52 protein-coding genes, 1 other RNA gene and 1 riboswitch (2 of these 54 cut by a window edge) are annotated in these 57,671 nt (G+C 55.7%); of the genes, 24 read left to right on the forward strand and 29 right to left on the reverse strand.

What is annotated here, in order from left to right; all coding sequences use genetic code 11:
• On the forward strand, window positions 1–1,051 hold the 3' portion of the coding sequence (locus FHW17_RS00280; RefSeq protein WP_182508973.1) for a Hint domain-containing protein. 71 nt of this gene lie to the left of the window's left edge; the window shows 1,051 of its 1,122 coding nt (coding positions 72–1,122); its start codon lies beyond the left edge, outside the window; the stop codon is at window positions 1,049–1,051.
• 15 nt (window positions 1,052–1,066) lie between these two features.
• Here FHW17_RS00280 and FHW17_RS00285 read toward each other — a convergent pair whose 3' ends face one another.
• The 3 genes from FHW17_RS00285 to FHW17_RS00295 form a co-directional block, all read right to left on the reverse strand.
• Entirely contained in the window at window positions 1,067–1,378 is a 312-nt protein-coding gene (locus FHW17_RS00285) for a hypothetical protein (protein ID WP_182508974.1), read from the reverse strand.
• Window positions 1,379–2,037: 659 nt separating this feature from the next.
• Window positions 2,038–2,886, reverse strand: coding sequence for an alpha/beta hydrolase (locus FHW17_RS00290; protein ID WP_182508975.1), 849 nt, complete (start codon window positions 2,884–2,886; stop codon window positions 2,038–2,040).
• A gap of 87 nt (window positions 2,887–2,973) precedes the next feature.
• Window positions 2,974–4,530 carry an MDR family MFS transporter gene (locus FHW17_RS00295; protein WP_112528726.1) on the reverse strand — a complete coding sequence of 519 codons (1,557 nt, stop codon included), beginning with the start codon at window positions 4,528–4,530 and terminating at the stop codon, window positions 2,974–2,976.
• A 118-nt stretch (window positions 4,531–4,648) separates the two neighbouring features.
• Here FHW17_RS00295 and FHW17_RS00300 point away from each other — a divergent pair, with 118 nt between their 5' ends.
• On the forward strand, window positions 4,649–5,161 hold the full coding sequence (locus FHW17_RS00300) for a MarR family winged helix-turn-helix transcriptional regulator (RefSeq protein ID WP_091878564.1): 513 nt from the start codon (window positions 4,649–4,651) through the stop codon (window positions 5,159–5,161).
• A 3-nt stretch (window positions 5,162–5,164) separates the two neighbouring features.
• Here the strand turns inward: FHW17_RS00300 and FHW17_RS00305 are convergent, their stop codons facing one another.
• A complete protein-coding gene (locus FHW17_RS00305) occupies window positions 5,165–6,172 on the reverse strand; it encodes an AI-2E family transporter (RefSeq protein ID WP_112528723.1) in 1,008 nt (335 codons plus the stop codon).
• A gap of 187 nt (window positions 6,173–6,359) precedes the next feature.
• On the opposite strand from FHW17_RS00305, the gene FHW17_RS00310 reads away from it, so the two are divergent.
• The 4 genes from FHW17_RS00310 (at window position 6,360) to FHW17_RS00325 (ending at window position 14,169) form a co-directional block, all read left to right on the forward strand.
• Window positions 6,360–7,712 (forward strand): efflux RND transporter periplasmic adaptor subunit, encoded by a 1,353-nt coding sequence (locus FHW17_RS00310; RefSeq protein ID WP_182508976.1) that lies wholly within the window; start codon window positions 6,360–6,362, stop codon window positions 7,710–7,712.
• On the forward strand, window positions 7,709–10,819 hold the full coding sequence (locus FHW17_RS00315; protein ID WP_182508977.1) for an efflux RND transporter permease subunit: 3,111 nt from the start codon (window positions 7,709–7,711) through the stop codon (window positions 10,817–10,819). The genes FHW17_RS00310 and FHW17_RS00315 overlap by 4 nt, the downstream gene beginning before the upstream one ends.
• Window positions 10,816–13,914: an efflux RND transporter permease subunit gene (locus tag FHW17_RS00320; protein ID WP_112528717.1), complete on the forward strand. Its 3,099-nt coding sequence runs from the start codon at window positions 10,816–10,818 to the stop codon at window positions 13,912–13,914. The genes FHW17_RS00315 and FHW17_RS00320 overlap by 4 nt, the downstream gene beginning before the upstream one ends.
• Window positions 13,915–14,019: 105 nt before the next feature.
• Window positions 14,020–14,169: a hypothetical protein gene (locus FHW17_RS00325; RefSeq protein ID WP_162700273.1), complete on the forward strand. Its 150-nt coding sequence runs from the start codon at window positions 14,020–14,022 to the stop codon at window positions 14,167–14,169.
• Between the two features lie 8 nt (window positions 14,170–14,177).
• Here FHW17_RS00325 and FHW17_RS00330 read toward each other — a convergent pair whose 3' ends face one another.
• Window positions 14,178–14,360 (reverse strand): hypothetical protein, encoded by a 183-nt coding sequence (locus tag FHW17_RS00330; protein WP_112528715.1) that lies wholly within the window; start codon window positions 14,358–14,360, stop codon window positions 14,178–14,180.
• Window positions 14,361–14,663: 303 nt separating this feature from the next.
• Here FHW17_RS00330 and FHW17_RS00335 point away from each other — a divergent pair, with 303 nt between their 5' ends.
• Window positions 14,664–15,590, forward strand: coding sequence for a transglutaminase family protein (locus FHW17_RS00335; protein WP_112528713.1), 927 nt, complete (start codon window positions 14,664–14,666; stop codon window positions 15,588–15,590).
• A gap of 212 nt (window positions 15,591–15,802) precedes the next feature.
• Window positions 15,803–16,069 carry a hypothetical protein gene (locus tag FHW17_RS00340; RefSeq protein WP_112528711.1) on the forward strand — a complete coding sequence of 89 codons (267 nt, stop codon included), beginning with the start codon at window positions 15,803–15,805 and terminating at the stop codon, window positions 16,067–16,069.
• A 303-nt stretch (window positions 16,070–16,372) separates the two neighbouring features.
• On the opposite strand, the gene FHW17_RS00345 is transcribed toward FHW17_RS00340, so the two are convergent.
• From FHW17_RS00345 to ilvD, 5 genes are all read right to left on the reverse strand, one after another.
• Complete coding sequence (locus FHW17_RS00345; RefSeq protein ID WP_182509386.1) at window positions 16,373–17,485, reverse strand: ABC transporter substrate-binding protein; 1,113 nt, start codon at window positions 17,483–17,485, stop codon at window positions 16,373–16,375.
• A 20-nt stretch (window positions 17,486–17,505) separates the two neighbouring features.
• Window positions 17,506–18,669: a CaiB/BaiF CoA-transferase family protein gene (locus FHW17_RS00350; RefSeq protein ID WP_182508978.1), complete on the reverse strand. Its 1,164-nt coding sequence runs from the start codon at window positions 18,667–18,669 to the stop codon at window positions 17,506–17,508.
• Window positions 18,669–19,220, reverse strand: coding sequence for a MaoC family dehydratase (locus FHW17_RS00355; protein WP_182508979.1), 552 nt, complete (start codon window positions 19,218–19,220; stop codon window positions 18,669–18,671). The genes FHW17_RS00350 and FHW17_RS00355 overlap by 1 nt, the downstream gene beginning before the upstream one ends.
• A 216-nt stretch (window positions 19,221–19,436) precedes the next feature.
• Window positions 19,437–20,435, reverse strand: a complete 999-nt coding sequence (locus FHW17_RS00360) for a glutathione S-transferase family protein (protein ID WP_182508980.1) — start codon at window positions 20,433–20,435, stop codon at window positions 19,437–19,439.
• 93 nt (window positions 20,436–20,528) lie between these two features.
• Entirely contained in the window at window positions 20,529–22,202 is a 1,674-nt protein-coding gene (gene ilvD, locus FHW17_RS00365; RefSeq protein WP_182508981.1) for a dihydroxy-acid dehydratase, read from the reverse strand.
• Between the two features lie 126 nt (window positions 22,203–22,328).
• Between ilvD and FHW17_RS00370 the strand changes: the two genes are divergently transcribed.
• A complete protein-coding gene (locus FHW17_RS00370) occupies window positions 22,329–23,237 on the forward strand; it encodes a LysR family transcriptional regulator (RefSeq protein WP_182508982.1) in 909 nt (302 codons plus the stop codon).
• On the opposite strand, the gene FHW17_RS00375 is transcribed toward FHW17_RS00370, so the two are convergent.
• The 5 genes from FHW17_RS00375 to ffs all read right to left on the reverse strand — a co-directional run bounded on the left by FHW17_RS00375 (window position 23,221) and on the right by ffs (window position 27,891).
• Window positions 23,221–24,456, reverse strand: coding sequence for a lytic murein transglycosylase (locus tag FHW17_RS00375; RefSeq protein WP_182509387.1), 1,236 nt, complete (start codon window positions 24,454–24,456; stop codon window positions 23,221–23,223). The genes FHW17_RS00370 and FHW17_RS00375 overlap by 17 nt on opposite strands.
• Before the next feature lie 24 nt (window positions 24,457–24,480).
• Complete coding sequence (gene recR, locus FHW17_RS00380) at window positions 24,481–25,086, reverse strand: recombination mediator RecR (RefSeq protein WP_112528699.1); 606 nt, start codon at window positions 25,084–25,086, stop codon at window positions 24,481–24,483.
• A 431-nt stretch (window positions 25,087–25,517) separates the two neighbouring features.
• Window positions 25,518–25,841, reverse strand: a complete 324-nt coding sequence (locus FHW17_RS00385) for a YbaB/EbfC family nucleoid-associated protein (RefSeq protein WP_112528697.1) — start codon at window positions 25,839–25,841, stop codon at window positions 25,518–25,520.
• A gap of 18 nt (window positions 25,842–25,859) precedes the next feature.
• The gene (locus tag FHW17_RS00390) at window positions 25,860–27,722 is read right to left on the reverse strand and encodes a DNA polymerase III subunit gamma/tau (protein WP_182509388.1); all 1,863 of its coding nucleotides are present in this window, start codon (window positions 27,720–27,722) and stop codon (window positions 25,860–25,862) included.
• 72 nt (window positions 27,723–27,794) lie between these two features.
• An RNA gene (gene ffs / locus FHW17_RS00395) (signal recognition particle sRNA small type) lies at window positions 27,795–27,891 on the reverse strand.
• A 69-nt stretch (window positions 27,892–27,960) separates the two neighbouring features.
• Here ffs and FHW17_RS00400 point away from each other — a divergent pair.
• Window positions 27,961–28,365, forward strand: a complete 405-nt coding sequence (locus tag FHW17_RS00400; RefSeq protein ID WP_091880083.1) for an HIT family protein — start codon at window positions 27,961–27,963, stop codon at window positions 28,363–28,365.
• Between the two features lie 52 nt (window positions 28,366–28,417).
• Window positions 28,418–29,362: an NAD(+) diphosphatase gene (gene nudC / locus FHW17_RS00405; RefSeq protein WP_182508983.1), complete on the forward strand. Its 945-nt coding sequence runs from the start codon at window positions 28,418–28,420 to the stop codon at window positions 29,360–29,362.
• Between the two features lie 1,183 nt (window positions 29,363–30,545).
• Here the strand turns inward: nudC and FHW17_RS00410 are convergent.
• Window positions 30,546–31,406: a prephenate dehydratase gene (locus tag FHW17_RS00410; RefSeq protein WP_182508984.1), complete on the reverse strand. Its 861-nt coding sequence runs from the start codon at window positions 31,404–31,406 to the stop codon at window positions 30,546–30,548.
• 2 nt (window positions 31,407–31,408) lie between these two features.
• Window positions 31,409–32,149 (reverse strand): 3-deoxy-manno-octulosonate cytidylyltransferase, encoded by a 741-nt coding sequence (locus tag FHW17_RS00415; RefSeq protein WP_113095007.1) that lies wholly within the window; start codon window positions 32,147–32,149, stop codon window positions 31,409–31,411.
• 178 nt (window positions 32,150–32,327) lie between these two features.
• On the opposite strand from FHW17_RS00415, the gene FHW17_RS00420 reads away from it, so the two are divergent.
• From FHW17_RS00420 to FHW17_RS00455, 8 genes are all read left to right on the forward strand, one after another.
• Window positions 32,328–32,963 (forward strand): cytochrome c family protein, encoded by a 636-nt coding sequence (locus FHW17_RS00420; protein ID WP_182508985.1) that lies wholly within the window; start codon window positions 32,328–32,330, stop codon window positions 32,961–32,963.
• A 206-nt stretch (window positions 32,964–33,169) separates the two neighbouring features.
• Complete coding sequence (locus FHW17_RS00425) at window positions 33,170–34,993, forward strand: extracellular solute-binding protein (RefSeq protein ID WP_182509389.1); 1,824 nt, start codon at window positions 33,170–33,172, stop codon at window positions 34,991–34,993.
• The gene (locus tag FHW17_RS00430; protein WP_182508986.1) at window positions 34,990–36,867 is read left to right on the forward strand and encodes an extracellular solute-binding protein; all 1,878 of its coding nucleotides are present in this window, start codon (window positions 34,990–34,992) and stop codon (window positions 36,865–36,867) included. Before FHW17_RS00425 ends, FHW17_RS00430 begins: the two co-directional genes overlap by 4 nt.
• Before the next feature lie 30 nt (window positions 36,868–36,897).
• The gene (locus tag FHW17_RS00435; protein ID WP_091878596.1) at window positions 36,898–38,001 is read left to right on the forward strand and encodes a microcin C ABC transporter permease YejB; all 1,104 of its coding nucleotides are present in this window, start codon (window positions 36,898–36,900) and stop codon (window positions 37,999–38,001) included.
• Window positions 38,001–39,146, forward strand: coding sequence for an ABC transporter permease (locus tag FHW17_RS00440; RefSeq protein ID WP_112523348.1), 1,146 nt, complete (start codon window positions 38,001–38,003; stop codon window positions 39,144–39,146). The genes FHW17_RS00435 and FHW17_RS00440 overlap by 1 nt, the downstream gene beginning before the upstream one ends.
• A complete protein-coding gene (locus FHW17_RS00445; RefSeq protein ID WP_182508987.1) occupies window positions 39,143–40,774 on the forward strand; it encodes an ABC transporter ATP-binding protein in 1,632 nt (543 codons plus the stop codon). The genes FHW17_RS00440 and FHW17_RS00445 overlap by 4 nt, the downstream gene beginning before the upstream one ends.
• Window positions 40,771–41,727 (forward strand): glyoxylate/hydroxypyruvate reductase A, encoded by a 957-nt coding sequence (locus tag FHW17_RS00450; RefSeq protein ID WP_112523354.1) that lies wholly within the window; start codon window positions 40,771–40,773, stop codon window positions 41,725–41,727. The genes FHW17_RS00445 and FHW17_RS00450 overlap by 4 nt, the downstream gene beginning before the upstream one ends.
• Window positions 41,728–41,775: 48 nt before the next feature.
• A riboswitch (FMN riboswitch) is annotated at window positions 41,776–41,938 on the forward strand.
• A gap of 79 nt (window positions 41,939–42,017) precedes the next feature.
• The gene (locus FHW17_RS00455; protein WP_112523357.1) at window positions 42,018–42,509 is read left to right on the forward strand and encodes a 6,7-dimethyl-8-ribityllumazine synthase; all 492 of its coding nucleotides are present in this window, start codon (window positions 42,018–42,020) and stop codon (window positions 42,507–42,509) included.
• Window positions 42,510–42,610: 101 nt separating this feature from the next.
• On the opposite strand, the gene FHW17_RS00460 is transcribed toward FHW17_RS00455, so the two are convergent.
• Both FHW17_RS00460 and FHW17_RS00465 read right to left on the reverse strand, forming a co-directional pair.
• Window positions 42,611–43,468: an NlpC/P60 family protein gene (locus tag FHW17_RS00460; RefSeq protein WP_162730143.1), complete on the reverse strand. Its 858-nt coding sequence runs from the start codon at window positions 43,466–43,468 to the stop codon at window positions 42,611–42,613.
• Window positions 43,465–43,815, reverse strand: coding sequence for a MarR family transcriptional regulator (locus FHW17_RS00465; protein ID WP_112523363.1), 351 nt, complete (start codon window positions 43,813–43,815; stop codon window positions 43,465–43,467). The genes FHW17_RS00460 and FHW17_RS00465 overlap by 4 nt, the downstream gene beginning before the upstream one ends.
• A 120-nt stretch (window positions 43,816–43,935) precedes the next feature.
• Here FHW17_RS00465 and FHW17_RS00470 point away from each other — a divergent pair, with 120 nt between their 5' ends.
• Window positions 43,936–44,565 (forward strand): chloramphenicol phosphotransferase, encoded by a 630-nt coding sequence (locus tag FHW17_RS00470; RefSeq protein ID WP_182508988.1) that lies wholly within the window; start codon window positions 43,936–43,938, stop codon window positions 44,563–44,565.
• A gap of 11 nt (window positions 44,566–44,576) precedes the next feature.
• Here FHW17_RS00470 and FHW17_RS00475 read toward each other — a convergent pair whose 3' ends face one another.
• Entirely contained in the window at window positions 44,577–45,950 is a 1,374-nt protein-coding gene (locus FHW17_RS00475; RefSeq protein ID WP_182508989.1) for a leucyl aminopeptidase family protein, read from the reverse strand.
• 147 nt (window positions 45,951–46,097) lie between these two features.
• On the opposite strand from FHW17_RS00475, the gene FHW17_RS00480 reads away from it, so the two are divergent.
• Window positions 46,098–46,928 carry a tetratricopeptide repeat protein gene (locus FHW17_RS00480; RefSeq protein ID WP_182508990.1) on the forward strand — a complete coding sequence of 277 codons (831 nt, stop codon included), beginning with the start codon at window positions 46,098–46,100 and terminating at the stop codon, window positions 46,926–46,928.
• Window positions 46,929–46,973: 45 nt separating this feature from the next.
• On the opposite strand, the gene FHW17_RS00485 is transcribed toward FHW17_RS00480, so the two are convergent.
• The 9 genes from FHW17_RS00485 to FHW17_RS00525 form a co-directional block, all read right to left on the reverse strand.
• The gene (locus tag FHW17_RS00485; RefSeq protein WP_348643700.1) at window positions 46,974–47,999 is read right to left on the reverse strand and encodes a type II secretion system F family protein; all 1,026 of its coding nucleotides are present in this window, start codon (window positions 47,997–47,999) and stop codon (window positions 46,974–46,976) included.
• Window positions 48,000–48,013: 14 nt separating this feature from the next.
• Window positions 48,014–49,027 (reverse strand): type II secretion system F family protein, encoded by a 1,014-nt coding sequence (locus tag FHW17_RS00490; RefSeq protein WP_182508991.1) that lies wholly within the window; start codon window positions 49,025–49,027, stop codon window positions 48,014–48,016.
• A gap of 27 nt (window positions 49,028–49,054) precedes the next feature.
• Window positions 49,055–50,524: a CpaF family protein gene (locus tag FHW17_RS00495; RefSeq protein WP_112523377.1), complete on the reverse strand. Its 1,470-nt coding sequence runs from the start codon at window positions 50,522–50,524 to the stop codon at window positions 49,055–49,057.
• A gap of 18 nt (window positions 50,525–50,542) precedes the next feature.
• Entirely contained in the window at window positions 50,543–51,826 is a 1,284-nt protein-coding gene (locus FHW17_RS00500) for a CpaE family protein (RefSeq protein ID WP_182508992.1), read from the reverse strand.
• A 38-nt stretch (window positions 51,827–51,864) separates the two neighbouring features.
• The gene (locus tag FHW17_RS00505) at window positions 51,865–52,560 is read right to left on the reverse strand and encodes a CpaD family pilus assembly protein (protein WP_246706711.1); all 696 of its coding nucleotides are present in this window, start codon (window positions 52,558–52,560) and stop codon (window positions 51,865–51,867) included.
• Window positions 52,557–54,041 carry a type II and III secretion system protein family protein gene (locus FHW17_RS00510; protein WP_246706730.1) on the reverse strand — a complete coding sequence of 495 codons (1,485 nt, stop codon included), beginning with the start codon at window positions 54,039–54,041 and terminating at the stop codon, window positions 52,557–52,559. The genes FHW17_RS00505 and FHW17_RS00510 overlap by 4 nt, the downstream gene beginning before the upstream one ends.
• 106 nt (window positions 54,042–54,147) lie before the next feature.
• The gene (gene cpaB / locus FHW17_RS00515) at window positions 54,148–54,951 is read right to left on the reverse strand and encodes a Flp pilus assembly protein CpaB (protein ID WP_112523382.1); all 804 of its coding nucleotides are present in this window, start codon (window positions 54,949–54,951) and stop codon (window positions 54,148–54,150) included.
• A 185-nt stretch (window positions 54,952–55,136) separates the two neighbouring features.
• Complete coding sequence (locus FHW17_RS00520; RefSeq protein ID WP_182508993.1) at window positions 55,137–55,661, reverse strand: prepilin peptidase; 525 nt, start codon at window positions 55,659–55,661, stop codon at window positions 55,137–55,139.
• Window positions 55,662–55,710: 49 nt separating this feature from the next.
• The gene (locus FHW17_RS00525) at window positions 55,711–55,917 is read right to left on the reverse strand and encodes a Flp family type IVb pilin (protein ID WP_112523387.1); all 207 of its coding nucleotides are present in this window, start codon (window positions 55,915–55,917) and stop codon (window positions 55,711–55,713) included.
• A 261-nt stretch (window positions 55,918–56,178) separates the two neighbouring features.
• Here FHW17_RS00525 and FHW17_RS00530 point away from each other — a divergent pair, with 261 nt between their 5' ends.
• The 3 genes from FHW17_RS00530 to FHW17_RS00540 form a co-directional block, all read left to right on the forward strand.
• Window positions 56,179–56,598: a pilus assembly protein N-terminal domain-containing protein gene (locus FHW17_RS00530; protein ID WP_112523983.1), complete on the forward strand. Its 420-nt coding sequence runs from the start codon at window positions 56,179–56,181 to the stop codon at window positions 56,596–56,598.
• 218 nt (window positions 56,599–56,816) lie between these two features.
• The gene (locus FHW17_RS00535) at window positions 56,817–57,332 is read left to right on the forward strand and encodes a TadE/TadG family type IV pilus assembly protein (RefSeq protein WP_112523390.1); all 516 of its coding nucleotides are present in this window, start codon (window positions 56,817–56,819) and stop codon (window positions 57,330–57,332) included.
• 140 nt (window positions 57,333–57,472) lie between these two features.
• On the forward strand, window positions 57,473–57,671 hold the 5' portion of the coding sequence (locus tag FHW17_RS00540; protein ID WP_162700227.1) for a TadE/TadG family type IV pilus assembly protein. The gene runs 338 nt beyond the window's last position; only the first 199 of its 537 coding nucleotides appear in the window; it begins with the start codon at window positions 57,473–57,475; its stop codon lies off the right edge, out of view.

Below are 57,671 nucleotides of genomic sequence, written 5' to 3' on the forward strand. Positions count from 1 at the left end.
TTTCGCCCCGGGAACGCTGATCCGGACGGAGCGCGGGGATATCGCGGTCGAAACGCTCGACGTCGGAGATGTGGTGATCACCGCCTCCGGCGAGTATCGCCCGATTATCTGGTTGGGCCATCACACCATGAAACGTAACGGATCAGCCGAGTTTCAGTCCGCTTGCCCCGTCCGCATTCAGGCCGGAGCTTTTGGCGACCAGATGCCCTATGCCGATTTGTGGCTTTCTCCCGGCCATGCCGTCTGCGTGCGTATTCTCGACGAGGTGCTTATCCCGGCTGGCTATCTCATCAATGGCGCAACCATCGCACAGGTCGATGTCGATGAAATTACCTATTGGCATGTCGAACTCGGCAGCCACGATATTCTTCTCGCCAATGGCCTGCCAACGGAAAGCTATCTCGATTGCGGCAGCCGCGCATGGTTTGAGGGAAGCCACGGTGTCACTGACCCGGATCGCAAACTTGGCAGCCCGGCGGATTATTGCCGGCCCCTGATCCTTGACGGGCTGATCGTTGAAGCGGTGGCGAGCCGGTTGCGGGCACGGGCGGAATTGCTCGGCTGGACCAAAACCACCGATATGGATATCCACATCGTGGCCGATGGTGTGCGGATCGAACCGGATCTTGACGAGGGACTGGCACGCTTTCTCATACCGGTGCGTGCCCGCGACGTGCGGCTTGTATCGGAGACATTCATTCCGGCCGAATGGTCCGATAGCGGCGACGAGCGCAGGCTCGGCATTTCCATCAATGGGCTTCACATCAATGACGGCTTGCGCTGCAGCAAGGACATCGACCTCAACGATCCCCGGCTTGATGACGGCTTTCACTATCCGGAGAGCGAAAACGGCAAATCGTGGCGATGGACCAATGGTTCCCTGAAGCTGCCGAGCGAGCTGTGGGCCGATTGCCGAACCCACGTCTTTCTGCGCGTAACCATGGATTCCGGCGGCAGTCCGCACTGGGTGGCGGGGTCGAAAACAAAACCGCAGCGCACCGAACCTGCTGATACAAACCAAACCAACATCGTCCCGCTGCGTGCCGCGTGACGCGAGAAACGCGCTCTATTTGTCGATGAGGTCCGGCTCCGTCTGGTCGGTACGGACCGGGTCGAGCAGGAGAAGCGGCGCGCTGCCGTCCAATTGTCTGGTATGACTGATGATATGAACCCGGTTTTGCGCATCACGAAGGACTGAATAGACCAACTCGCCACCAAGCCCTTTATCTGCCCGCTTGCTGTCAATCTTAAACCGCAGCGTCAACGCCACCAGCCCCAGCATGAAGAAGGGAGGTGTGAGCAGCCATATCGCCTTGATCAAATCCGGCGAGGCTTGAAATGTGTCGAGCAGATGGGCCCAGAAATTATAATCGTTCATGCGCACTCCCTTGTCCAAGAGGAAAGCGGCCACCAAAGGTTTAGCCTCTGGTGACCGGGGAGTTGATAACTCTCGCAGGAAGAGCGCGCCAGCCTTTAGGGTTGCCCCTTGAACATACGCTGGCGCCTCCCCGATCATAGAACGGGAAGTGCAGTATACGGCAGCACAAGGCCGCCTGCGAGGGGTTATCAAGCCCCAAGACCGATCCATTTCGAGCGGTCCAACGCGGACCATAATTGGAATGTGACAGGGGTGGAACTGGTAGAACTACCAGTATGCAGACTTATCGAGCTTGGCGTGGTTCGTGGTTCGCCCTTCGACAGGCTCTGGAGGCTCACCATGAGGGACTTGGGTGGATGCAACGATAATCGCAGAGATTGCAGATCAAAATGGTTGCAGACTGTGGCTCCCCATCATCCCTCCCCACTCCGTCATCCTCGGGCCTGACCCGAGGACCCATAATTTAAAAGCGCGAGTGGTCACGTTCGTTTGATCTCTTTTGCCGTGGGTCCTCGGGTCAAGCCCGAGGATGACAGGGAGAGGTGGTTTGTAGGGAGCCATATTCTGCAGCCATTATGATTACCTTTGCATCCACCCAAGTCCCTCATGGTGAGCCTGTCGAACCACGAACCACGAACCAACAGCCTTGCAGGGATCACCTACCGATCAATAAAATCCCGCACGGCCTTGTTATACCCCGCCGGGTCCTGCAGCATCGCAAAGTGGCTGGCATTATCCAGTATCACCAGCTTGGCGCCGGGAATGGTTTTGGCCATGTAATCCGTATGCTCGCGGGTGATTGCTTCGTCATGATCCCCAAGCACGATAGCAATCGGTGTTTTGATCTTTTTCAGGTCGTCATCGGTCCAGTTTGGCTCGCTGGCCCACATGCCGCTGATCTGCTCGACAAAGGCATCATATTCGCCCGGCGTCGGGGAGATTTTCCTGTAAACCTCGCCAGCCTTTTCGATGTAACCCGCAAAGGTCTTGTTCTGCAGCACATCCGGCTTGACGCCGTCGATCTTGGTATTGGCGGCCTGCGCAAACACTTTGGTCAGGCGCTCCGGGTGATGAATGGCGATATCAATGCCGATAATGCCGCCATCGCTCCAGCCAACCAGCGCCGTCTTGTCGATTTTGAGATAGTCGAGCAAAGCAAGGTAATCCGAGGACATCAGGTCATAGCTGAACGGATTGGCATTGCGGGTGGAGCGGCCATGGCCGCGGCTATCGGCAACGATAACCATATGATCCTTGGATAGATCAGCCACCTGCCCGCCCCAGACATCGCTATAGCCAAGCCCGCCATGGATAAGCAGTACCGGCGGACCCGAACCATAAACCGCATAATACATCTGGATGCCATTGACGGGGGCGGTGCCGCTTTTGACGGCGGCTGGCATTGGTGCGGGATCAGGCAGTTGCTCCCAGCGCTCGGCAGCAAGCGCCGTTGTCACGGCGAAGGCAAACAACAGTCCCAGAGCGGCGATGACTGATTTGAGTTTCATGATGCTCTCCATTTCCCGCAATGATTGCAGTGGGTGAGCAGCAAGATCAGCACTTTTCAGTCAGCGCTGCAATGGGCCGGAGGCGGACTATTCCGCCGCCTCCGCAATGGCTTCATTGGCCTGCATGGCAGGATCAACCGGCTTGGGCTTGCCCGCGCTTGGCAATTGCACCGGCTTCAGAAGCGTCGCCATCAGCAGACCAAACAGGGCAATGCAGGCGGCGGTCAGGAACAGCGGGCTGAATGCGGCAGCATAACTATCGGCAAGCATCTGCTTTGCTTCCGCTGGCAGTGCCGCCATCATCTTCGGCGTCAGTTCCTCGATATTGCCCACACCCGGAATGTTGACGGCCCCATGCGAGATGTTGGCCGCAATGATGGCGCCGTAGGCCGAGATGGCAATCGAGGCTCCGGCCATGCGTGCCAGCGATACCGAGCCGGTTGCTGCACCCACATCGCGACTTCCGGCGGCGTTCTGCACGCCGATAATCGGAATCTGCTGCCCCATGCCAATACCAACACCGTGCATCAGCATCAGGAGACCGATGAGAACCACGGGAGTTCCCGCATGAACCTGCGTGAACAGACCAAAGGCAACCGTACTGAAGGCAAGGCCACCCATTGACAGATATTTATAGCGGCCCGTCATCGAAATCACGCGGCCTGTAAACAGCGAACCGCCGACGATGCCACCCGTCAAAAGGATGAACAGCAGGCCCGCCATCGATGGCGACAGGCCCGTCGTCGTCTGCAGGAAGAAGGCGAAATAATTGACCATGCCGATAGCAATGCAACCGCTGGCCACGGAAATGATCACGAACAAAGTAAAGGTCGAATTGCGGAACAGCGACAGCGGAATGATCGGTTCCTGCGCGCGGCGTTCAACAAAAACCCATATGATGGCGCAGACAATGCCGAAGCCGATAATGCCGAGGGTCTGCGGCGCCAGCAGCGAGCCGAACAACTGGCCGCCATCGGCTGCAAGCACAAGGCTTGTCGTCGTCAGGGCAAGCAGCACTGCACCGGCATAGTCGATCTTGGGCTTGCGGGCAGGTTTGCGGTAGGGAAGCATGAAGATCAGCCCGGCGAGGACAATCAGCCCGATCGGCAGGTTGATCAGGAAGATCGAGCGCCAGCCGAAAAGATCACTCATCGTGCCACCCAGAACCGGACCGATAGCGCCGGAGGCAATGAAGACAAGGCTGAGATAGCTCTGGTAACGGGCGCGTTCGCGCGGTTCAAAAAGGTCAGCGCTGACGGAAAAGATCGAGACCATGACCCCACCGCCGCCGAGCCCCTGCAGCACGCGCGCGGCAATCAGCGTGTTCATGGAGATCGCAAGACCGCAGACAACAGAGCCGAGCGTAAAAATAAAGATGGCCGAAATCATCACATATTTGCGGCCAAACAGGTCGCCAAGCTTGCCATAAACAGGCATGACCGCGCTGATGGCGAGCAGATAGGCAGAGCCGATCCAGGCGAAGCGCTCAAGCTGGCCGAACTCGCCGACTATGGTTGGCAAGGCAGTTGAGACGATCTGATTATCCAGCGTCGCCATGAACATGGCAGCCATCAGAAAGAAGAAGAGAGTCAGCCGTTTGCGCGGGTCCGCGACGAGCGGCTCAAAGGAATTATTCTGGTCCATAGGATGGGGTATCCGGTTTGATTGGTGCAATTTATGTGCTATTAGCATACATATGTCAACAGCAGCGGAATGCTTTTTGCATATTTTAAACCCGGTGCGCATCTGTTATGGTTGAATCATGACTGATACTTTAGTGACACATGAAATCGAAACGCCCGAAACCGGGACAGATGACGATCTCCTGCGCATTGGCCATGCCATGACGCGTATGCGGCTGATGACAGGACGGCGGGTGATTGGCCGTCTTGCCATTCAGAAGGTTGCACCGGGGCTGGAACTGACCCATCTGGATGTGCTTGATGCGGTCAGGCGCGGGGAAATCTCCGGTGAAGTCACTGTTGGCCTGATTGCCGAAACATTGCGGATTGACCCTTCACGCGCCAGCCGTATCGTTGCGGAAATGGTTGCCAAGAATGTGCTGCGCCGGAAAGCCTCGCAGGCCGATGCGCGGCGCATCGTCGTTGTCATGACACCGCTCGGACAACGGCTTCTCGCCGAACTGCGGTTGCAAAAGCAGGCCATTGTCGAGGGCATCGTTGCTGATTGGTCGCCCGAAGAAATCGAAATCTTCGGACGCCTTTTCGAAAAGTACGTCAGCGGATTCGAGGCGTTGTTTGCATCACGCGAATAAGCTTCAGATGAGCTTGCGCGCGGTAAGCTCGTCTTTCAGATAGGCATAATAGATCGGCGCGGCAATGAGCCCTGCCACGCCAAACCACGCTTCCATAAACACCATCGCCAGCAGCAATTCCCACGAGCGGGATTTGATCCGCGCGCCGATAATGCGGGCGTTCAGGAAATATTCGAGCTTGTGAATGACAACGAGGAAGGCGAGCGAGCCAAAGGCTGCCATGAACGACACACTGAGCCCGACAATGACGATAATCGTGTTGGAAATCAGATTGCCGATAACAGGCAGAAGACCGGCCACAAAGGTGACGACAATCATCGTCTTGACCAGCGGCAGATGCACGCCAAGGATCGGCAGGATGACAACGAGATAGATCGCCGTCAGGAATGTGTTCAGCGCGGAAATGCGGATCTGCGAAAAGACGATGTTGCGGAACGCCCCGCTGAGCACGCTTGCCCGCTCGACCAGCGCCAGGGCCAGTGGACCCGGCGTGCGCGATATATTCACCGAGCTGAGCGCAATCATCCCGCCGATCACCATGCCAACGATGATGCGGACAATGAGCACGCCGAAATCGCGGCCGACAAGCTGCAATTGGCCTGCATGTTCGCGCAGCCATTTGGCGGCAATGGATTCCAGTTCGTCAAGATTGGACGGGAAATAGGCTTTCGCCCAGTCAGGCACATGAACCTGTGCCGTATCCATGATCTCGGCCATTTTCTTGAACAGCGAGACGACGCCTTCCGAACCATTGGTCAATTGCCCAAGGCCGCTGATGACAGCTGCGACAATCAGAAGAATGAAGATAATGGCCAGCAACGCAAGCGCCAATGTCTTGGTCAAGCTGTTGGAAACACCAAGTTTACCAAGCACGGGTGCCGCAAGATGGACGAGATTATAGACGAGAAGTCCCGATAGAAGGGCCGAAAGCAGCCCAAGCTGGAGGACAGCAAAGAGAGCGATGAGCGTCAACGCGAAAGACGCTATGTAGAGCCTTGTGGCAGTCAGCAAGTTGCACCTTGAGAAGGGCTATCCGTTTCAAATTGTTCCTAGCCTTGAAAGCCTCTTCGGCGCAAGCGAAAGCCGCGTAAATATGGACAAAATTTAATGGCGGCGGCAATTTCCATGCAACCCCATTACCCGCTAATGTACTGTTTCTCTTAGACCCTTTCGAGGGAAGACATGAACAGGTGAGTGAATGGTATCGAAAACGCGCGCTCTGGTGGTGATCCTGATCATTGCTGCCCTTGGCGCGGGCGCATATGTGACGCGCGAACGCTGGTGGAAAACACCCGGTGCGACAACGCAGGACGCCGCCTCTCCCGCGGCTGGCCAGCGGGAAGGCGGACGCCGTGGCGGCGGACGGCGCGGCGGTGGTTCAAGTCTCGGGCCTACACCGGTTCTGGTGGCTGAAGCCAAATCCGCCGATGTTCCTGTCTATATCGATGGCGTGGGTTCAGTCCGCCCGCTCAACTCCGTCGTCGTGCGCTCGCAGGTCAGCGGCAAACTGGCCGCCATAGAGTTTCAGGAAGGGCAGGATGTGAAGGCGGGCGATGTGCTCGCGCGCATTGATGACGCCATTTATCGCGCCCAGCTGGATCAGGCCACCGCAAAGAAGGCGCAGGATCAGGCGCTTCTTGCCAATACCAAGCTCGACCTTGAACGCTATATCCGGCTTGCCCAGACCAATGCGGGCACACAGCAGCAGGCAGACACGCAGCGCGCGCTGGTCGCGCAATATGAGGCGCAGCTCAAGTCCGACGAGGCTGCCATTGAAAGTGCGCAGGCAACACTGGATTACACGATTATCCGCGCACCCATTGATGGGCGCACCGGTATCCGCAATGTCGATGTCGGCAATATTGTCAGCACATCCGATACAACAGGTATCGTGACACTGTCGCAGATCAAGCCGATTTCAGTGCAATTCTCGATCCCGCAGCAGCGACTGGCCAAGATCAACGTGGCGAGCGCGGCCAATACCCTCCCCGTGCAGGCGCTTTCGGGAGACGGAAAGACGGTCATCGACAGCGGCACCCTTGCTGTTATCGACAATCAGGTCGATCCGACGACGGGAACCGTAAAGCTCAAGGCGAACTTTCCCAATGACAAACTTGTCCTCTGGCCGGGCGCATTCGTCAATGCGCGCTTGCTGGTGCAGACCTTGAACGGGGCAATTGTCGTGCCCACCGCCGCAGTGCAGCGCGGCCCGACGGGAACTTTTGTCTATCTGCTTCAGGAGGGTGATACGGTTGCCATGCATCCGGTGACGGTGGGGCAACAGGATGATGTGCAGGCCGTCATTAACGAAGGTGTTGCAGCGGGCGACAAAATCGTCACTACAGGCTTTGCCCGGTTGCAGGACGGTGCCAAGGTTCAGGTTACGAGCGCTGCGGATGCGGGAACGACGCCTGCTCTTGATGCAAAACCGGCTGATGATGGCAAACAACCGGATGGAACTGCAAAGAGCGGCGAACGGCAGCATAAGCGACGCAATCAGCAGGGCGGTGGTGCAAGCGGCGGAGAGGCCGATAGCGGGACCCCGAAATGAGTGTTTCGACACCTTTCATCCACAGGCCCATAGCAACCTCGCTTCTGGGGATTGCCGTGCTGCTCGGCGGTATCCTCGGCTATCTTGCCCTGCCGGTCGCACCGCTGCCGCAGGTGGATTTTCCGACGATACAGGTGACAACACAATTGCCGGGTGCCAATCCCGATACTATGGCGTCACTCGTCACCGCACCGCTTGAACGACAACTCGGACAGATACCCTCGCTCTCCTCAATGGTGTCATCAAGCGCATTCGGCATCAGTCAGGTAACGCTGCAATTTGATCTCGACCGGGATATCGATGGTGCCGCGCAGGACGTGCAGGCGGCGATCAATGCAGCCGGTTCCCTGCTGCCAAAAACCCTGCCCTATCCGCCTACCTACGCCAAGGTGAACCCCGCCGATACACCTATCATCACCCTTGCCTTGCGTTCCACGAGCTATTCCATCCGCAATCTCAGTGACTTTGCCGATACCATGATGGCGCAGCGGCTGAGCGAGGTCACGGGCGTCGGCAATGTCAATATTCAGGGCGGCGTGCGTCCCGCCGTGCGCATTCAGGCGGATCTGCCGCGTCTTGCCTCCTATGGCATTGCACTAGAGGATATTCGAACCGCGATCACCAATGCCAGCGTTGCCGGTGCCAAGGGTGCGCTCGATGGCACACACCAATCCTACACAATTTCAGCCAACGACCAGATTATCGATCCGCAGACCTATAATTCCATCATTGTTGCCTACAAGAACGGTTCCCCGGTTCTTCTCAAAGATGTGGCAACTGTTGTTGAAGGGTTGGAAAACTCCCGTGTTGGCGCGTGGTATCAGGGCGAGCCTGCCGTCGTCATCGATGTGATGCGCCAGCCCGGTGCCAATGTCATCGATACGGTTGCCCGCGTGCTGCAGCAATTGCCGCGTCTCAAACAGGCTTTGCCAGCAGGTGTGACGCTGGATGTGGTGAACGACCGGACGAACACAATCCGCGCGTCCATCCATGATGTGCAATTGACCCTTGCGATCAGTATCGCACTGGTCATTCTCGTGGTCTTCATCTTTCTGAGAACCATGCGCGCCACCATCATTGCCGGCGTGGCCCTCCCCCTGTCGCTTGTGGCGACATTCGGGGTGATGTGGTTTGCAGGTTTCAGCCTCGATAATCTTTCCCTGATGGCGCTGACCATCGGCACCGGCTTTGTGGTCGATGATGCGATTGTGATGATCGAGAACATCGTTCGCCATATCGAAGATGGCGAAGGCCCACTGGATGCGGCGCTCAAGGGCGCGGGCGAGATCGGGTTTACCATCATATCGCTGACCGTCTCGCTGATCGCAGTGTTTATCCCGCTGCTTTTCATGACGGGCATTGTCGGGCGCATGTTCCGCGAATTCGCTTTGACCCTGACCATTGCCGTTGTTGTGTCCGCAATCGTCTCCCTTACACTGACACCCATGATGTGCGCCCGCATCCTGCGCGGCAAAGAAGAGGGCGAGCGCCGCGGCGTGCTGCACAATATCGACCAATGGATGGACAAGGTCATAGAGGGCTACCGCCGCAGTCTGCTTTGGGCGCTTGATCGCAGCAAACTCATGTTGCTGCTGACGGCTGTCACGCTTGCAGCGACAATTGCGCTTTACGTGATCATCCCCAAAGGATTTCTGCCTTCACAGGATACCGGGCTGATAACGGCGATCATCGAAACCGAGCCGACGACCTCGTTCGACGCGATCAAACGAACCCAGGCTATTGTTACCGACAGGCTGCGACAGGACCCTGATGTGGCAGGTATTGTTTCGGTGGTTGGAACCAGCACAACCAATCTTATACCCAACACAGGCACGCTCAGCCTTGCGCTAAAACCACAGGACCAGCGGTCGGATTCCGCCGCGCAGATTATCGACCGGCTGCGAACAGAAACCACTGGTATTCCCGGCGTACAGGTAACATTCCAGAGCGTGCAGGATATCCGCATCAGCACCCGTTCCAGCCGTGCGCCATACCAATATACGCTGACCGGCACCGATACCGCGATGGTGGTGGACTGGGCGCAGCGCCTCGCCAAGGAATTGCAGCGCGATCCGGCTCTGATCAATGTGGCTTCGGAAATAGAAATGGGCGGCGGGCGCATTTTCGTCAACGTCGACAGGGAAACCGCCTCGCGGCTCGGCGTTTCCATGCAGGCGGTTAGTGACACGCTCAATGACGCCTTCGGTCAGCGCCAGATCGGCACTATCTATGGACAGGCCAATCAGTACAGGATCATCCTTGAAGCCTCGCCGCAATATCAGGCGGACCCGAAGTCGCTCGATAAGCTCTATGTCAGCGGCGCCGGGGGCGCTCAGGTGCAATTGAGCGCGTTTGCCACCGCTTCGTTCACCACGGCACCATTGGTCATTGGCCATGACGAGCAGTTCCCCGCTGTCACTGTCAGTTTTGACCTTGCACCGGGAGCCTCATTGAGCCATGCGGTGACGGCAATCAAATCGGCTGAAAAAGCCATTGCGCTGCCCGAGTCGATCCGCGGGCAATATTCTGGCGATGCGGCGGAATTTGCCAGTTCACTGGCAGGCGAGCCTTGGCTCATTCTTGCGGCCATCATCACGATCTATATCGTGCTCGGCGTTCTCTACGAAAGCGCCATTCATCCCATCACCATTCTTTCCACACTGCCATCGGCGGGTGTCGGGGCACTGGTCGCCCTGATGCTGTTCGGGCAGGACCTGTCGATCATTGCGCTTATCGGCATCGTGCTTCTCATGGGTATCGTGAAGAAGAACGCGATCATGATGATCGACTTTGCCCTTGAGGCTGAAAGAACCGAAGGACTTGATCCGCGCGAAGCGATTGTCAAAGCATCGATCCTGCGTTTCCGTCCGATCATGATGACCACGCTTGCCGCGCTTTTCGGCGCCCTGCCGCTGGCCCTTGCGCAAGGAACCGGCTCGGAGCTGCGCATTCCGCTTGGCATCAGCATTATTGGCGGCCTCGTCCTCAGCCAGCTTCTGACGCTCTATACGACGCCGGTCATCTATCTCGGCTTTGAGCGCCTGCGCAGCCGCATCGTCGGTCGGCCAACCGGTACGCCTGCCCCTGAAGCGGATGGCGGCGTATGAACTTTTCCGAACCGTTCATCCGCAGACCTGTTGGAACCACGCTACTGGCGCTGGGTCTGTTGATGCTCGGCATTGTTGCCTATGGCTTTCTGCCTGTTGCGAGCCTTCCCTCGGTAGATCTGCCGACGATCCGCGTTTCCGCCAGCCGCCCCGGCGCCGATCCCGCGACCATGGCTGCCAGCGTTGCCGCGCCGCTGGAGCGCCGCCTCGGCTCAATCGCTGGCGTTACAGAACTCACATCGGTCAGTTCGCTCGGTTCCACCAACATTACGGTGCAATTTGACCTGTCGCGCGATGTCGACGGAGCGGCGCAAGACGTGCAGGCAGCGCTCAATGCGGCTGCTACGGACCTGCCTTCCGACCTGCCGTCACTGCCCAGTTTCCGCAAGGTCAATCCGGCGGCAGCGCCCGTGCTTATTCTGGCGCTGACATCCGATACGGTCTCTGCCAGCGCTATTTACGATGCGGCAGACACGGTCATCGTTCAGCGTATTTCACAGGTGGAAGGGGTTGGCGAAGTGACGGCCAGCGGAGCGGATCAACCGGCGATCCGTGTCCGCTTCGACCCTGATCGCCTTGCGGCCATGGGCATGTCGCTCGACACGGTTCGCACCGCCATCGTCAATGCCAATGTGGCCGAACCGGTTGGCTCCATCGATGGCAGTGATTTTGCTTTCTCGATTGGCACCAATGCGCAATTGAAAACAACCGAGGATTACGGACGGATCATCATCCGCAGCGGCGACGGGACGGCTGTTCGCCTGTCCGATATCGCCACTGTCGAACAGGGCGTGCGCAACAGCCGGTCAGACGCCTGGTATAATGGCAAGCCCTCGGTTCTTCTCAACATCACCAAACAGGCCAATGCCAATGTCATTGCCACCGTGGATGCGGTGAAAACGCTGCTGCCTGATCTGAAGCGGCTGATACCGCCGGGCATTGATATTGCGGTTCTCTCAGACCGGACCACGACCATTCATGCCAGTGTGAATGATATGCAGTGGACGCTTCTGGCCACCATCTGTCTTGTTATGGCGGTTGTCATGGTTTTCCTGCGGCGTGCCACCCCGACCATGGCAGCCGGTGTGACCGTACCATTGTCGCTCGCTGGCACATTTGCCGCCATGTGGGCCTGGGGTCTTTCCATCGACAATCTGTCCCTGATGGCACTCGCCGTATCGGTTGGGTTCGTTGTCGATGATGCGATCGTCATGATCGAGAATATTTATGCCAACCTCGAAGAAGGCATGAAGCCGATGCGGGCAGCGCTTGAAGGCGCGCGGCAGATTGGCTTCACTGTCATTTCCATCAGCGTATCGCTGCTTGCCGCCTTCATTCCCCTGTTCTTCATGGGCGGTATCGTCGGGCGTTTCTTCCAGACCTTTTCGCTGACCCTTGCCTTCACCATTCTTGTCTCCACGGTCGTATCCCTGACCGTGACGCCGATGATCTGCGGACATAGGCTGAAAGCCCATGATGCCAATGCCCGTCCGGGTGCCTTCGGCCGTATAGTCGAAGGTACGCTTGACACTGTGATCGCCTTTTATGGCCGGACATTGAAGAGTGTCCTCTATCACCGTGTTCTGGCCGTGCTTGTCATTTTTGCCTGTGTTGCCATCACAGCTTTTCTCTATGTCAAAGTCCCAAAAGGCTTCTTTCCATCTGATGATACCGGCTTCATCATGGGCGGTACGCAGGCTTCAACCGATATCTCCTATCCGGCCATGGTGGACCTGCAGCGGCAGGCGGCAGCAATTGCAGGTCAGGACCCGGCTGTTGCCGGCGTTGGCTCCTCCGTCGGTGGCGGCGGGTTTTCATCCGGTGTCAATCGCGGGCAGTTGCTGATTTCACTGAAGCCGGAGAAGGAACGCGACCCGACCGCCATTGTCATTGACCGAATGCGCAAATCACTTGCCTCCGTGGCGGGCCTTTCAACATTCCTGTTTTCCCCCGGCGACATCCGCGCGGGCGGACGTTCGACCCAGTCGCAATATCAGTTCACCCTGTGGGATGCCAATTATAGTGAGCTTGTCACATGGGCGCCAAAGGTGCTGGACCGTCTCAAACAGGAACCCGGTTTGACCGATGTGGCAACGGACCGCCAGCCCAACGGATTGCAGGCCAATGTGACGATAGACCGGGTCGCAGCTGCGCGCATGGGCGTGGCCATCGGCGATATAGACAGCGCGCTCAACAATGCCTTTTCACAGCGGCAGGTCTCCACGATCTACTCGGCGCGCAACCAATACCGGGTGGTGATCGAAGCCAATGCCGGTTACGCGCTCGACCCCGATCAAATCGCCAATCTGCATGTCACCGGAACCGGCGGCATACAGGTGCCGCTCAGCAGTGTCGCCAAGATCGAGCGCACCCTTGCGCCCCTTGTCGTCAATCATCAGGGGCAGTTTCCGTCCGTCACCATTTCCTACAATCTGGCATTGGGGACCTCGCTGGAAGATGCCAACAATGCGGTACAGGCAGCTGTTCTCGGCATGCATCTTCCCGATTCACTTCACGCGGAGTTTGCGGGCGACGCCGCATCACTCACCCAATCCACCGGCAGCCAACCCCTGCTTATCCTTGCGGCATTGCTGACAGTCTATATCGTGCTCGGCATTCTCTATGAGAGCCTCGCCCACCCTCTGACAATCATATCCACCCTGCCCTCTGCCGGGCTTGGCGCCCTGCTTGCATTGGTCATAACGGGCACGGAACTGACACTGATTGCCTTTATCGGCATCATTCTTCTGATCGGCATCGTCAAGAAGAACGGCATCATGATGGTGGATTTCGCACTACAGGGCGAACGAAGCTATGGCCTGTCAGCGGAGGACGCGATTTATCAGGCATGTCTCAAGCGCTTCCGGCCAATCCTCATGACAACGCTTGCCGCCATCATGGGCGCCATACCGCTCATCATTGCGACCGGTCCCGGTTCAGAACTGCGCCGTCCGCTTGGAATTACCATTGTTGGCGGGCTCATCGTGTCGCAGGTGCTCACCCTCTACACCACACCGGTCATCTATCTGATGCTGGCACGACTGCACGAACGCTGGTCGGTGAAGAAACCCATTGCTGCCGGGCAACGGCCATAAAATTTGTAAAATTTTAATAAATTGAAACGCGGGATGAACGGCGGGTTCTACGCATGTTCAGGTTGCAACTCATACCTTTGTGTCAGTTCCACAGGGGTATCTGTCATGCTTGTACAGCGTCTTGGCATTGTCTTTTTCATTTTCATGGCTTTTGCCTTGTCCTTCGGCAGCTTTGTCAATTACACGGCCAAATATGGCCGGGACGCCCACCTCGCCTATCAGGGCAAGGTCATGCAGGACACACGCAACAACTGAGCCATTCCCTATTGTTTGCGCTTCTCCGCCTTTTCAAGGCGCTTGAGCAGATCAACGAACTGCGAGGGTAGATCCTTGTCAGCCTGAGAAGGCTGGGAGGACTGGACGGCATTGCGGAAATCCTGCCGGGTAATCTGTGTGCGCATGACCGTGGCAACCGGTTGATGCGGCATTCCATGTTTTACAGCCATATGACCCTTCCCATCCATTTCTGGAGCAAGATCGGTACTCATCTGCCGACGCGTGCCAAACACCTCAAAAGCCTATGTTTCTGCACCCGCCTATCACCCTTCCAGCAATGCTTGGGCCTGCTGAGATAACGGGCCGAGGCGGCATTCGTTTCAAATTTTACAATCTTATGGTCAACAAAGACTGAAGAGCCTTCCGGCGCGGGTTTGAGCAAAGCCATTTGCATTTATCGACAATTTTATTGGGCATGGCAGGAACTCAAACTCCTTTCTCGCGTTCCATTCAAAACCCCAAAAGGATGCGCCATGTTGATCCGTGTCGGATATGAAATTGCTATCAAGTGCAACGAACCAACGCCGATGACGACCTATCTCAATCTGGAGGCGGGACGCGTTTCCGACATTGTTTGCGAGAGGGGCCCGTCAGCGTCGCCTACGGTTAAACTCGAGAATTTTCACGACCTTTTCGGCAATAGCTGCCTGCGTCTTCTGGCTCCGGCGGGCAATCTTTCATTGAAATATGATGCGGTAGTAGAGGATGACGGACTGCCTGATCCCATTGACGAAAACGCACGGGAGCTAACCGTCGACAAGCTGCCGACCGAGTGTCTCGCCTTCCTGTCCGCCAGCCGCTATTGCGAAACGGATGAGCTGAGCAATCTGGCATGGAGCCTGTTCGGCAATGTCAAGCCAGGCTGGTCGCGGGTTCAGGCCATCTGCGATTACGTCAACCAGCGGCTGACTTTCAGCTATGGTTTTGCCCGTGCCACGCGGACTGCCGCACAGGCTCATGAGGAGCGCGTTGGCGTATGCCGGGATTTCGCGCATCTGGCTGTTGCTTTCTGCCGTTGCATGAATATCCCAGCGCGCTACGTCAATGGATATATGGGTGATATCGGCATTCCTGCCGATCCCGCCCCGATGGATTTCAACGCGTGGTTCGAGGTCTATCTCGGAGATCAGTGGCACACATTCGACGCCCGCCACAACACGCGGCGTATCGGACGCATTGTCGTGGCGCGCGGACGCGATGCGGCTGATATTCCGCTCATCCACACATTCGGGCCGCACGAGCTGACAAACTTCAAGGTCTGGACCTTTGAGGAGACTGATCCGTCTTTTTCCAACCGGCAATTCGAAAAAATATCTCTGGTGACACCATGGTTCAGTCAGCGGTGGTCCCGTCTTTCCCGGCATATTCAGGCAAGAACGGATGCTGAAAGCAGTTTGTAGCGATGGCTCGAATCACCCATCCATAAAAGGGCAAAGCCGGCTCATATTCCTTGTCCGGATTTGCCATATTCCGATAGGTACGTCGGCAGTTTGCACTGCGGTAAGTGCTTTCAGAGCAGCAAGAAATCGTTTCGAATTGCCATGCCACATTTGAGCGACTAGCCTTTTCCTGTCGCGGGATTTTCATTCGATTCAGGGAAGGAATACTCCCCATGTCTTTCGCAAATCCACCGGAAACGACCTATTCGCAGGATGATTGGGACCTGATGCAGGCGGCCTATGACAAGGCGGCAGCAACGCTCCTCGTGAAATCTAGCACGAACGAGGAAGCGAAAATCATCGCCGAAACCGTTATGACCGCATTCAATCGCGGCAATCGCAGTGTGAATTCACTTGCTGCTCTGGCTGTCATCACGGCCGTCAACGCCCACCCGGCTGTCAATGGAGCGGATGCTGAACCTGAGAAACGCTATGCGTGATTGGCCTGTTTGATGATGGTCTATCGGGCATCACAACTTTGACTTTCATTCTGGTTTGCGGCAAAGCAGAGTTGTTGTCGTAATCTTGGGATTAAAGAATGAAGTACGTGGCGGTTGTAACTCTTTTATCAAGCCTGGCTTTGAGTGCTTGTGGATCGACCTATGCAAGCTGGACCCCGCGCTCGTCCGAGATAACAGATTCAAGCCCTACAGAGTGTCAGCGTGGTATTGGTGTTTGTCCGGGACGTTATGGTCGCGGTGAACAAATGCGCCACGGCAGAGACGGGTAAACGCGAAGTCCGTTTATTGACTAAAACCAAGCCGGAATTGAGCATTCAGATCGTCAATGACGCTTCCGGTGTTCTGCCAGCTCTGCAACCCCTGATTGATCCTATCCGATGCTGATTGCTGAAACGCCATATAGCCATTGTGACGTGGACGCACCCAGGCAGCCTCAAGCGTCATGCGTGTTGCTACATAGAAATCTGACGTGGCAGCGTTGACCGCTTCATCTTCCCATGCATCAGCATGTCCGGGCTGGCCGCCAGTCTCCGCATAAGGGCCACGTTGTATATCGCCGCTGGCTATCCAGTAGGCAAAATCAATGGCCTCCGCGCGATGCCCGGAAAATGCAGAGACGGCAATACCTGTTCCACCAAGTGCTGACCCGATCGGGCCATTTTCACCCACAGCAGGAATATCGGCAAAAGCAACGAGATTGGGCCGGAAGCCTTTGATCGCATAATTGACGTAGCCATAAATCAGGGGCGCGCAGGCGATCTGTGATCCGCTCTCAGCCATTCGTTCAAGCACAGCAATCGGGTCCATCTCAAAACAGGCTGGATCAACAAGCGCACTGATCTCGCGCATCATTTCCAGAACACGCATACCATGCTCCCGATTGATCAATTCGGCCGATGCCGTTGCGCAGGGAGTGCCGAGATTTCCGCACAGAGTATAGAACGTCATGAGGGAATGCGGTGGCCTGAGCGGAAGAAGAACCCTGCCCTCTTTGGCAAAGACCAACATCTCGTCCCAAGTTTTTGGTGATTGCTTCAGAAGATCGGGCCGCCACGCACAGACCTGCGTTGCCGTATCAACGGGAAAGGCCCATTGATGACCTTGCCAATGATAACTCGGATAGGATTGCCCTACGCTGCCTTTACTTAGGCCTTCGCGTTCAATCGCCCGACCGGGAACATCGAGCGGAGCAAGACAATGCTCAGCCGTGATCTGCCCGACATGCGGATGATCAATCACGATCAGATCGTAGCTGCGCGCCAGTTCCTCCACGGGAAACGATTCAAAATCCTGAAGCGAACGCTTATCCCATTCGATGGCAACTCCGGTCTTCTCAAACCAAAGTCTGGAACAGGCAACCATGGGATCGTAGCCACGCGGGTGGCTCCACGTCATCCCCTTCAATGTGATCTTACTCACAGGCCGAACTCCCTGCGGATCGCCTCGCTATGTTCGCCGATCCGCGGCGCTGCCCGGTCGGACTTTGCCCGTTTGCCGTTGACCCGGATGGGCGAGCGCGTGGTGAGAATGGAGACATCGTCCTCCCGTTCGACAGTCTGCAGCATGTCGAGAACCTTGAAACCCTCACTCGCCATCAGTTCTTCCCAGTTCAGTACTTTCGCGCACCAGATATCGGCAGGCTCAAGTATAGCAAGCCAGTGATCCGTATCCTCAGTCGCCAGCTTATTGGCGATGATCCGCTTGATTTCATCACGGGCGGTAAACCAGCTGGCGGGTGTATCGCGATAAGGCGCGAGTTCATCCAGTCCCAGAAGGTCGGCAAGTTTCGGCAGGGGTGTCATGGCAAGGGCAAGGTAATTGTCCTTGGTCGGATAGACGCCATAAGGTGCCGAGAGATAGGCATGGGCGCTGCGGAAATCCGAGCGCTTGGGCAGACGGCGGCCATCATTGAGATGCGTGGTCAGCACTTCGAACTGGAAATCGATAAGCGACTCCAGCAGGCTTGTTTCAATATGACTGCCGGTGCCGCTGATGCCACGTCTTACCAGTGCAGCCAGAATACCCTGAACCGTTGCCGCACCCGCAAGCATATCGGCCACAGCAAGCCCGAACGGTACTGGCCCCTGACTTTCATCGCCATTCAGCCACATCAGGCCTGATCGCGATTGCGCCAGCAAATCCTGACCCGGACGCCCGACCCACGGACCCTCCTCGCCATAGCCGCTAATACCGGCATAGACGAGACGCGGGTTGATCGCCTTAACAGCTTCATAATCGAGGCCCAGACGCTTTATGACACCGGGACGGAAGTTCTGAATGAGAACATCAGCTTTCCCGAGAAGTGTCCGTAATGAGGCGAGATCGCTTTCGCTTTTCAGATCGATCGCCAGACTTTCCTTGGCGCGGTTGATCGCGTGGAAAATGGTCGAGTCGCCGCCGATTTCCGTATCGCTCAGATAAAGCCTGCGGGAAAGATCGCCCCCATCGGGTCGCTCGATCTTGATAACCCGCGCGCCCAGATCCATCAGGCGCAGCGACGCATAGGGCCCTGACAGGAACTGGCTCATATCAACGACGAGCAGGCCGGCAAGCGGCAGATCAGCATTATCCGTGGTCATTATTTCTCGGTCTTTCCAATAAAATCGGTGGGGTTCTGGTATTTCACCGTTTGCAGATGCTCACAGTAGAGAACGAGTTCGCCCTCGTTCTTGAACACCTCGTAGCTGGCGCGGATCAGGCCCAATTCCTTGTAGCGCGGGCGCTTATCCAGATTGGTGCGGATTGTATAAATCGTGTCATTCAGAAAGACCGGCTTAATGAACCGCAGCTTGTCATAGCCATAGGAAAAAGCATTGACGCAATTGGTTGCGACGAGTCCGAGACCAGCGGAAAAGACAAAGGCCCCGGCAACGAGCCGCCTGCCGAAAATGCCCTCGCTTTCCGCAAACATCTGGTCCTGCACATAGGGGTGGATGTCAGTGACCAGTGTATTGAAGAGATGGCTGTCGCTTTCGGAAATCGTCCGGCGCAGCGAGCGGATTTTTTGCCCAACGGGCCAATCCTCATAGAACCAGTTTTCGGCATTCCAGACCGGCAGTGCCGCATGGTCGGCTGGCATGTTCTTTGGCTGTGTCGAGGACACGCCGACTGTGGGCGCAAAATCACTCACAGCTGCACCTTGAAGCACATTTCAGGCTTTCAGGAATGGACTGGCGTCCCATAGTGCGATCCTCCTCAATCTTCTTTTGTGAATAATATTTTCACATATGGGTATTTCTGACAAGCCATAAATGAAGAGAAAAAGCTGCTGCAATGCAAAAAGCCCGATGAGCGGACATTTGGTCCAGCCATCGGGCTTTTGGTTCAGAACGGTGGAATTCGACGCTTAGCGCAGGACGATGCCTTTGCCGGTCAGGCGCTCCCGGTCATGCGGCCGATCAAAGTCGATCATTGGCCCAGCCGGGACGATGCCGGTCGGATTGACCGAGGCGATGGAATAATAGCCTGTCTTGATGTGATCGATCTTCACTGTCTCGCGGACATTTTCAAACTGATAGAGTTCGCGCAGATAATTGGATAATTGGTGATAATCTTCCAACCTACGGATGTTGCATTTAAAGACGCCATTATAAGCAGCATCAAACCGGACCAGTGTCACAAACAGACGCCAATCCGCCTCGGTTAAATATTGCCCTGCCAGATAGCGATGATCGGCGAGATGTGCTTCCACACGATCAAGCGCGGCAAAGACATCCCTCACCGCTTCGTCGTAGCTTTCTTGTGTCTTGGCAAACCCGGCACGGTAAACGCCATTGTTGATATCGTCATAGATAAGCGCGTTCCACCGTTCGATCTCCGGCTGCAGCCTCTCCGGATAGAAATCCCTGCGATCACCGGTCAGCCCATCGAATGCGGAATTCAGGATACGGATGATATCAGCCGACTCATTGTTGACGATCTGCCCCTCCTGACGATCCCAAAGCACTGGAACAGAAACCTTGCCTGTGTAAGTGGGCAGGCCAGCCGTATAGAGTTGGTGCAGGTAATGGATCGGCGGTGCCTTTGACCCCGCATCGACAAGATTGGTGTATGTCCAGCCATTTTCCCCGAGGGCAGGCTCAGCCACGGCAATGCCGATGATGTTTTCCAGCCCCTTGAGGTGGCGAAAGATCAGCGTGCGGGATGCCCAGGGGCAGAGGTAGGATACAAAAAGCTGATAACGACCGGCCTCTGCCTTGAATGTGGGAGTACCCTCTTTGTCGAGCACGCCATCTGGCGTAATCCAGTTGCGAAACCGGGTCGGCTCGCGATGGAATGCCCCATCCTTCATCTCACTGGCGGCAACGTCACCTTTGATCCACTGTCCATTCACGAGGGCTGGCATATGCTTATTTCCTGACGATTTCGATTGCGCGTCAGGATCGCATTTCATGGGCGGCATTCATACCGCCCATGCTTTTGACAGACTGTTCTCAATCTAACCCGTGACAGCACCTTCGCTGGCGGATTTGGTGAGTTTGGCAAATTTTGCCAGAACGCCGCGCGTGTAGCGGGGCGCGGGCTGCTGCCAAGCCTTGCGGCGCTCGGCGAGTTCCGCATCGCTCACTTCGAGTTGCAGAAGCTGCTTGTGCGCATCAATGGTGATCATATCGCCTTCCTTGATCAGCGCTATCGCACCACCCTCGAAAGCCTCCGGCGTGACGTGGCCGACGACCATGCCCCAGGTGCCGCCGGAAAACCGGCCATCGGTGATCAGCCCGACGCTCTCACCAAGACCACGCCCGATAATCGCCGATGTCGGAGCCAGCATCTCGGGCATTCCGGGACCGCCCTTGGGTCCAAGATAACGCAGGACAACCACATCACCGGGCCTGATCTTGTCCGACAGAATGGCATCCATCGCCGATTGCTCGTCATCAAACACCCGTGCCGGGCCCTGAATAACAGGGTTCTTCAGACCGGTAATCTTGGCGACAGCACCCTCTGTTGCCAGATTACCCCGGAGGATCGCCAGATGCCCTTCCTTATAGAGCGCCTTGTCGATGGTCCGGATGATATTCTGATCAGCAGGCGGCGCATCTGGAACGTGGGCCAGTTCCTCGGCGATGGTGCGGCCTGTGATTGTCAGGCAATCACCATGCAGCAGCCCGGCATTGAGCAGGATTTTCAAAACCTGCGGAATGCCGCCAACCTGATGCAGATCAACAGCCATATATTGGCCTGATGGCCGAAGATTGCAGATAACCGGCACCTTGCGGCGGACGCGTTCGAAATCATCCAGCGTCCATTCGACCTCAGCCGCATGGGCAATGGCGAGGAAATGCAGAACGCCATTGGTTGAGCCACCTGTCGCCATGATCAGCGACACGGCATTCTCGATGGATTTGCGGGTGATGATATCGCGCGGGCGGATACCCCGGCGTACCGCCTCCACCAGAACGCGGGCGGACTCCGCGGTGCTGTCAACTTTTTCGCCATCCGGATTGGCCATGGTCGATGACGACATCAGGGACATACCCAACGCCTCGAACGAGGAACTCATCGTATTGGCCGTATACATGCCGCCGCAGGAGCCGGTGGAAGGACAAGCATGCCGCTCAATGCCTTCAAAATCTTCCTGACTCATTTTTCCAGCCATGAAAGACCCGACCGCTTCAAAGGATGAAACGATGGAAAGGTCTTTGCCCTTCCATTTACCCGGCTTGATCGTGCCGCCATAAACATAGATTGCGGGAACATTGCTGCGGGCAATGGCGATCATACCACCCGGCATATTCTTGTCGCAGCCGCCAAGCACCAGAACACCATCCATCCACTGACCGTTGACGCAGGTTTCGATGCAATCGGCGATAACTTCGCGGGAGATCAGCGAATATTTCATGCCTTCCGTACCCATTGCCATGCCGTCGGAAATGGTGGGTGTGCCAAAGATTTGCGGATTGCCGCCCGCTGCCTTAACCGCAGCAACTGCCGCATCAGCCAATGGCTGCAATCCGGCATTGCATGGCGTGATGGTCGAATGGCCGTTGGCAATGCCGATCATCGGCTTGTCAAAATCCGCCTTCTCATAACCCAGCGCATAATACATGGCGCGGTTGGGCGAGCGCGCTACGCCCTGCGTGATATGTTTCGACCGTTCATTGGCTGCCATGGCTGTTCCTCCACAAGGACATTTTGGTTCGAAGATCCGATTGCCTTTTGTTTAGAGCGTTTCCAAACAAGTGTGAAATATATAATTCATGCTTGATTAGGTCGTTTTCCATATTACAAACGCGATATGGATCTGCGTCAGCTACGCTACTTTATCACTGTTGCCGAGGAACTGCATTTCGGCCGGGCTGCCGCACGACTGAACATGACCCAACCGCCCCTCAGCCAGACTATTCTCGCACTCGAAGAAGAAATCGGTGTGGAACTGTTTGCACGCACCAAGCGCAGTGTTGTGCTGACACCAGCAGGTGCGCAATGGCTTGATCATGTGCAAAAAATTCTGGATGACGCGGCAGCATTGCCCAGCATCGCCCGGCAACTCGCGCAGGGAACATCCGGCACACTGAAGCTCAGCTTCGTCAGCACCGCCGATTACAGTCTGCTGCCAACGCTGCTCGGCCTCTACAAAGCCGATTATCCCGATGTGCAAATCACATTGCAGGAGGCAACGAGCGATCTCCAGATCGAAACATTGTTGCAGGGCGATATTCATGCAGGTCTGATCATTCCGCCGCAGGCGACGCTTCACGCCTCACTGTCCTATCTGCCGCTGCTTCAGGAAGAGCTGGTGGCCGCCGTACCGGAGCAATGGTTGCTATCAGGAAGATTGAAAAGCCTGAATGGCAAACTGGACATTGCCACAGCCTTGTCGGAGGCCCTGATTATCTTTCCTCGCCGCAGCGCGCCAGCCTTTCACGATGTGATCACCGGCTATTATACGGCAAATGGCGCCGCTCCACTTATTGGGCAGGAAGCGATCCAGATGCAAACGATGATCAGCCTTGTCTCGGCTAGAATGGGGATCGCGCTGGTGCCGGCATCACTGCAAAATCTTGGCCGCACCGGTGTGCGCTATCTGAAACTATCCGGCGAGCCGCCTGTGATTGAAACCGGGCTGATCTGGCGCAGGGATGATCCATCCCCTACCCTGAACCATCTGGTGGCTATCGCTGGGAAAATCAGCGAATTGCCTTGACCAGATCCTTATCCGGAAAGCAGGTCGCGGGCAGCCCCTGCTTCGCCTGCCAATCACCAATGGAGCGTCTTGTCTTGAAGCCCGGGAAACCGTCGGCGCCACCGGCATCATAGCCCTTTTTCTCCAGCGCTTTCTGCAGGCTGGCAATATCCGAACGGTAAAGCCCGCCCACATCACCCCAGCCAACCGAGAAGCCATTGGCGCCATTGGCAATGCGATCACCCACATGGCCGATGAAGAGCGCATAAAGATCGCTCATATTGTATTCTTTGATGACATAGAAATTCTTGGTTACGACAAAAGCCGGTCCATGCCTTCCCGCAGGCATCAGCAGAAAGCCTTCGCGATTTGTTTCGCTTGACGGAAACGACTTGCCGTTGACGCGGGTAATGCCGAGCTTGGACCAAGCGGCGAAAGGCTTGCCCTGATCCGGTCCTTCCAGCGCGCAGCTGACAGTTTGCGGAACATTGACTTCATAGCCCCAGTCCCGCCCACGCTGCCAGCCATACTGTGCCAGATAATGGCCGATGGAACCAAGTGTATCGGGAACCGAATTCCAGATGTCGCGCTTGCCGTCCCCGTCAAAATCCACCGCATGCTGGAGATAGGACGTCGGCATGAATTGCGGTTGCCCGAGCGCGCCAGCCCATGAACTCTTCATGGCGCTCACGCCGATATAACCTTTTTCGACAATCTGCAGTGCTGCGATCAATTCCTTGCGGAACATGTCCTTGCGCGTGGCCAAAAAAGCCTTTGTCCCGAGCACGGTAACGGCATTATAGGGAATCTTGACGCTGCCATAGCCGCTTTCGCGACCCCAGATCGCCAGAACAATGGGACCCGGCACGCCATATTTGTTTTCAACGGCTTTGAGGATTTGCGCATATTGCCCGGCTCTTGCCGTACCGCCTGACGTGACCGCACCAACCGTCTTGTCATTGAAATATTTACCGGGCGAGCCGAATTCCGATTGCTTCTGTTCCTTCGGCGTCTGCGGCTTTTCACCGGGCATGACCAGATCGGGCAGATCGAAATTGAGTGTGACGCCCGAAAAGGCCTGATCGAAGACCGCTTTGGATATCCCTTGCGCCTTCGCTTCCGGCCATAGATCATTGGCAAGCCACATCCGGAATTGCGCTTCGATTTCAGGCTTGGAAGCGGCAAAACCCGCTGTTGCATAGAGAAGTATGGCTATCACCGCCCCAAGGACTGATTTCATCGGGCGTTTGATCAAAGTCTTCTCCTATAACGTCGTCCGTGCGCGCAGGGCCGCCGTCAGCGTACCCTCATCCAGATAATCCAGTTCGCCGCCGACAGGCACCCCATGGGCAAGCCGCGTGATGCGCACATCAAAGTCGGCAAGCTGGTCCGTGATATAATGGGCTGTTGTCTGCCCCTCAACCGTCGCATTAACGGCGAGAATAACCTCTTTGATCTCGCCTTCCGCCACACGGCTGACGAGGCTTGCAATGTTGAGATCATCAGGGCCGACACCATCCAGCGGCGACAGGCGGCCGCCAAGCACATGGTAGCGGACATTCATGGAACCGGCGCGTTCAAGCGCCCAAAGATCGGAAACATCCTCGACCACGATCAGCGTAGCCCGTTCCCGGCGCGGATCGGTGCAGATCATGCAGGGATCAGACGTATCGACATTGCCGCATGTGGAACAGATACGAACCTTTTCCGCCGCATCCTGCATGGCGGAACCCAGCGGGATAAGCAGTGCTTCTTTTTTCTTGATCAGATGCAGCGCCGCCCGGCGTGCCGAACGCGGTCCAAGCCCCGGCACTTTGGCCAGAAGCTGGATCAGGCGTTCAATTTCAGGACCGGCGATTCGTTTCGACATATCGACGGTTTAAAGCAAATTCGGCTTGTAGGGAATCGCAGACGCAACCTGAGCGAAAAGTGGCCGAAATTTCACAACCCTGCATTCGTTGCCGATAGCCGCGAACCAAGTAATCATCACCGCAAGCGTTGAAAGACGCAATGGTTCGAAGGCGAAGCAGCAGCACCGCGCCAGCCGGTGCATCGGGAGAATGGGCTACCCGACTGTAGCAACAGCCTTGCCTTTGAACTTGGAGGTGAAACTATGCGGAGATTCCCGTTTAGTATCACGTTTATTATGAAGAAAACCCGGACGAGCTGGTCATGGACCGTCCGGGTTCAATTCGCTAGATAAACAAGAGAGAGGTGGGCGAAAGCTCGCCTCTCACTCCAAGCTCAATATAGACCAAGCTCTGATCATTTCCAATAAACTTGTGATTGTACCGAAAACAATCAGAACGGCAGCTTGAATCCGGGCGGGATAGGCAGGCCAGCAGTGAGCGCCTGAGTCTTCTCCGCCATAACAGCCTCGACCTTCGCCTTCGCCTCATTATGGGCAGCGATGATCAGGTCCTCAAGAATCTCGACATCATCTTCCTTGAACAGGGACGGGTCGATTTTGAGCGAGGTCAACGCTCCCTTGCCTGACAGCTTCACCGTGACGAGACCGCCGCCCGAATGTCCTTCGGCTTCAAGCGCTGCGATTTCTTCCTGCATGGCGGCCATCTTGCCCTGCATTTCCTTGGCCTGTTTCATCATGCCCATAATGTCACGCATGGGAAAAACTCCTTTTGATCAATCGTCTTCTTCGACGGGTGCCAGCGTATCATCGCCAAGACCTGTCCCGTCCATTGCATCCGGATCGCCATTGGCCTGCCCGGCAGGCGTCGCAATCCGCACATTGATAATCTTGGCACCGGGAAACCGCGAAAGGATCGCTGCCACATCCGGATCGGCACGGGCATCGCTGAGCATGGAATCGCGCCGCGCCGTTTCAGTTTCGTTGATCGTTTGCGCACCCTGCTCGCGTGACAAGGACACCATCCAGCGCGCGCCAGTCCATGCGGTCAGTTTTTGCGACAGATCCGTGATCAGGGTTTTTGGCGCATCATCGGTCAGATTGATCTCAAGCCTGCCCGGCTTGATGCTGACGAGCCGGACGCAATTCTTGACCAGAATCTTGAACTGCATATTGCGCTCTTTTTCCGCGAGCGCGATGATATCGGCGATGCTGTTTACCGGAACCGATGGAGCCTGTTCTTCAACCACAGGCTGCGCTTGCACAACGGGCTCCGGTTGTGCCGTCGGCTCAACCAGCCGCATGGTGGCACCGCCGCCTGAACTTACGGTGTTGCGGGCAGGTGCTACCGCATCCGCTGGTGCCGAACGGCCCAAAGCCTGTCCACCACCATTACCGGGACGCGGGCCATCGCTTCGCGGCGATTGGCCAGATGGAGACGCACCGTTTTCCAGCGATTTCAGCGCTTCATCCAATGTCGGCAGATCGGCGGCATGGGTCAGCCGGATCAACAGCATTTCGGCGGCCTGCACCGGACGGTTGGATGCATCCACCTCGGCAATGCCTTTCAGCAGCATCTGCCATGTGCGGGAAAGCACGCGGATGGAAAGTTTTTCCGCATAGTCCCTGCCGCGTACCCGTTCGTCTTCCGACAGCGAAATATCGTCAGCCACATCAGGGGTGAAACGAATGCGCGTCACCAGATGATTGAAGTCGGCAAGATCGGAAAGCACAACACTTGGATCGGCCCCGACATCATATTGCGCACGGAACTCACGCAGGGCGGAGGCCACATCGCCGCGCATCAGCATTTCAAACAGATCGATGATACGGGCGCGATCGGCAAGACCCAGCATGGAACGCACGGTGTCCGCATCGACATTGCCCGCACCATGGGCAATCGCCTGATCGAAGATCGAGAGAGAATCACGCGCCGAGCCTTCGCCAGCACGGGCAATCATCGCCAGCGATGCCGCATCAACCGTGATGCTTTCCTTGTCCGCAATCTTCTTCAACAAACCAGTCAGCATGTTCGCATCAATGCGGCGCAGGTCGAAACGCTGGCAACGCGACAGAACAGTGATCGGAACTTTACGGATTTCGGTCGTGGCAAAGATGAATTTGACGTGGGGTGGCGGCTCTTCCAATGTTTTCAGCAGACCGTTGAAAGCCTGATTGGACAGCATATGCACTTCGTCGATGATATAGACTTTGTAGCGGGCCGAAACCGGGCGGTAGCGCACCTGCTCAATAATCTCTCTGATATCATCAATACCCGTATGCGAGGCGGCGTCCATCTCGATCACATCGACATGGCGGCCTTCCATGATCGCCTGACAATGTTCACCGGGAACAGACAGGTCGATGGTCGGTTTGTCGATCTCAGCGGTCTTGTAATTGAGTGCTCGGGCCAGAATACGCGCCGTAGTCGTCTTGCCGACCCCGCGCACGCCGGTCAGCATCCACGCTTGCGCTATACGGCCAGTCTCGAACGCATTGGTGAGCGTGCGCACCATAGGTTCCTGGCCGACCAGATCGTCGAAATTCTGCGGGCGATATTTGCGGGCGAGCACGCGATAGGCGCTATCTGCCGTTTTGGTGTCCATCCCGGTTGATTCCGCTCCTGCATTGCTCTTCATTGCGTCAGACAAGTTTGTACCGCCGCACACCGCAGCGTCAATGCCGGATAACGGCTTTGAAGAGGATAAAGGGTGGGAGGCTGGCACGGCGACCCGTGCCTGGCTCGTTGGGGCTGCTTCCTTCCGGACCTGACCCGGTTGGCGAGTGGCTCGTCCACCACCAACCTCCCGAGGCTCATATCGGCAATCTTTACGCAAAAAGCAAGCGGAACGACAAAAAAACTGCTATTTGTTGCAAATCATGACGTTCATACTCGATAGCAAACTTGCAGCTGATACAATTCCCATTGCAAGGCTGGGCCTTTGCGACCTGCGCCTGATGAATGACCGGCGCTGGCCCTGGCTTATTCTCGTGCCGCAACGGGTTGGAATCAGCGAGATTCATGACCTCACGCCGCTTGATCAGACCATGCTTGTTTTCGAGTCTGGTATAGCTGCACAGGCCCTGAAAACGGTCGCCAATTGTGAAAAGATCAATACTGGCGCACTTGGCAATATTGTGCGGCAGCTGCATTTGCATGTGATTGCCCGCAACACGGGCGATCCTGCGTGGCCCGGACCTGTCTGGGGACATGGTATTCGCGAACCCTATGGCGAAAAAGATGCAAGGGACTTTGCGAACGCTATTCTCGGGGCTATCTAATTCTTCACACCATGTGAGTCCCCATCCGGACCAGCCTTCTGGAGCTTTATCCATGCCGTTTCGCCTTTATGATGTTCCGGAAGCGGAAGCGAGCCACTTTGTCGGATTTGCCGGCAACAGGATCAACCGCCATGCGGAAAAGCGCAGCGATGACGTCGTGACGGTTGCACTGGCAGACGCAAACACACGCATGTTGCTGATTGGGCAAGGCCATGTGCTGGTGGCTCAGGGCGACGGCATCGGTAATGCTCTTTTCGGGCTTGAGGAGGCTGCGGCATTGCTGCCGAACCCGAACAAGACAATCTATTTGGGTATGCAGGACGAGACACCGGTTCTTGCGACCTTAAGCGGCATCGATCTGGCAACCTTACCCGAGACAATCAAGGCCATTGAATATCGTCCTGTTTATACGCAGGGTCTTGTCCCAGAGGATCAGGTTGGTGCCATGGCGCAGGCGGTCTCCTTGCTGACATGGCATGAGAATCATCGCTTCTGCGGGCGCTGCGGGTCGGAAACAGTGATGCGCGACGGCGGCTATCGCCGCACCTGCCCCAATTGTGACGCCCAGCATTTCCCGCGCACCGATCCCGTGGCTATCATGATGGTGGTGCGCGGCGACAAATGCCTGCTGGCGCGCGGTGCGCATTTTGGACCGGGCATGTATTCCTGCCTCGCCGGCTTTATCGAGCCCGGCGAAACCATCGAAAATGCCGTGCGGCGCGAGACGCTGGAAGAAACCAACCTGCCGATTGGCCGCGTTGTCTATCATGCGTCGCAGCCCTGGCCATTTCCCTATTCGCTGATGATTGGCTGCCATGCGGAGGCACTCTCTGACGATTACACGCTTGATACGGCGGAACTGGAAGCGGGCCGCTGGTTCACCCGCGAGGAAGTCGTTCTGATGCTTGATCGCACCCACCCGGAAGGGTTGATGACACCCCCTCCCGGCGCCATTGCCGCCCATCTCATCCGCAGCTGGGTTGAGAGCGGAACGTAGGGTTGTGGTGGTTCGTGGTTCGTGGTTCGACAAGCTCACCATGAGGGGCTTGGGTGATGCAAGGCTAATCGCAGAGACCGCACATCACCAACGTTGTACCTCACCAACGTTGCACATCGCAAAAGTTGCATAACATGACAGCCCGCAATAGTTGCAGAACTTGACTCCCTGCAACCCTCTCTCTCCGTCATCCTCAGTCCTCGGGTTTAACCCGAGGATGACCCGAGGACCATGATCGAGAAGCACGAACAATTGTAGTCGTTCCTTCCTTCCCCTTTGTCGTGGGTCCTCGGGTCAAGCCCGAGGATGACGGAGAGGGTTGAGGTGATGACGGAGAGGATTGAGATATCGGGAGCTATATTCTGCAACCTTTGCGATTGTCGTGCATCTCCACTCTCCCTCATGGTGAGCCCGTCGAACCACGCACAACAATCGCTGCAACCATTTTCAAAAAAAATCACACCAACTTATCCAACACCATCCCACCTCGCTTATTCTGATGGTGTCCTTTCCGGCGGGAATGCTCCGGAAACTTTCTGAGTTCAGGAAAGGATCGGTGATTTCACCTGCGGGGAGAACCCAGCCGCAGGGGAAAGGTATTATCTCACAAGGGTAAAACCAGTCATCGGGACGGGTGATCCGGTTGTTTTCTTGGTTGAAACAGGAAAATCTCCGGGGAACGCATGACTACACTACCAATACCAAGACTTCCGCGTTCCCCTTTGGATCGCCCGTCTTTCCCACCTTTCAATAGCCAGACGCAAAAGCGGGCGTGGTAATGGGGAGGTATGTTCTGCAACTGCAATTGGAGATGCAATCACCCCCCTCTGTCCTGTCGGACATCTCCCCCACAAGGGGGGAGATCAGCCTTCAATACCATCTTGCACAATTTGAAACGTTTCCAGTTGTGCAAATGCGTTCATGTCAATGTGATCTCCCCCCTTGTGGGGGCCGAAGGACGGGCGAGACCCGTGGCTCGCCCCGGTAGGCCGACAGCCCAGAGGGGGTAAATGCCGCCACTTCGTGGTGCGTGGTTCGTGGTGCGTTGTCCGTGGTTCGACAAGCTCACCATGAGGGAGAGTGAGGATGCAATGCCAATCACAAAGGGCGCAGAATTTAGCGCCCCTCACCCTGAGCCTGTCGAAGGGCGAGCCATAGCTATGCAGCAGAGGCCAACAGCTATCTACTCATCACTCTGCGAGCTACGGAATGTAGTATCCGCGGGATAGACACCCAGAATCCGCACTTCCTTCGAGAAGAATTCCAGCTCTTCCAGCGCCTGGGCGACATTCTTGTCGTCAGGATGTCCTTCAATATCGGCATAGAACTGCGTTGCCGTGAACTTGCCATCAATCTGATAGCTTTCCAGCTTGGTCATATTGACGCTGTTCGTGGCGAAGCCGCCCATGGCTTTATAGAGCGCGGCCGGAACGTTGCGCACGCGGAATACAAAGGTCGTCATCATGAGTTCGTCCGACTTGCGCGGGGCCCATTTCTTCGTTTTGGTCAGAACGACGAAGCGCGTCACATTGTTCTCGGTGTCCTCGACATCCTCTTCCAGAATATCGAGACCGTAGAGGCTGGAGGCAAGACGCGGCGCAAGCGCTGCCATTGTCTTGTCCTTCACATCGGAAACGAGCCGCGCTGCACCGGCTGTGTCACCGGCAATAACCGGCTTCCAGCCATTCTTGCGGATATATTTGCGGCACTGGCCCAGCGCATGGATATGGCTGTGAACCGTGACAATATCGCTGCGCTTGGTACCCGGTAGTACCATCAGCTGGAAATGAATAGGCAGAAAGTACTCGCCAACAATATGCAGGCGCGATTCCGGCAAAAGATGATGGATATCGGCCACGCGCCCGGCAATCGTGTTTTCGATCGGGATCATGGCAAGATCGGCTGCACCGCTCTCAACCGCATTGAACGCATCCTCAAAGGTCGGGCATGGCAGCGGTTCCATCTGCGGAAACATGTTCCGGCACGCCGTGTCGGAATTAGCGCCGGGTTCGCCCTGAAAGGAGATGCGGTTGGTCTTGGCCATAATCAATTGCCCTTTATGGAAGTAAGAATATCACGTGCCCGTTCGAGATCTTCAGGGGTATCGACCCCCAGTGGCACCGAATCAACGATCTCGACATCAATGCGCATGCCAGCTTCCAGCGCGCGCAATTGTTCCAGTTTTTCGCGCTGTTCCAGCGGCGAAGGCCCGAGGCCGACAAAGCGCTCCAGCGCCGCGCGGCGATAGGCATAAAGACCGATGTGATGATAAAGCGGGCCATTGCCATAAGGCGCTGTCGCGCGGGTAAAATAGAGCGCGCGCATTTTGCCTTCACCAATACCCGATCCCACGACCTTCACGACATTGGGGTTGGTCTTCTCGTCTTCCCTGATGATTTCAACACACAATGTAGCGATATCGGCGGGCCCCTGTTGCAGCGGCAAAAGGGCACGCCTGACCAGTTCAGGATCAATGGTTGGCAGATCACCCTGCACATTGACAATGGCATCGACAGTGCCATCTGGATCGAGCGCCAGCAGCGCTTCATAGATGCGGTCCGAACCGGATTCGTGGTCGCTGCGTGTCATCACAGCTTCCAGTCCGTGCGCTTCGACTGCAGCCTTCACCTCGGCACTATCGGTGGCAACAACAGCGCGGCCAAGTCCAGCGGCGAGCGCGCGTTCGGCCACATGCACGATCATCGGCTTTCCGGCAATATCGGCCAATGGCTTACCGGGAAGCCGGGTGGAGGCCATACGGGCGGGAATCAGGGTCAATGTTTTCATCGTCGCAAGTAACCTACGGTGTCAAAAAGTCTCAGGCAGAACAGCCCTTATATGTGTTGCAAGTCTTGAGCAAAAGACCTAGTTTCCGCGCGATCACGAGGGGACTCTCGTCAAGTAAATGCAGCTGTTTGCATTGACCAGATAATGAGAACCTCCGCAAGAGGAGCAATGATCGACAATGGATTCGAGCGCGTTCAACAAATATGCCATGGCGTTTCTGGCAACAGTCTTCGTTGTCATGACAGCGGGCATCCTTTCGGATTTCGTATTTGATTCACATGCGCCCGAAAAACCCGGTTTTATCATTCAGGCAGCGGAAGCTGGCGGTGAAGGCGAAGCCGGCGCACCGGCCGCTGCGGCTGCCGTGCCGATTGCAACACTGCTGGCATCTGCCGATGCGACACGCGGTGAGGCTGTTTTCAAGCGCTGCCAGGCTTGCCACACCGGCGAAAAGGGCGGAGCAAACAAGGTTGGCCCAAACCTTTGGGACATTGTTGATCGTCCAATGGCCACCCATGAAGGTTTCAGCTATTCCGGCGCCATCAAGGATTTTTCGAAAGGCGGCAAGGAGCTGTGGACATTTGACCATCTCAACCACTTCCTGACCTCGCCAAAGGCCTATATCAAGGGCACAGCCATGGGCTTTGCCGGCGACAAGAAGGACAATGAGCGCGCCGATCTGATCGCCTATCTGCGCACGCTCTCCGATAGTCCGAAACCACTTCCGGCTGCTGACGCAGCACCTGCGGGCGGCGACCAGCCAGCCGAGGGCGCAAAGCCTGCTGAAGGCGCAGCACCTGCCCCAGCGAAATAAGCCAAACAAAAGAACACTGAAAGCCGGGCCTTGTGCCCGGCTTTTTTGTATCGGGCTGATCTCGCCATCAAGACTGCGTGTTTTTTTGCTGAAGGCCTGTTCTCTGCCGCATTTTCTCTTAGACTGAACGAAAAGAGAAATTGTGGAGACCTGATTTGCACTTCCGTCCGCTTGTTGCCCTCCTCGCCCTCCTCGCCATCACCGCGATGGCTCCCCTGTCAAATGCGAGGGCTGCGGAGCCGGAATGGCGGTATGCGGTCAGTATGCTCGGCGAGCCTAAATACCCAGCGGATTTCAAGCATCTGGACTATGTCAATCCAGATGCGCCAAAGGGAGGGACACTTAATCAGAGCGTTGTTGGAACCTTTGATAGTCTCAATCCATACGTCGTGCAGGGAACCCCGGCTTCAGGTCTGGTCGGGTTTGGCGGCGGAATTCTCTACGATACACTGATGAGCGATTCTCCGGATCAAGGCAGCACGAACTACGGTCTTATCGCGGACGCCGTTGCCTATCCGGATGACTTTGCCTGGGTGAAGTTCCGCCTCAATGCCGCGGCCAGATGGCATGATGGTACGCCCATCACCGCCGATGACGTCGTCTGGTCTTTTGACGTGGTGAAGAAACAGAGTCCGCTCTACAACAAATATTATCACGACGTGGCCAAGGCGGAGATTACAGGCGAGCGTGAAGTCACCTTTACATTTTCAAGTCCGGGCAATCGGGAACTGCCGAACATTATGGGTCAGTTGGTTGTTCTGCCAAAACATTGGTGGGAAGCCGCTGATGCCAGCGGCAAGAAGCGCGATATCAGCAAGCCATCCACCGAGATTCCGCTCGGTTCATCTGCTTACAAGATCGAAAGCGTCGATCTGGGCAAGACAATCATATGGTCACGGGTTCCTGATTATTGGGCCAAGGATTTGCCGGTGAATGTCGGACGTTACAATTTTGACCGTCTCCAATACCAGTATTTTAGGGACGTGACTGCCAGTTGGGAGGCCTTCAAGAAGGGTGGCTACAACGATCTTAGGCAGGAGAATATGATCCGGAGATGGACGCAGGACTACACCTTCCCGGCCGTGACAAAAGGTGATGTCGTCAAGGCGCGATTTCCCTTTCATTCAATCGGCAAGATGCAGGGCTTTTATCTCAATACGCGTCGCGACAAGTTCAAAGATCCGAAAGTACGCGAAGCCCTTACCTGGGCCTTCGATTTTGAGAGCATGAACAAGAATTTGTTCTTTGGCCAATACCAGAGGATCAACAGCTACTTTGCTGGTATTGATCTCGCGTCCAGTGGATTGCCAACAGGAAAAGAACTGGAAATTCTTGAGACAGTCCGAGGACAAGTTCCGGAAAACCTGTTTACCCAAGAATTCAAACTTCCGGTGTATGACACCCCTCAGACTGCTCGGGAAAACCTGCGCCACGCGGTAAATCTGCTACGTGAGGCGGGTTACGACCAACAGAACGGCAAGCTCGTCAACACAAAGACCGGGCAGCCATTGACGATCGAGTTTCTTGCGGATGATCCATCTGATGAACGTGTACTTGGGCCGTTCATGGATAGCTTGCGCAGGCTGGGCATTCAGACTTCCATCCGGGTGGTCGACAACAGCCAATACCTCGATCGACTGAATAATTTTGATTATGACATCATGATGATTGTCACGCCGCAGACTCAGTCACCGGGCAATGAACAACGGGACTTCTGGAGTTCCGCCGCTGCAGATACTCCCGGTAGCCGAAACTATAGCGGTATCAAGAACCCGGCGATCGACAAGCTGATCGACCGAGTGGTCTTTGCCAAGGATCGTGACGAACTAGTCGCAGCAACCCATGCACTCGACCGGGTTCTCCTGTGGAACTACTACGTTGTCCCGCAATGGACCAAGGATACAATCGACATTGCCTATTGGAACAAATTCGGCATTCCAGAGAAGCAGCCGGAGTATCTCGGCATCGACATGTTCTCATGGTGGATCGATACCGCCAAGGAACAAGCTCTGAAAGCCCGGGCGCAATGATGCTGAACCGTCTCAACCGCCGGGACCTGCTGAAATATTCGAGTGCGGCGGCGCTGTCAGCACTCGCCCCGCGCGTTGCGCTCGCGGATGTCAAAACCGGCGTGCCGCTGCATGGCCTTTCGGCCTTTGGCGAGCTGAAATATCCGGCGAATTTCACCCATTTTGACTATACCAATCCCGATGCGCCGAAGGGTGGCACCTTCTGCTTTTCACCGGGCACCTGGTTTTTCAATCAATCACCGCAAACCTTCAACACATTGAATGGTTTCAGCGCGCGCGGTGATGCGCCGCCCCGTATCGAGCTGTGTTTCGACTCCCTGATGACATCAGCGCTCGATGAGCCTGATTCGGTCTATGGGCTGGTTGCCGAGACTGTGACGGTTTCCGAGGATAAAAAGACATTTGTCTTCAAGATGCGGCCAGAAGCGCGTTTTCATGATGGTTCGCCGCTGACGGCACATGATGCTGCATTCAGTTATGAAACGCTCAAGACCAAGGGCCATCCCGATCTCATCGTCCTGATGGCGGAACTCAAAGAGATTGTCGCGCAGGATGACCATACGCTGCGTCTTGGCTTTTCCGGCAAGCATTCCGATCGCGCCATTCTCGATATAGCGGCTGTCATACCGATCTTTTCCAAAGCCTGGTATGCGACGCGCGATTTTGATACCTCAACACTGGAAGCGCCACTGGGTTCAGGGGCCTATCGTGCCGCAACAATCCTTGTCGGACAGACAATCGAATATGAACGGGTCCCGGATTATTGGGCAAAGGATTTGCCCGTACAGCGCGGCTCCAATCATTTTGACCGCATCCGCATTGAGTTTTTTCGCGAGCGTCAGGCGGATTTCGAATCCTTCAAGAAAGGCGATATCTATTGGAGAACTGAATCTGTCGCGAAAACATGGGTGACGGAATATAATTTTCCGGCCATTCAGCAAAAACGCGTGGTGAAACGCGAATTCTCAAGCGAAAAGCGTCCAGTTCTGCAGGCATGGGCAATCAATGAGCGCCGCGAGCAATTCCGGGATCAGCGCGTGCGGGAAGCCATTGCGCTCTGCTTTGATTTTGAATGGACCAGCAAGAACTTTTTTTATGACGTCTACAACCGCTCGCAATCCCTGTTTGAGAAGTCGGAATTTCGCTCCGAAGGCAAACCATCCCCGGACGAACTTGTCATTATGGAACCACTGCGCGACACGCTGCCGCCGGAGATTTTCGGTGATGCGCTCCTACAGCCCACATCGGATGGATCAGGGCGCGACAGAGATAATCTGCGCCGTGCCGTCGAGTTGATTACAGCAGCGGGGTTCACCCGCCAGAATGGCAAATTTGCCGATTCCAAAGGCAAACCGCTCAATCTTGAGCTTTTGATTTTTGCCGAAGTGTTCACCCGGTCTTCCACGCCGTTCATCAACAACCTCAACGCTATCGGCATCAATGCGTCGTTGCGGCTGGTTGATCCCACGCAATATCAGGTCCGGTTGCAGGATTTCGATTTCGATATGATCGGCGCTGCCTATTCGCTGGGGCCGACGCCGACCGAGGAAAGCCTGCAGGCGATGTTCGGCTCCAAATCCGCAGCAATTCCGGGATCGACAAATTTTCCCGGCCTCGCCGATCCAAGCGTGGATGCGCTGATCCAGAAAGTGAGCGGGGCCAAGTCTCGGGCCGAACTGATCACGATTATGCGTGTTCTCGATCGGCTCTTGCGTATAAGACGCGACTGGATTCCAAATTGGTATAGTGCGAATCACCTGATTGCCTATTGGGATATGTTCGGTTTCAAGGAGCCGAAGCCCGATTATGGTTTTCCGGTGGAAACGCTATGGTGGCGTGACGAAGCAAAGGCAAAGGCAATTGGCAAGTTTTGAACTGATCCTCCCCTGCGGAGCACCGTCTTAATGGGAGCCTATATTCTACGGCGTCTGCTTCTGATGATACCGACCCTGTTCGGGGTTTTGCTAGTCTGCTTCGTGATTGTACAATTCGTGCCCGGTGGTCCTGTGCAGCGCATTATCGGTCAGTTGACCGGTCAGGGCGGCAATGCACTTGACCGCATCGGCGGTGGCGGGGCTGATTTTGGCCAGACCAATGAATCGCTTGGCACCGGGGCAGCCAATTCGAAATATCGTGGTGCGCAGGGCCTCGACCCTGCTTTCATCGCCAGCCTTGAAAAGCAGTTCGGCTTGGACAAACCACCGCTGGAGCGTTTCCGGCTTCTGGTGTGGAACTATCTGCGCTTTGATTTTGGCCGGAGCTATTTCCGCGATATCAGCGTGGTGCAGCTCATCAAGGAGAAACTCCCCGTTTCCATATCGCTTGGGCTATGGATGACGCTGATATCCTATGCGATTTCCATACCTCTGGGCATCCGCAAGGCCATCAAGGATGGCTCTGCCTTTGACGTATGGACCAGCGCCGTTGTCATTGTCGGTTACGCCATACCGGGATTTCTGTTCGGTATCATGCTCATCGTGTTTTTTGCCGGTGGCTCATTCTTTGACTGGTTCCCGCTGCGCGGTCTGACCTCGAACAATTTCGCCGACCTCTCCTTCTTCGGCAAGATTGTCGATTATGCCTGGCATATCGCCCTGCCGCTGACAGCCATGCTGCTCTCGGCCTTCGCCACGACGACGCTTTTGACCAAGAACTCGTTTCTCGATGAGATCCGCAAGCAATATGTCACGACAGCACGCGCCAAGGGCCTGACCGAGCGCAAGATTCTCTATGGTCACGTTTTCCGCAATGCCATGCTGATTGTCATCGCCGGGTTTCCCAGTGCGTTCATCTCGATCTTTTTCACCGGCCAGCTGCTGATCGAGGCGATTTTCTCGCTCGATGGGCTTGGACTGCTCGGTTATGAATCGATCATCAACCGGGATTATCCTGTCGTCATCGCCACGGTCTATATCTTCGCGCTGGTTGGCGTGGTGATCAGCCTTCTCTCCGATCTGCTTTATACGTGGATCGATCCGCGTATCGACTTTGAGCGGAGGGACGTCTGATGAGCGATACGACCATCGGCACCCAAGCTGCACCCGCCGCAATCCGCCGTCCGCGTATGTCGCCGCTCAACGCCCGGCGCTGGCAGAATTTCAAGGCCAACCGGCGCGGCTGGTGGGCATTGTGGATATTCCTGTTTCTGTTCATTGGCTCGCTGTTTGGCGAATTTATCGCCAATGACAAGCCGATCATCGTTTCCTACAAGGGCGAAATCCTGTTTCCGGTACTCGTCGATTATCCGGAGGAAAAATTCAACGGCTTCTATGCGGTGACGGATTATCGCGATCCGGTCATTCAGGACGAGATCAAGGCCAATGGCTGGGCCATCTGGCCGCCGGTGCGCTATTCCTACCGGACCGTCAATAATGAACTTCCCGATACGGCGCCGTCAAAGCCCTTCTGGCTCTATACGGCCGAGGAGCGTTGTGCACGCTATCCCCAAGGGGTGAACGACGCCAATTGCACGTTCGGCAATATGAATATTCTGGGAACCGATGATCAGGCGCGCGATGTCTTTGCCCGTGCGCTTTATGGTTTTCGTATTTCCGTTCTGTTCGGCCTGATCCTGACGGCGGCTTCAGCCGTGATCGGCGTGACGGCAGGTGCATTGCAGGGTTATTTCGGTGGCTGGCTTGACCTTCTGGCACAGCGTTTCATCGAAATCTGGTCCTCGGTGCCAACACTCTATCTGCTGCTCATCATGGCATCGATCCTGCCGCCGGGTTTCTGGATTCTGCTCGGGATCATGCTGCTGTTCTCATGGGTGCATTTTGTCGGCATTGTCCGGGCGGAATTCCTGCGTGCCCGCAATTTTGAATATGTGAATGCGGCGCGGGCGCTTGGTGTGCGTGACCGGACCATCATGTTCCGGCATCTTCTGCCCAATGCCATGGTGACGACGCTGACCTTCCTGCCCTTTATTCTGAACGGTTCGATCACCACGCTGACCTCGCTGGATTTCCTCGGTTTTGGCCTCCCGCCCGGTTCGCCGTCGCTTGGCGAACTGCTCGCGCAGGGCAAGAACAATCTGCAGGCGCCGTGGCTTGGCCTCACCGGTTTCATCGTTATTTCGCTGATGCTGTCGCTGCTGATCTTTGTCGGTGAGGCGACCCGTGACGCATTCGATCCGCGCAAGGCTTTCAAATGAGTGCGTCCCCTCTCCTTTCCGTGCGTGACCTCTCGGTCGCCTTCACCCAGAATGGCCGCCAGTCGATTGCGGTCGATCACATCTCCTTTGACATTGCTCAAGGCGAGACTGTGGCGCTTGTCGGCGAATCCGGTTCCGGCAAGTCAGTCTCGGCCCTCTCGATCCTGAAGCTCCTGCCCTATCCACCGGCTTCACACCCTTCGGGTCAAATTCTGTTCAACGGGCAGGACCTACTGGATAGCGACGAGGATGATCTGCGCCGCGTGCGTGGCAATGACATCACCATGATCTTTCAGGAGCCGATGACCTCGCTCAATCCGCTTCATTCGATCGAGAAACAGATCGTTGAAGTGCTGAAACTGCATCAGGGCATGGGCGACAAGGCTGCCAAGGAGCGCACGCTGGCACTCCTCAATGAAGTGGGTATCCGCGAGCCGGAGAAGCGTCTTGATGCCTATCCGCACCAACTGTCAGGCGGACAGCGGCAGCGCGTCATGATTGCCATGGCGCTCGCCAACAAGCCGAAATTGTTGATCGCCGATGAGCCGACAACGGCGCTCGATGTGACCGTGCAGGCGCAAATTCTGCAACTGCTTGCCGACCTTAAAAACGCGCAGGGCATGTCGATGCTGTTCATCACGCATGATCTTGGCATTGTCCGCAAGATTGCCGACCGGGTCTGTGTCATGACCAAGGGCAAGATTGTCGAGACGGGACCGACAAAGGAAATCTTCGATAACCCGCAGCACGAATATACGCGCCATCTTCTGGCCGCTGAACCAAAGGGCAATCCGCCCTCCGCCGATCTTTCCGCCGCCCCTGTGATGCGCGGTGAACAGGTCAAGGTGTGGTTCCCGATCAAACAGGGTTTCCTGCGCCGTACCGTTGATCATGTGAAGGCCGTTGACGGTATCGATGTCACCATTCGCGCCGGGCAGACGCTCGGTGTTGTCGGCGAGTCCGGTTCAGGCAAGACCACACTTGGCCTCGCCCTGTCGCGGATGATTTCGTCTCAAGGCGTCATCCGCTTTGGCGAGAAGGACATCAACCAGTTCTCGTTCAAGCAGATGCGGCCCCTGCGGCGCGAATTGCAGATCGTGTTTCAGGACCCGTTCGGTTCGCTGTCGCCGCGCATGTCGATTGCCGATATCGTGGCTGAAGGTCTTGCGGTACACGAGCCGAAACTATCGGCAGATGAACGCGATGCGCGGGTTGTTGCGGCACTCAGGGAAGTCAATCTTGATCCGGAAAACCGCTTCCGCTATCCGCACGAATTTTCCGGTGGCCAACGCCAGCGCATCGCCATTGCCCGCGCCATGGTGCTCAATCCGCGCTTTGTCATGCTGGATGAGCCAACCTCGGCGCTTGATATGAGCGTGCAGGCACAGGTGGTCGATCTGCTGCGCGGATTGCAGCAAAAGCACAATCTGGCCTATCTTTTCATCAGCCACGACCTCAAAGTGGTGAAAGCGCTGGCCAATGATGTGCTGGTGATGCGCAATGGCAAGGCGGTAGAATATGGTCCGTCGGAGGAAATCTTCGCTAATCCGAAGAGCGACTATACAAAAGCACTGATGGCAGCGGCCTTCAGGATAGAAACGGCCGAACAGGGAGCAGTAAGCGAATGACCGGTGCAAGCGACACGATTTTTCTGGCTGTAACGGGTTGGGACCCGGAAGTCTGGCTCTCGGAATTTGCCAAGAACGATCCTGCCCGCAAACTCGTGCTGAACACCGATACGGACAAGGAAAAAGTCCGTTATGCGCTGGTGTGGAAGCAGCGCCCCGGATCGCTCGCTGATCTGCCGAACCTGAAAGTCATTTTTTCGCTCGGTGCTGGCGTTGATCACGTTTTCCATGATGACCGGATTCCTGACGTGCCGATCGTTCGCATTGTCTCGCCTGATCTTACCATGCGCATGACCGAATATGTGGTCTGGCAGGTGCTGGATCACCATCGTCTCGGCCTGCGCTACCGGCAGCAGCAGGCTGGCAAGGTCTGGCATGAGGACCGGCGCCAGCCCGCGGCCCATGAGGTCAATGTCGGCATTCTCGGCATGGGCGTGCTTGGCCGCGATGCTGCGCTCAAGCTGCGCATGCTGGGCTTCAAGGTGAGCGGCTGGAGCCGCCGGCCGCAGACCGTCGAAGGCGTGACCAGCCGCCATGGACCTGACGGGTTGAAGGCTTTCCTGAAGGATGCCGATATTGTTGTGTCCCTGCTGCCATTGACGCCGGAGACCAAGAATATCCTTTCCATGAGCCTGTTTGCCCAGATGAAAACCGATGGGCCTCTTGGACCGCCAAGCCTGATCAATGCCGGTCGTGGCGGCTTGCAGAACGAGGCGGATATTCTGGCGGCGCTCGAACGCGGAATGCTCTCGGCTGTCACGCTTGATGTGTTCAACAAGGAGCCGTTGCCAAAGGATAGCCCATTGTGGACGCATCCGCAGGTGATTGTGACGCCGCACGCAGCGGCAAGCTCCAGTCCATCAGCGCTTGTTCCTGAGATCATCGCGCAGATTGAATCCTATGAGCGCGGTGAGCCCTTGAAAAATATTGTCGACAGGCAAGCGCAGTATTAGAAAAATTTGGCTTTGACCGCCGCTGCTGTTCGGATAGATTGCCCGCGTAAGTGTTCTCAGGGCGGGGTGTAATTCCCCACCGGCGGTAATCACTGGGTGTCGAAAGATGTCAGGTGCGAGCCCGCGAGCGCTTTCCGGTTCGCCGGAAAGGTCAGCAGATTTCGGTGCAATTCCGAAGCCGACGGTATAGTCCGGATGAAAGAGAACAACTGAAAGCAAGGGCTGCCGTCAGGCAGTCCCTGAGCATTTTTGGTTGTGCCCTGATTCACGTCAACTCGAAGGAGACAGACATGGATCAGTTCCAGAATAACAATACCCCACATCCCGCACCACGCATCGCCTTTATCCAGGCCCGATGGCATTCGGAAATCGTCGATCAATGCCGCGTCGGCTTTGAAGGCGAACTCAAAAGTCAGGGCGTGATCCCCGGACGATTCGACGTCTATGACGTGCCGGGATCATTCGATATTCCGCTGCTGGCCAAGAAACTGGCAGAAACCGGGCATTACGATGCAATCGTCGCAACAGGTCTGGTTGTTGATGGCGGTATCTATCGGCATGATTTCGTCGCTGGAACAGTAGTGAATGCACTTCTCACCGCACAGATGGAAACGGGTGTTCCGATGCTGTCAGCCGTGCTGACCCCGCATCATTTTCAGGAGCACACACAGCATATCGAGTTCTTCACCAAGCATTTCCTCACCAAAGGTCAGGAAGCCGCGCGTGCGTGTCTGCAGATTATCGGAACGTTCAGGCGTGTGGCTGAATTGACGGCTGCTTGAGGCACCATCTTACCCTCCCCCAACGTGGGGAGGGTTGTCGCCTAACACACTGTATCTGGGAGCCCACGAGGAAAGAGATATCGGAGCAATCCGCCGGAAAACTACAACCGCCGCACCGCTGTCGGTTTGCCATAAAGATAGGCAATGCGCTCAATGGCATCATGCAGCGGTTCAAGCGTTACGCTCATGGTATGGCCGCTTGCGTGAAGCAGCATGGAATGGCTGGCCATCATGGCCGCGTGACCCTTCCAGAAAACAAAATCCCCGCGTTTCAGATTTTTGTAATGTTCGTCAGGTTCCACCAGTTCGCCGATGGAAGCCGCCTGCATGTCGGAGTCGCGCAATGCGGACTGTCCGGTCATCAGCAGCGACAATTGCAGAAGGCCAGAGCAATCGATGCCAAAACCAGATACACCGCCCCAGAGATAGGGGGTGTGAATCAAGGTTTCGGCCACGGCCACATGATCGTCAGTGACTTCATCAATGGACACGAGATGCTTGGCAATAATCGCCTCACCACTTGGCAAAAGACCATAAAGCGTGCCCCGGCGCTCCTCGCCGCCCTTTATCGTGACCAGCGATCCCATGGACAAGGCATTGGTCGGCGGGAACTTCAGGTCCGAACCCGGATAGACAAAGGTGCGTGGTGCGATAACGATATGGGTTGGCTCGTCATAACGTTGATCAAGCGTGGTATCGACGACATAGCCGACATAGCCATCGCGTTCGTTCTGGACCCAGCACCAGCCATTGCTGTCTTCAAACACCAGGACATCATCGCCGAATAGAAATTGCGTGGTCACACCGGCATCGCCGCGCGCTTCGCCCCGCACATCGACCACCGGATCGGAAATGCGCATGGGCTTGCCTTCAACAAAGCGATCCGCCTCTACCTGCCCGCGCAGACTTTCATCCGCCAGATCGGGGCGGAATGCATTCAACCGTTTATCCAATGTCACAGGGGTAATCCTTTTGCTTTGGCAATCACAAGGTCGCCGAGCTTTTCAACATAGAGCGCACCTTTTACCGTTCTCTTGACGAGAACATTGCGCTTGTCCTTTTCATCACGATGACGATCCACCAATCCATAACCGCCCATTGTGTCAAGCGCACGGGTGATCACCGGTTTGGTCACATCAAGCTTTGCAGCCATACCACGGATCGTATGCGGCGGCGGCTCCAGATAGACAGTCAGCAGCACGGCCAATTGCCGCATTGTCAGGTCATGCGCATCATCCCGCACTTCGGAGATGGCAATTTCCTTCCACAATGTCAGCGCCTGAAACGGCTTGAGTTCAATCTGCATAAGAGGCTTCCGAGATCATTTCGGTTCCGTATCATTTTATTCTCTGCCACGGTAAGTGCAAGCTGTTCATTTTGTTCGGCAAGTCGGGTTAAATTGAGTCTGCATAGAGCGAGGTGTTCGATGGAATATGGCCAAATCATTATCCTGAACGGAGCGCCACGCTCCGGAAAATCCAGCATTGCGGCGGTCATTCAGGAAACATTCAGCGGTGTCTGGATGAATCTGGGCGTTGACCAGACGATGCGGATCACACCGCCGCGCTATCAACCGGGTATCGGATTGCGTCCTGGCGGCGAACGGCCAGATATCGAACCGCTCCTTCCCGTCTTCTATGCGGCCCTTTATGAATCCATTGCCGCGCATAGTCGACTCGGACTGAACGTCGTGGCCGATATCGGACATCACGACAGCTACACAAAGCCGCTTCATATCCTCGTCGATTGCGCGCGGCGTTTGAGTGGCCTGCCGGTGCTGTTTGTCGGCGTTCGCTGTTCTCTCGAAGTCATCATGCAGCGCCGCAATGCCGGTCAGCCGGGCCGTGATGGCCGATATGAGACGGGAACGGTTGATGCGCCAGTCCCGGCAGCCGTGCTCCGCTGGCAGGAGGCTGTTCATCATCCCGGTATTTATGATCTGGAAGTCGACACATCAGCACAAAGCCCTGAGGATTGTGCTGCTGAGATCGCCCAAAGACTAAATCATGGTCCGGTGCATCCGACAGCGTTTGAAGAACTCGCTGCCGGACACTGATCCAAGAACCGTTATTTGCTGGCCGGGAAACGGGCCTTTAACAGATGATAAAGGGCCCGGATGGCCTGCGCTTCACCACCAACAGGTGAATGCGGCTTTTCCACCGGGTTCCAGCCATAAATATCGAAATGGCCCCAGACCCTGGCCTTTTCAACAAAGCGTTTCAGGAACAGAGCCGCTGTCACCGAACCGGCAAAACCATCCGTTGTTACGTTGTTGATATCGGCAACGCGGGATGAAAGTTTTGCCTCATAGGGCTGCCACAGCGGCATGCGCCATACCGGATCGCTTACAGCTTCAGAAGCCTTGGCGACATCAGCCGCGAAAGTCTCGTCGTTTGAATAGAATGGCGGCACATCAGGGCCGAGCGCAACACGCGCTGCGCCAGTCAGGGTCGCCATATCAATCAGGATTTCCGGCTCTTCCTCATCGGCCAGCGCCAGCGCATCGGCAAGGACAAGACGGCCTTCCGCATCCGTATTGCCGATTTCAACCGTGATGCCCTTGCGGCTGGTCAGGATATCGCTCGGCCGGAATGCATTGGCGGAAATGGAATTTTCGACAGCTGGAATGAGAACACGCAGGCGAACAGGCAGTTTCGCATCCATGATGATGCTGGCAAGTGCCAGCACATTGGCTGCGCCGCCCATATCCTTCTTCATCAAAAGCATGCTGCTCGCTGGTTTGATATCAAGACCACCGGTATCGAAGCAGACGCCTTTGCCAACAAGCGTTACCTTCGGTGCATCCTTCTTGCCCCAGACCAGATCGATCAGGCGCGGCTCTTCACTTCCGGCGCGGCCAACGGCATGGATCATCGGGAAATTCTTCTTGAGCAGCGCATCACCCTTGATGACATCGACAGATGCCTTGTGCTCGTCGCCCAGTTTGCGTACAGCGGCTTCCAACGCATCGGGCTCCATATCATTGGTCGGTGTGTTGATGAGATCGCGCGCGAGCGTGACCGCCCTTGCCTGCCGCTTGACGTCAGCCTTATCCGCGCCATCAGGCAAGGCAAGCGAGACTTCCGTATCGTCCTTCTTCACATAACGAGTGAATTTATAACCGCCGAGCAGGAAGCCGAGTGCTGCAAGATCCGGCTGGTTAACCGGACCGGCCAGATGCCAGGCACCTTTGGGCAAAGCCTGTGCGAGTTTGCCTGCGGCCAACCGGTTGTCATCCTTGCCCGTGCCAAGCAGTGCGCCCGATATTTCACCCTTTTCGCCGGGAACAACAAGCAGCCTGCCAGCCTGACCTTCAAACCCGTTTGCATGGGCCCAGGCGAGCGTTACCGCATCAAGTCCAAGGCCCTCCAACCCACCCTTCGGGACGAACCAGACGGGCCTGCTGCCCGGTGACTTCTGTTTGGTGATTTCGGCAGACATGATTGATTACTCCTGAGGTCAATTTTATGCATTTACGCCTGCAAACATGGCGTCATTAACGATCCGTTAGGGTTAACAGAATATTTCTTTCGCATGGGATTGGTTAACGCACCAATGAACGTGCGGTGGGATCTGACGGGGCAAATTATGACAAGCGCAGGGATTATTCAACGCAATCGCCGTCTCATTTTTTCCGCCGCAATGATTGCCCTTGCCGCGGGTATTTCTGGTTGCGCTACAACCGACAAAACAACCACCGGTTCTATTTCCCCGGCTTCCACTGCGGCAGCACCAGCGGGCAATTTCGATGAGATGAATGCGCAGCAGCTCGCGCAAGCATCATCCAGTCTTGGGGCGCGCTATCAAAGCAATCCCAAAGACAAAGCCACGGCGATGAATTTTTCCACCGTGCTGCGTATGACAGGCCGTAATGATCAGGCCCTTGCGGTCATGCGCAGTCTGGCCATTGCCTATCCGAAAGACCGTGACGTGCTTGCTGCCTATGGCAAGGCATTGGCGAGCAGCGGCGAATTTGAAGCCGCGCTTGATGCAATTCGCCGCGCGCAGACACCCGAATATCCCGATTGGAAACTGCTTTCCGCTGAAGGCGCTATTCTTGACCAGCTGGGCAAGACCAGCGAGGCCCGCAACATCTACAAGCAGGCAATGGACATCAATCCAAATGAGGCATCGCTGCTCTCCAATCTTGGCATGTCCTATGTCCTGTCAGGCGAGTTGAACACGGCGGAAACATATATGCGCAGGGCAGTTGGCGCTCAGGGTGCCGATAGCCGTGTCAGGCAGAATCTGGCGCTGGTTATCGGGCTTCAGGGCCGGTTTGCCGAGGCAGAAACAATCGCCAAACAGGAACTCTCGCCGCAACAGGCAGAGACCAATGTCAGGTATCTCCGCTCGATGCTTGCCCAGCAAAACTCGTGGAACATGCTGAAAGACAAGAAGAAGCCCAACAACAGTTGACCCTGCAAGAGCATGGAAACAGCCGCAGGATGATAAGCGGCTTGTTTATTTGATCGCGCCGAATATGCCGCCCTGCGCCGAAACCTGAATGATTGCGGGTCCAAGAATGACCGCGAAAAGCACAGGCAGAAGAAACACAATCATCGGGACGGTCAATTTCGGTGGCAAGGCTGCCGCCTTCTTCTCGGCGGCATTGAGACGGGCCTCACGGCTTTCATCGGACAAGGTTCTAAGCGCGCCGCCGATGGATGTACCGTAACGTTCGGATTGGGTCAGAGCCTGTACGACTGATTTGACCGACTCCAGCCCAGTGCGCGTTGCAAGATTTTCATAGGCCAGCCTCCGCTCGGGCAGAAAGGAAAGTTCTGCATTCGTCAGGACAAACTCTTCGGCCAGCGCCGTTGACTGAACGCCAATCTCCTCCGACACCTTCTTGAAGGCGGCCTCGATCGACATTCCGGATTCAACGCAGATCAACATGAGATCGAGGGAATCCGGCCACGCCATCTGGATTGAATGTTTTCGTTTGCTGCCCGCATTGCTGACATAAAGATTGGGCGCGTAAAAACCGATATAGCCGCCAACGAGGCATACGAGTACGCGTACCATTGTCGGCTGTCCCCAAAGACCATTCAGGCCGAATATCCAGAAGGCTGTCAGGGTGAATGTCAGAAATGGCAGACCGAAACGGGCCGCCAGGAACACATTTAGTGCATTCTGCCCGCGAAAGCCGGCCGTGCGCAGCGATGCCAGTGTCTTTTCATCGGCAAGCGCCCGTTGCAGATCAAGCTTTTCGACAAATTGCCGGACGCCCTGACGCTGGGCCATGCGCAGGCTACCCTGCGAAGTGGACTTATGGCGACTTATGCTTTCAGCGGCAAGACGCGTGCGATCTTTCGCACGCAACTGATCACGCTCCAGAGCCACCGATTTCATCCGCGTTTTCAAACCCGATGTGCGAAGTTTCGGCAGGAAAATCGTCATAACCGTTGCAAAGGCTGAAACAGCCACGAGCACAGCCCGAACGGTGTCCGGATTGTCATGCACGGCTTTGAGAAGGGAAGAAAACACCGCGCCTGCTCCGTCTAGAATTTGAAGTTGATCATTTTGCGCATCACAAGAATGCCGATGGACATCCAAACGGCTGCGCACATCATGATGAGGTTGCCTTTATCGGTCGTGAACAGCAGCGAAATGTAACCGGGACTTGTTATGTAAACGAGCCCGGCAACAACGAAGGGCAATGCTCCGATAATATAGGCGGATGCCTTGGCTTCCATGGACAGAGCCTGCACTTTCGCCTTCATTTTTTTGCGGTCCCGCAATACGCGCGAAAGATTGCCAAGTGCCTCGGACAGATTGCCGCCCGCCTGCGATTGAATCTGGATAACAATGCCAAAGAAGCTTGCTTCGGGACAGGGCATGAACTCCGACATGCGCATTGCCGCTTCCGGAATGCTCACGCCGACCTGTTGCATATCAACAATCCGCCGGAACTCCGTGCGAACTGGTTCCCGCGCTTCCTGCGCTATCAGGCGAATTCCATCATTGAGCGGCAGGCCCGACCGTATGGCACGCACGATGACGTCAATGGAGTTTGGAAATTCATGCAGGAAGGCGGCAACGCGCCGCCGCCGCATATAATAAACAAAGGCGCGCGGCAGACCCAAAGCGCCAATCAGGAAGAAACCGGGCGCCAGATAAAGCGGCGCGCCGAAGAATACGCGCAGAAAGACCAGAACAATTCCGACAATGCCCGAATAAATATAGAAGCGCCTGACTGTGACTTTCAGGCCCGCCTGTTGCAACAGCATTTTGAGCGGAGGGGATTTGATGTTCTTGTCGCGCAGCTTTTGCCGCTGGTCGATATCGTTCAGCGTGTCCTGCACCGATTTGCGGCGCTTTACGGCCTCGGCCTGCTTATCGCGGGCGCCGGATTTACTCAGACTGTCGGTTGCTGCCAGCTTGACCGACTTTAAGCGATCATCAGACTTTTTCTGCTGTTCGATTTGGTCGAAGACGCAGAAATAGGCCAAAGAGGCGAGCGAGAATGTTGTCAGCACGACAAATGCGAGTTGCTCGAAATCAAGACCGAACATCGCCATGCTCCCGCCGTGCTAACGATCTCATGACTGAACTTCCATCGCGTCGATGGCCTGCGCCAGCCTATGCTCTTCATTGTAGTATCGTGCGCGATCCCAGAATTTCGGACGGCTCAATCCTGTCGAGACATGCTTTCCAACAAGGCGGCCATTGGCGTCTTCGCCTTCGATATCGTAGACCATGAGGTCCTGCGTGATGATCACATCGCCTTCCATGCCAACGACTTCGGTCACATGGGTGATGCGCCGGGAGCCATCGCGCAGACGCGCAGCCTGAATGATAATATCGACAGAACCAACAATGATCTCACGCACGGTCCTTTGCGGCAGCGCGAAACCACCCATGGCAATCATCGATTCCATACGGCTCAAACATTCGCGCGGACTGTTGGCGTGAATGGTACCCATCGACCCGTCGTGGCCGGTATTCATGGCGGATAGAAGGTCGAAAACCTCGGGTCCGCGCACTTCACCGACGATAATGCGTTCCGGGCGCATACGCAGACAGTTCTTCACCAGATCACGCATGGTGATCTCGCCCTCGCCCTCCAGATTGGCCGGGCGGGTTTCAAGACGGACCACATGCGGCTGCTGCAACTGAAGTTCAGCGGAATCCTCGCAGGTAATGATACGTTCATCCCGGTCGATATAATTTGTCAGGCAGTTCAGAAGCGTCGTCTTGCCCGAACCCGTACCGCCCGAGATAACAATATTGCAGCGAACACGGCCGATGATCTGCAGCAGTTCAGCACCGGGAGGCGAGATGGCGCCAAGGCGAACCAGTTGATCAAGGGTCAGCTTGTCCTTCTTGAATTTGCGGATGGTGAGAACAGGTCCGTCAAGCGCAAGAGGCGGGGCAATGACATTGACACGCGAGCCATCAGGAAGACGCGCATCGCATATGGGGCTCGATTCATCAACACGGCGGCCAACCTGGCTGACAATACGCTGGCAGATGTTCAGAAGCTGCTGATTGTCGCGGAACCGGACGCCGGACTCCTGTACCTTTCCGAGGACTTCAATATAGGTCTTGCGCGCCCCGTTGACCATGATATCGGCGATGTCATCGCGCGCCAGCAAAGGCTCCAGCGGACCATAGCCGAGAACATCGTTGCAGATATCATCGAGCAGTTCTTCCTGCTCGGCAATCGACATGGCAAAGTTCTTGATCGCGATGATGTCGTTGACGATGTCGCGGATTTCTTCGCGCGCAACGTCTGGATCAAGTTTCGACAATTGCGAAAGATCGATCGTGTCGATCAATGCCGTGAACACCTGCGATTTGGTGTCGTAATAGCTTTCATTCTTTTCGCGTTGCGGTGCGGCTGGTTTTGGCGGCTGTTCGACAACGGCAAGACGCTTTATCTCGGCAACATCACGCGGAGAACGCGCAGCATCCGGTGCAGCGTGCATCGGCAACGCCGTCTCAAGCGCAACGGCCCGAAACTCCTGAATCGGCCGGCCTTCTCCCGTATTTCCGCGTTTGCCGAACATGGGTTTATTCCTTCAATGTCACTTCTTGCGCTTCAGTTTCGACAGGACTGAAGAAAGTACAGGCTTCCTCTTGGCCTTCAGTTCAAGGCGGCCAGTCAGGATATGGGCAATCTCATTGATGTTCTGGACAATTGCATTGGCGGAATCAGTCTCCGCAAGCATCCGCCCATTGTTGGCAGCATTTCCAAACAGCGCCGGATCAAACGGGATCACGCCCAGCGGCGCAATTCCCAGCGGATTGCAAAAATCCGCCGGTGCAATCTCAGGCCGTTTGGGAATTCCAACCTGATTGAGAATGAGGCGCGGCGGCCCGTCATTCGGCCGCAACTGTTTCAACGTATCGAGCAAGTTTTTGGTGTTGCGCAGATTGGCTAGCTCAGGCGAAGCGACAATGACGATCTCGTCAGCCCGTGCAAGCGTCGTGCGGGTCCAGCCATTCCAGGTGTGCGGAATATCCAGCACCACATGGGGGACAGAGCGCTGGGCAACATCAATCAGATGAGCGAAGGAATCGTCACGAAAGTCAAACACGCGATCCAGCGTGGATGGGGCGGCAAGCAGAGACAGGTTTTCCGCACATTGGGCGAGAAGCCGGTCGAGATAGACATCATCAATGCGCTCTGGCGAAAAGACCGCTTCCGCTATGCCCTGCGGCGGGTCCTGATCAAAATTGATATTGGCTGTGCCATAGGGCAGATCCATATCGGCAATGACGACTTCGTTCTTGAAGAGCGACGAGATGGACCAGGCAATATTATGCGCAATGGTGGACGCACCGACACCACCCTTGGCACCGATAAATGCAATGGAACTTCCCAAAGGCTTCGCGTCTGGATCAACGAACAAGCCGCCGATCACGCCGATAATATCGGCCAGATCAATTGGAGCGACCATATATTCGGAAATGCCATTGCGCAGAAGTTCGCGGTAAAGCCAGACATCATTGTAGTGACCGATAATGACGACCTTGGTGCTCGGATCGCACACCTGAGAAAGCGCGGCAAGCTGTTCCAGCATATCGCGAGGCGCTGCCGATGATTCCAGAAGAATGAGATTGGGCGTCGGCATCGTCTGGAAGAGTTCGACGGCACTGCCTATCCCGCCCATATGCAGCTGGGCATGGGTCTTCGCCATACGGCGGTCTTCGCTTGCCCGCGATAGCTGCTGTGCAACAGCATCCGTTTCGCAAAATGCCTGTATCGATATGCGAGGAATAGGCCTGTAAGCGTGCAGCCCGGCGCCTGCAGAGCGTCCATCGCTATCCTTGAATTGATTTTCTGTTTCAAAGGCCAACTGGCTCATCTTGGCATTCCGCTTTTCAAAGAAAGAGGTCCGGATACTTAATAATTGACGTCCTGCGTTCGCACCGGTGTGGGCGCGGCGGCTTTTCTATATGCATCGATGACGACGCCGCGACGCTCTGCATCGATTGATGTCGTGGCTCTTGGTCCAAGCAAATCAGCCGGATTGGCAATCTGTGCCGCGAGATTGTTCTGACTGGCACAACCAAAATTCTGATAATGCTTGTTGTCGGCGGTATCGAGAATATCCTTGGGCCACTGGCCGCAGGGGCCAGTCGACGCGGTCATGGCGGAATAGGACAGGCGAATAGGCGCTGACTCGTCAGCGTCTGCCTGATAGCGCTCACTCGAAATATTGAACGGCTTTACACCGCTCTTGCGCAAAGTTGCGACGATATCATCCCGCAACCGGGCGGCGGCGCGCTCATTGGACGTGCCCGCTGGCAACAGGATATGAATGACGCCAGAACCATTGGCATGATAATTGGCCAGCACGTTCTGAACGATGCTGCGTTGCGTAATTGAAAGCCTCGTGTCGGCATGTCCAACCGGAATATCGGCGACCTGCTCTTTTTCCGAGATGACAATCGGGTGATTGGTCCGATAATCATCCGGAATGCTGCCGACGGTTCCACTACGGTCAGCGCAACCGGCAAGGAGTGTGACCGCAAGAAGAGCAAGCACTGGCTTCATGCGCATAGATTTCTTGTCTGACATGACTGTGTCCTTGCTCATTTGTAGATGTATCCGACAACGCCTTCATAACGTCCGGTCGGTGCGGCGGCGGCTTTCGTGCCATAAACGCGATTGACCTTGCCAAGGAACATTCCCGATGCATCATCAGCCGGATTGAGATTATCGTCTGGACGGGCAAGGGCTGTACGGGCTACCGGGCGGACCAGATAAGGCGTGATGATGATGACAAGTTCACTTTCATTGCGCACAAATTCACGGCTGCGGAACAAGGTGCCAAGGATCGGGATTTTAGACATACCCGGCAGACCGGAGATGGCGGCGCGATTTTCATCGCGCATCAAGCCTGCAATCATCATGGAGCCGCCGGAAGGTAACTCTACAGTTGTATCAGCCAGACGTTTGCGCAGTGAAATCAGATTGGTCGCGGGTGCAGCCGTCCTGCCGCCAAGTCCTCCGCCCGCGCCAAGACTGACAGACCCTTCCATGGTGGGTTCGGAAACGGATGTCCGTACCTTCAGGCTTATGCGGCCGGGAGAAAGAACCACAGGCACGAACTCCAAGCCGATACCATATTCAACTTTCGATATGTTATAACTCGATCGTTCGACACCGGTTTTTGAGTTCTCTGAAACGGTTTGACCGGTAATCAGATTGTATTCACCGCCAACCTTGAATGTTGCCTGTTCGCCCGAAATTGCTGTCAGGGACGGCTCTGCCAAGGTCTTCATCACGCCCGCCGCTTCCATCGCATTGATGTAGGAGTCGATGGTGGCGCTGCCGATCGACAGGGGGATGGACGCACCCGAAGAGCTTATTGATTTACCGACAAGCGAGGCAATATTTTCCGAGCTGAACAGGATGCCGTCCGACTTGGTAGAGCCAATAAGATTAACGCCCAGCTGTTTCATAACCGTGCGACTGACTTCTGCCACGGTAACCTTCAGTGTTACCTGATCTTCGCCAGCAATCTGAATGAGATTGACGATCTTGCTCTTCTGGCGCGCTTCATCCTGATCACCGATAACGACGCTGGTACCTTTGCCATTGGTTACGGACCCCTGCGAATATTGGCCGGTTGTTGCTTCACCGCCTGTGACCAGCAAGGTTGCAAGATCGGTCGCACGCTTGGCGTCAAGCGGGGTCTGCACTGTTCCCGTCAAAATCACGTTATCATTGAGAAGTTCGACCTTGATGTCGGAATCCGGGATGTATTTTTTAAGACTGCCTTCAAGACCAGCGACATCCCGTTCAATCACCAGATCAAAGCTTGCAAGCTGCTCGCCATTTGGCCCGAAAACGAAGATATTCGTCTGACCGACCTGTTTTCCAAAAAGGTAGATGCGGCGGGCCGTGCGGGTAACAGCGTCAGCTACTGAGGGATTGGCAACGAGAATATCGTAAGCGTCTGTCGGAAGATCAACGACAAGCGATTTATTGAGAGCGAGGTTGATCCGCTTGGAAGCACCCTGCCCCTGATTGAGTTTGACCACATTGCTTTCAGCGATGGCATTTGTCTGCATTGGCAAAAGAGCAATGCCGCAGCCCGCTGCAATGAGTCCGGCTTTCCAGAATCGGGACAGGCGGTTGTCGCATTTGCGCATCATGACGATTGATCCGAACCCCATTTTATTTGCGCCCCAATATTTCAGTGACAGTTCCGGATTTGATGAGTTTGACGTTTCCGGCGCGCCCCGGTGAATTGACGAGGTATTCAGCACCGGGCCCTGTCGGCTCCTGCACATCCTGCAGGGATCGCAGCACCAGCGTCATCCGGCTCGCCATCTGCTGCGCCACCGACAATATCTCCGCCTGTTGCGGGGTCAGTTCGAGCGTTGCGGTGGAGCCCACTTTGTTTTTCTGGCCGGTCTCGTCTTCCTGAATTGTTTGATCAATGGCGAGAACCCGCACATTGCTGAGAATTGTTTCGGTAGCGAATTGTTTCTGTTCGCCTTCCACCTGCCGGATCATAATCACGTCGACATAATCATTGGGCAGGATAAAGCCGCCCGCGGCGGTATCAGCTGCAATCTGCGTTGCCACTGCACGCATCCCGGCGGGCAATTGCGCCGACATGAAGCTCTGGCCCTTGCCGATCAGCTTGGCTTCGCGGATCGGTTCTCCCGGGAATATCTGCAGCCGGACAGTCGATCCGCTCAGTTCTTTTTCAGCGTTTGGCCGCTCTGAACGTTTGATATAGCCGTCAGCCAACGCCGCTACGGGCCATGGCTGCCAGCGCATCTGGTTTTGCATTTCGGCACCAACGCCAAGGCCATCCGTGGCAACCAGCACGTCCTGAAGTTCAATTTGGGGCAGAGGGGGCGCGGCAGCTTCGACAACAGGTGCTTCGGGCTTCATATTCGTCGCGATATAGCCAGCTGCACCGGCAGCCGTTATCGCCACGATGAGAATAACAACGCGTGCCTTTTGCATTGACGACCCCAATAGTTTTTCACCCACATTGCCCGGGGAACACCTTGGCTTCGCAATCGTGTAATTATGGTTAATACTTTGCTTAAAATGATGATTAATGGGGACAATCTGGTCGTATTTTGTACTGTCTTAGCCCTAACCTACTCGCATGCCGTGCGAAGAGTCAGAAAGCCAACCAGAAGCTGTCAAATATGAGCCAATCGTTCCACGACCCACAGACACATTGGCGATGATGGAAACACCATCAAACCAGCTGCTCCGAGGGCAATACCGTAGGGCACGCCTTCGTTTTTCTGTGCCAATCGTTGCATGAAATTAAACCGCCCCGCATATACAATAGCCAGATGCGAGCTTCGATATCTGAGGATTGCCAGTGTCAGAGCACCGCCAAGCAGCGACAGAATGAGCAGATAGCCTGCCAATTCCATGTTCCACCCGATCCAGACTGCCGTTGACGTCATGAGCTTGGCATCGCCGCCGCCCATGGTTCCCGTCGCAAACAGCAGGAACGTGACCGCAAGAACTGCACCACCGGCTGCAAAATGCAGGCCGAAAATATCCCAGGGCATTCCGGTGAGAGGAGCAAGTACGGCAAAAGAGACGAGCAGGATGACCGAGACACGGTTCTGGATTGTCATGGAGAGAAGATCGGATACGCCCGCAAATGCCATGGCAAAGGGAAAGACGATCAATATTGCTGCTTCAATCATCGCGCTTGTCCGTCACGCCGAATGTCTGAGCCGTTTTTGCGTTTGAACATCACTGGCTCACGTCTACAACTTTGGTTGAGACACTTTGATAGGTGGCTTTGATGGCGGTTCCGAGCGTTCCTGCGCTGGAGACGATCCCAATGGAGATAATGGCCGCAATCAGGGCATATTCAATGGCAGTCGCTCCGGACCTGTTCCGGGGAAAGCCGGTGAACGCATTGTCGCCCGGTTCTGCGAGATGTTTTACGTTGAACATTGTGATCTCCCGCACTTCTGTTGCCATTTATCGTGGCCATTTTTGTAACGTGATATGGTGGGAGATTATCCGCGACGAATTGCTTTCATCTTAAAAAAGACCGTTACGAAAGGATGAAACTGAAGCCTGAAATTGATCGCTCCACATGGGCTCATGACCTATTGCCGCTCAAAATTATGCTTAACAAGCGGTTCACGGATTAAGCCTTCTTTCACCAATCACGGGCATGGTTCATCCAACGATTTTGCGAAGGGCATTTCCATGGTTCGATATCACGGCACGATCATTGCACTTGCGCTTTTGGCCGCTGTGTCGAGCGCGGCACAAGCTGGTGCTGACACCGGCATCCATGTTGTGATGAATCAGGCCACCGTTCTGAAGCTGGCCCGCCCTGCGGATACGGTCGTTGTCGGCGATCCCGAAATAGCCGATGCGGTTGTCAAAGATTCAAAAACGGTGGTGCTGACAGGTAAAGGTTTCGGTGTGACGAACATCGTCATCATGGACGCCGATGGCGGCGCGATTGTCGATGATCACGTTCTCGTCAGCCGCAGCGTTGCCAACACCGTCCGCGTCTATAGGCGGGCTGCTGTCCAGACACTCTCATGCTCGCCCTTTTGCGAAACATCCCAGAAGACCGACGCCGAAAAGAAATCCGATACGGAAATCGGCGGCAATTGATAATCTCCCCGTTCACCTGCATCAAAGTTGAGAAAGAGTGAATTCACTCATCACAATTTGCATCTGGCTTCAAACGAGATTCTAACATCTGGCTGATAGAGCTTTGTCCGGCGCGATGATACGGAGAAAGACAATCCATGGTGCGGGGAGCTGTTACAACTGATTTACATGAAGGTCATGACCCTGCTGGACCAGCATGCGGCAAACGCAGGCCTTCAATGTTTGCACGGTTCTGCAGGAACAATCGCGGTACCGTTGCAATCGAGTTTGCCCTGATTGCCCTTCCCTTCTTCCTGCTTATTTTTGCTATTATAGAAATCAGCCTGAGCTTTACCGCCGAACAGGTCATGTCCAACACCGTTGACGATCTCTCGCGCAAGCTGAGAACCGGCCAGCTCAAAGCCAGCGATGTAAGCGGCAGCAAGTTGGCGACCCTCATTTGCGGCCAGTTGCTCATGCCCGCAGCGGGTTGCCCTGATCTCGTCGTCGATTTGCAAACATATGCGACCTTCAAGGCTGTACCGAAGACCATTCCGATCAAGGCGGACAATGATGTCGACGCGTCCGGGTTCAAGAATGCTCCCGGTGGCGCTGGAACAATCAATCAACTGCGGGTCTTTTACCGCTGGCCTATCCTGACTGATTTGATGAAGCCCCGCATTGAAAGCATAAAGGGGAAAGGGAAGACCCTGCTCTTCTCAACGGCAACCTGGCAAAACGAGCCCTATCTATGATTGCCCACCAGCCTTCCCAACGTTCCCTGTCTTCAGCGAGAGCCCGCGCCATGCAGCCCTGTAAAAGCCTGTTTGCAATCGCCCGTAATTTGAAAGCCTCTTTTGCGGCTTTCCTGGGAGATCAACGTGGTGTTGCGGCAATGGAATTTGCATTGATTGCGCCGGTGATGATCCTGTTGCTTCTTGGCAGCGTTGAAGTGACGAATGGAATTGACGTCAACAGAAAACTCGCACGCTCCGGCAGTATGGTCGCCGATCTGGTCACGCAACAGCAATCGGTCACGAAAGACCAGATTAACAATATCATGGAAATCGCCGGTCTGACGCTTCTGCCTTACC

The organism is Phyllobacterium sp. P30BS-XVII, from assembly GCF_014138335.1.
GTDB classification, from domain to species: domain Bacteria; phylum Pseudomonadota; class Alphaproteobacteria; order Rhizobiales; family Rhizobiaceae; genus Phyllobacterium; species Phyllobacterium meliloti.

Excerpts from the sequence above, each read along its gene's own strand:
- recR (WP_112528699.1), bottom strand. The coding sequence starts at position 25,086 with ATGTCGAAACGAATCGCCGGTCCTGAAATTGAACGCCTGATCCAGCTT.
- FHW17_RS00350 (WP_182508978.1), bottom strand. The coding sequence starts at position 18,669 with ATGACCACGGATAATGCTGATCTGCCGCTTGCCGGCCTGCTCGTCGTT.
- FHW17_RS00330 (WP_112528715.1), bottom strand. The coding sequence starts at position 14,360 with ATGGCTGTAAAACATGGAATGCCGCATCAACCGGTTGCCACGGTCATG.
- FHW17_RS00495 (WP_112523377.1), bottom strand. The coding sequence starts at position 50,524 with ATGTTCGGCAAACGCGGAAATACGGGAGAAGGCCGGCCGATTCAGGAG.
- FHW17_RS00315 (WP_182508977.1), top strand. The coding sequence starts at position 7,709 with ATGAGTGTTTCGACACCTTTCATCCACAGGCCCATAGCAACCTCGCTT.
- FHW17_RS00520 (WP_182508993.1), bottom strand. The coding sequence starts at position 55,661 with ATGATTGAAGCAGCAATATTGATCGTCTTTCCCTTTGCCATGGCATTT.
- FHW17_RS00320 (WP_112528717.1), top strand. The coding sequence starts at position 10,816 with ATGAACTTTTCCGAACCGTTCATCCGCAGACCTGTTGGAACCACGCTA.
- FHW17_RS00310 (WP_182508976.1), top strand. The coding sequence starts at position 6,360 with ATGGTATCGAAAACGCGCGCTCTGGTGGTGATCCTGATCATTGCTGCC.
- cpaB (WP_112523382.1), bottom strand. The coding sequence starts at position 54,951 with ATGCAAAAGGCACGCGTTGTTATTCTCATCGTGGCGATAACGGCTGCC.
- FHW17_RS00465 (WP_112523363.1), bottom strand. The coding sequence starts at position 43,815 with ATGCAGATTGAACTCAAGCCGTTTCAGGCGCTGACATTGTGGAAGGAA.
- FHW17_RS00430 (WP_182508986.1), top strand. The coding sequence starts at position 34,990 with ATGATGCTGAACCGTCTCAACCGCCGGGACCTGCTGAAATATTCGAGT.
- FHW17_RS00535 (WP_112523390.1), top strand. The coding sequence starts at position 56,817 with ATGTTTGCACGGTTCTGCAGGAACAATCGCGGTACCGTTGCAATCGAG.
- FHW17_RS00470 (WP_182508988.1), top strand. The coding sequence starts at position 43,936 with ATGGAATATGGCCAAATCATTATCCTGAACGGAGCGCCACGCTCCGGA.
- FHW17_RS00505 (WP_246706711.1), bottom strand. The coding sequence starts at position 52,560 with ATGAGCAAGGACACAGTCATGTCAGACAAGAAATCTATGCGCATGAAG.
- FHW17_RS00420 (WP_182508985.1), top strand. The coding sequence starts at position 32,328 with ATGGATTCGAGCGCGTTCAACAAATATGCCATGGCGTTTCTGGCAACA.
- FHW17_RS00475 (WP_182508989.1), bottom strand. The coding sequence starts at position 45,950 with ATGTCTGCCGAAATCACCAAACAGAAGTCACCGGGCAGCAGGCCCGTC.
- FHW17_RS00360 (WP_182508980.1), bottom strand. The coding sequence starts at position 20,435 with ATGCCAGCCCTCGTGAATGGACAGTGGATCAAAGGTGACGTTGCCGCC.
- FHW17_RS00345 (WP_182509386.1), bottom strand. The coding sequence starts at position 17,485 with ATGACGTGGAGCCACCCGCGTGGCTACGATCCCATGGTTGCCTGTTCC.
- nudC (WP_182508983.1), top strand. The coding sequence starts at position 28,418 with ATGCCGTTTCGCCTTTATGATGTTCCGGAAGCGGAAGCGAGCCACTTT.
- FHW17_RS00375 (WP_182509387.1), bottom strand. The coding sequence starts at position 24,456 with ATGAAATCAGTCCTTGGGGCGGTGATAGCCATACTTCTCTATGCAACA.
- FHW17_RS00525 (WP_112523387.1), bottom strand. The coding sequence starts at position 55,917 with ATGTTCAACGTAAAACATCTCGCAGAACCGGGCGACAATGCGTTCACC.
- FHW17_RS00385 (WP_112528697.1), bottom strand. The coding sequence starts at position 25,841 with ATGCGTGACATTATGGGCATGATGAAACAGGCCAAGGAAATGCAGGGC.
- FHW17_RS00500 (WP_182508992.1), bottom strand. The coding sequence starts at position 51,826 with ATGAGCCAGTTGGCCTTTGAAACAGAAAATCAATTCAAGGATAGCGAT.
- FHW17_RS00440 (WP_112523348.1), top strand. The coding sequence starts at position 38,001 with ATGAGCGATACGACCATCGGCACCCAAGCTGCACCCGCCGCAATCCGC.
- FHW17_RS00300 (WP_091878564.1), top strand. The coding sequence starts at position 4,649 with ATGACTGATACTTTAGTGACACATGAAATCGAAACGCCCGAAACCGGG.
- FHW17_RS00445 (WP_182508987.1), top strand. The coding sequence starts at position 39,143 with ATGAGTGCGTCCCCTCTCCTTTCCGTGCGTGACCTCTCGGTCGCCTTC.
- FHW17_RS00335 (WP_112528713.1), top strand. The coding sequence starts at position 14,664 with ATGTTGATCCGTGTCGGATATGAAATTGCTATCAAGTGCAACGAACCA.
- ilvD (WP_182508981.1), bottom strand. The coding sequence starts at position 22,202 with ATGGCAGCCAATGAACGGTCGAAACATATCACGCAGGGCGTAGCGCGC.
- FHW17_RS00450 (WP_112523354.1), top strand. The coding sequence starts at position 40,771 with ATGACCGGTGCAAGCGACACGATTTTTCTGGCTGTAACGGGTTGGGAC.
- FHW17_RS00425 (WP_182509389.1), top strand. The coding sequence starts at position 33,170 with ATGGCTCCCCTGTCAAATGCGAGGGCTGCGGAGCCGGAATGGCGGTAT.
- FHW17_RS00295 (WP_112528726.1), bottom strand. The coding sequence starts at position 4,530 with ATGGACCAGAATAATTCCTTTGAGCCGCTCGTCGCGGACCCGCGCAAA.
- FHW17_RS00415 (WP_113095007.1), bottom strand. The coding sequence starts at position 32,149 with ATGAAAACATTGACCCTGATTCCCGCCCGTATGGCCTCCACCCGGCTT.
- FHW17_RS00410 (WP_182508984.1), bottom strand. The coding sequence starts at position 31,406 with ATGGCCAAGACCAACCGCATCTCCTTTCAGGGCGAACCCGGCGCTAAT.
- FHW17_RS00370 (WP_182508982.1), top strand. The coding sequence starts at position 22,329 with ATGGATCTGCGTCAGCTACGCTACTTTATCACTGTTGCCGAGGAACTG.
- FHW17_RS00285 (WP_182508974.1), bottom strand. The coding sequence starts at position 1,378 with ATGAACGATTATAATTTCTGGGCCCATCTGCTCGACACATTTCAAGCC.
- FHW17_RS00480 (WP_182508990.1), top strand. The coding sequence starts at position 46,098 with ATGACAAGCGCAGGGATTATTCAACGCAATCGCCGTCTCATTTTTTCC.
- FHW17_RS00455 (WP_112523357.1), top strand. The coding sequence starts at position 42,018 with ATGGATCAGTTCCAGAATAACAATACCCCACATCCCGCACCACGCATC.
- FHW17_RS00435 (WP_091878596.1), top strand. The coding sequence starts at position 36,898 with ATGGGAGCCTATATTCTACGGCGTCTGCTTCTGATGATACCGACCCTG.
- FHW17_RS00325 (WP_162700273.1), top strand. The coding sequence starts at position 14,020 with ATGCTTGTACAGCGTCTTGGCATTGTCTTTTTCATTTTCATGGCTTTT.
- FHW17_RS00530 (WP_112523983.1), top strand. The coding sequence starts at position 56,179 with ATGGTTCGATATCACGGCACGATCATTGCACTTGCGCTTTTGGCCGCT.
- FHW17_RS00340 (WP_112528711.1), top strand. The coding sequence starts at position 15,803 with ATGTCTTTCGCAAATCCACCGGAAACGACCTATTCGCAGGATGATTGG.
- FHW17_RS00490 (WP_182508991.1), bottom strand. The coding sequence starts at position 49,027 with ATGTTCGGTCTTGATTTCGAGCAACTCGCATTTGTCGTGCTGACAACA.
- FHW17_RS00290 (WP_182508975.1), bottom strand. The coding sequence starts at position 2,886 with ATGAAACTCAAATCAGTCATCGCCGCTCTGGGACTGTTGTTTGCCTTC.
- FHW17_RS00390 (WP_182509388.1), bottom strand. The coding sequence starts at position 27,722 with ATGAAGAGCAATGCAGGAGCGGAATCAACCGGGATGGACACCAAAACG.
- FHW17_RS00510 (WP_246706730.1), bottom strand. The coding sequence starts at position 54,041 with ATGCAGACAAATGCCATCGCTGAAAGCAATGTGGTCAAACTCAATCAG.